50 protein-coding genes, 1 tRNA gene and 1 pseudogene are annotated in these 56889 nt (G+C 65.4%); 12 read left to right on the top strand and 40 right to left on the bottom strand.

Features of this window, described 5'->3' with window-relative positions; all coding sequences use genetic code 11:
- Nucleotides 1-165 precede the first annotated feature (165 nt).
- The 5 genes from AB7849_RS17295 to AB7849_RS17275 all read right to left on the bottom strand — a co-directional run bounded on the left by AB7849_RS17295 (nucleotide 166) and on the right by AB7849_RS17275 (nucleotide 7218).
- On the bottom strand, nucleotides 166-990 hold the full coding sequence (locus AB7849_RS17295; RefSeq protein WP_157618137.1) for a hypothetical protein: 825 nt from the start codon (nucleotides 988-990) through the stop codon (nucleotides 166-168).
- Nucleotide 991: 1 nt separating this feature from the next.
- Nucleotides 992-2413, bottom strand: a complete 1422-nt coding sequence (locus AB7849_RS17290; protein ID WP_369501443.1) for an HlyD family type I secretion periplasmic adaptor subunit — start codon at nucleotides 2411-2413, stop codon at nucleotides 992-994.
- A gap of 15 nt (nucleotides 2414-2428) precedes the next feature.
- Nucleotides 2429-4612: a type I secretion system permease/ATPase gene (locus AB7849_RS17285; protein ID WP_369501442.1), complete on the bottom strand. Its 2184-nt coding sequence runs from the start codon at nucleotides 4610-4612 to the stop codon at nucleotides 2429-2431.
- 216 nt (nucleotides 4613-4828) lie between these two features.
- The gene (locus AB7849_RS17280) at nucleotides 4829-5554 is read right to left on the bottom strand and encodes a YggS family pyridoxal phosphate-dependent enzyme (RefSeq protein WP_008213219.1); all 726 of its coding nucleotides are present in this window, start codon (nucleotides 5552-5554) and stop codon (nucleotides 4829-4831) included.
- Nucleotides 5555-5793: 239 nt separating this feature from the next.
- Nucleotides 5794-7218, bottom strand: a complete 1425-nt coding sequence (locus AB7849_RS17275) for a M20 family metallopeptidase (protein WP_008213220.1) — start codon at nucleotides 7216-7218, stop codon at nucleotides 5794-5796.
- Between the two features lie 347 nt (nucleotides 7219-7565).
- On the opposite strand from AB7849_RS17275, the gene AB7849_RS17270 reads away from it, so the two are divergent.
- Nucleotides 7566-8045, top strand: a complete 480-nt coding sequence (locus AB7849_RS17270; protein WP_008213221.1) for an SET domain-containing protein-lysine N-methyltransferase — start codon at nucleotides 7566-7568, stop codon at nucleotides 8043-8045.
- Between the two features lie 6 nt (nucleotides 8046-8051).
- Nucleotides 8052-8591, top strand: coding sequence for a GNAT family N-acetyltransferase (locus tag AB7849_RS17265; protein WP_092704491.1), 540 nt, complete (start codon nucleotides 8052-8054; stop codon nucleotides 8589-8591).
- Nucleotides 8592-8856: 265 nt separating this feature from the next.
- Here the strand turns inward: AB7849_RS17265 and AB7849_RS17260 are convergent.
- From AB7849_RS17260 to AB7849_RS17205, 12 genes and pseudogenes are all read right to left on the bottom strand, one after another.
- Nucleotides 8857-10028, bottom strand: a pseudogene (locus AB7849_RS17260) (IS4 family transposase).
- A gap of 943 nt (nucleotides 10029-10971) precedes the next feature.
- Nucleotides 10972-11889 (bottom strand): hypothetical protein, encoded by a 918-nt coding sequence (locus AB7849_RS17255; RefSeq protein WP_008208716.1) that lies wholly within the window; start codon nucleotides 11887-11889, stop codon nucleotides 10972-10974.
- A complete protein-coding gene (locus AB7849_RS17250) occupies nucleotides 11889-14117 on the bottom strand; it encodes a M1 family metallopeptidase (RefSeq protein ID WP_237711759.1) in 2229 nt (742 codons plus the stop codon). Before AB7849_RS17250 ends, AB7849_RS17255 begins: the two co-directional genes overlap by 1 nt.
- A gap of 88 nt (nucleotides 14118-14205) precedes the next feature.
- On the bottom strand, nucleotides 14206-14535 hold the full coding sequence (locus AB7849_RS17245) for a non-heme iron oxygenase ferredoxin subunit (RefSeq protein WP_008208720.1): 330 nt from the start codon (nucleotides 14533-14535) through the stop codon (nucleotides 14206-14208).
- A complete protein-coding gene (locus AB7849_RS17240; RefSeq protein WP_092704484.1) occupies nucleotides 14532-15074 on the bottom strand; it encodes a GNAT family N-acetyltransferase in 543 nt (180 codons plus the stop codon). Before AB7849_RS17240 ends, AB7849_RS17245 begins: the two co-directional genes overlap by 4 nt.
- Before the next feature lie 19 nt (nucleotides 15075-15093).
- Nucleotides 15094-16029 carry a 2-dehydropantoate 2-reductase gene (panE, locus tag AB7849_RS17235; protein ID WP_369501441.1) on the bottom strand — a complete coding sequence of 312 codons (936 nt, stop codon included), beginning with the start codon at nucleotides 16027-16029 and terminating at the stop codon, nucleotides 15094-15096.
- A 3-nt stretch (nucleotides 16030-16032) separates the two neighbouring features.
- The gene (locus AB7849_RS17230; protein ID WP_008207817.1) at nucleotides 16033-16947 is read right to left on the bottom strand and encodes an acyltransferase; all 915 of its coding nucleotides are present in this window, start codon (nucleotides 16945-16947) and stop codon (nucleotides 16033-16035) included.
- A 118-nt stretch (nucleotides 16948-17065) separates the two neighbouring features.
- Complete coding sequence (locus tag AB7849_RS17225) at nucleotides 17066-18301, bottom strand: cysteine desulfurase (protein ID WP_369501440.1); 1236 nt, start codon at nucleotides 18299-18301, stop codon at nucleotides 17066-17068.
- A 147-nt stretch (nucleotides 18302-18448) separates the two neighbouring features.
- On the bottom strand, nucleotides 18449-19750 hold the full coding sequence (gene sufD, locus AB7849_RS17220) for a Fe-S cluster assembly protein SufD (protein WP_369501439.1): 1302 nt from the start codon (nucleotides 19748-19750) through the stop codon (nucleotides 18449-18451).
- Nucleotides 19747-20514: a Fe-S cluster assembly ATPase SufC gene (gene sufC / locus AB7849_RS17215; protein WP_008209379.1), complete on the bottom strand. Its 768-nt coding sequence runs from the start codon at nucleotides 20512-20514 to the stop codon at nucleotides 19747-19749. The genes sufD and sufC overlap by 4 nt, the downstream gene beginning before the upstream one ends.
- Before the next feature lie 138 nt (nucleotides 20515-20652).
- Complete coding sequence (gene sufB / locus AB7849_RS17210) at nucleotides 20653-22116, bottom strand: Fe-S cluster assembly protein SufB (RefSeq protein ID WP_037098854.1); 1464 nt, start codon at nucleotides 22114-22116, stop codon at nucleotides 20653-20655.
- Nucleotides 22117-22136: 20 nt separating this feature from the next.
- Nucleotides 22137-22598 (bottom strand): SUF system Fe-S cluster assembly regulator, encoded by a 462-nt coding sequence (locus tag AB7849_RS17205; RefSeq protein ID WP_008209382.1) that lies wholly within the window; start codon nucleotides 22596-22598, stop codon nucleotides 22137-22139.
- A gap of 237 nt (nucleotides 22599-22835) precedes the next feature.
- Here AB7849_RS17205 and AB7849_RS17200 point away from each other — a divergent pair, with 237 nt between their 5' ends.
- Nucleotides 22836-23174: a P-II family nitrogen regulator gene (locus tag AB7849_RS17200; RefSeq protein WP_008209384.1), complete on the top strand. Its 339-nt coding sequence runs from the start codon at nucleotides 22836-22838 to the stop codon at nucleotides 23172-23174.
- Nucleotides 23164-24531, top strand: coding sequence for an ammonium transporter (locus tag AB7849_RS17195; RefSeq protein WP_008209386.1), 1368 nt, complete (start codon nucleotides 23164-23166; stop codon nucleotides 24529-24531). The genes AB7849_RS17200 and AB7849_RS17195 overlap by 11 nt, the downstream gene beginning before the upstream one ends.
- A gap of 100 nt (nucleotides 24532-24631) precedes the next feature.
- On the opposite strand, the gene AB7849_RS17190 is transcribed toward AB7849_RS17195, so the two are convergent.
- Nucleotides 24632-25618: an AraC family transcriptional regulator gene (locus tag AB7849_RS17190; protein WP_202799625.1), complete on the bottom strand. Its 987-nt coding sequence runs from the start codon at nucleotides 25616-25618 to the stop codon at nucleotides 24632-24634.
- A gap of 84 nt (nucleotides 25619-25702) precedes the next feature.
- On the opposite strand from AB7849_RS17190, the gene AB7849_RS17185 reads away from it, so the two are divergent.
- From AB7849_RS17185 to murU, 3 genes are all read left to right on the top strand, one after another.
- Entirely contained in the window at nucleotides 25703-26482 is a 780-nt protein-coding gene (locus AB7849_RS17185) for an SDR family NAD(P)-dependent oxidoreductase (protein WP_008209390.1), read from the top strand.
- Between the two features lie 96 nt (nucleotides 26483-26578).
- Nucleotides 26579-27592, top strand: coding sequence for an aminoglycoside phosphotransferase family protein (locus tag AB7849_RS17180; protein ID WP_008209393.1), 1014 nt, complete (start codon nucleotides 26579-26581; stop codon nucleotides 27590-27592).
- The gene (murU, locus tag AB7849_RS17175; RefSeq protein WP_008209398.1) at nucleotides 27589-28296 is read left to right on the top strand and encodes an N-acetylmuramate alpha-1-phosphate uridylyltransferase MurU; all 708 of its coding nucleotides are present in this window, start codon (nucleotides 27589-27591) and stop codon (nucleotides 28294-28296) included. Before AB7849_RS17180 ends, murU begins: the two co-directional genes overlap by 4 nt.
- 191 nt (nucleotides 28297-28487) lie before the next feature.
- Here the strand turns inward: murU and secF are convergent, their stop codons facing one another.
- The 5 genes from secF to queA all read right to left on the bottom strand — a co-directional run bounded on the left by secF (nucleotide 28488) and on the right by queA (nucleotide 34483).
- Nucleotides 28488-29450 (bottom strand): protein translocase subunit SecF, encoded by a 963-nt coding sequence (gene secF / locus AB7849_RS17170; RefSeq protein WP_008209400.1) that lies wholly within the window; start codon nucleotides 29448-29450, stop codon nucleotides 28488-28490.
- A gap of 16 nt (nucleotides 29451-29466) precedes the next feature.
- Nucleotides 29467-31362, bottom strand: coding sequence for a protein translocase subunit SecD (gene secD / locus AB7849_RS17165; RefSeq protein WP_008209402.1), 1896 nt, complete (start codon nucleotides 31360-31362; stop codon nucleotides 29467-29469).
- Nucleotides 31363-31465: 103 nt separating this feature from the next.
- Nucleotides 31466-31798 carry a preprotein translocase subunit YajC gene (yajC, locus tag AB7849_RS17160; RefSeq protein WP_008209404.1) on the bottom strand — a complete coding sequence of 111 codons (333 nt, stop codon included), beginning with the start codon at nucleotides 31796-31798 and terminating at the stop codon, nucleotides 31466-31468.
- A 357-nt stretch (nucleotides 31799-32155) separates the two neighbouring features.
- Nucleotides 32156-33295, bottom strand: a complete 1140-nt coding sequence (tgt, locus tag AB7849_RS17155) for a tRNA guanosine(34) transglycosylase Tgt (RefSeq protein ID WP_008209406.1) — start codon at nucleotides 33293-33295, stop codon at nucleotides 32156-32158.
- Between the two features lie 156 nt (nucleotides 33296-33451).
- Nucleotides 33452-34483, bottom strand: coding sequence for a tRNA preQ1(34) S-adenosylmethionine ribosyltransferase-isomerase QueA (gene queA, locus AB7849_RS17150; RefSeq protein ID WP_147626686.1), 1032 nt, complete (start codon nucleotides 34481-34483; stop codon nucleotides 33452-33454).
- 146 nt (nucleotides 34484-34629) lie between these two features.
- Here queA and AB7849_RS17145 point away from each other — a divergent pair, with 146 nt between their 5' ends.
- The gene (locus AB7849_RS17145) at nucleotides 34630-36000 is read left to right on the top strand and encodes an MATE family efflux transporter (protein ID WP_037098862.1); all 1371 of its coding nucleotides are present in this window, start codon (nucleotides 34630-34632) and stop codon (nucleotides 35998-36000) included.
- Between the two features lie 51 nt (nucleotides 36001-36051).
- Here the strand turns inward: AB7849_RS17145 and AB7849_RS17140 are convergent, their stop codons facing one another.
- The 5 genes from AB7849_RS17140 to AB7849_RS17120 are packed head-to-tail and all read right to left on the bottom strand — an operon-like array spanning nucleotide 36052 to nucleotide 40820.
- Complete coding sequence (locus tag AB7849_RS17140) at nucleotides 36052-36657, bottom strand: response regulator transcription factor (protein ID WP_008209409.1); 606 nt, start codon at nucleotides 36655-36657, stop codon at nucleotides 36052-36054.
- Nucleotides 36654-37868, bottom strand: coding sequence for a sensor histidine kinase (locus AB7849_RS17135; protein ID WP_369501437.1), 1215 nt, complete (start codon nucleotides 37866-37868; stop codon nucleotides 36654-36656). Before AB7849_RS17135 ends, AB7849_RS17140 begins: the two co-directional genes overlap by 4 nt.
- Nucleotides 37865-39073 (bottom strand): sensor histidine kinase, encoded by a 1209-nt coding sequence (locus tag AB7849_RS17130; protein WP_037102001.1) that lies wholly within the window; start codon nucleotides 39071-39073, stop codon nucleotides 37865-37867. Before AB7849_RS17130 ends, AB7849_RS17135 begins: the two co-directional genes overlap by 4 nt.
- A 41-nt stretch (nucleotides 39074-39114) precedes the next feature.
- A complete protein-coding gene (locus tag AB7849_RS17125) occupies nucleotides 39115-39909 on the bottom strand; it encodes an ABC transporter permease (protein WP_008215574.1) in 795 nt (264 codons plus the stop codon).
- Nucleotides 39909-40820 (bottom strand): ABC transporter ATP-binding protein, encoded by a 912-nt coding sequence (locus AB7849_RS17120; RefSeq protein ID WP_369501436.1) that lies wholly within the window; start codon nucleotides 40818-40820, stop codon nucleotides 39909-39911. Before AB7849_RS17120 ends, AB7849_RS17125 begins: the two co-directional genes overlap by 1 nt.
- A 237-nt stretch (nucleotides 40821-41057) precedes the next feature.
- On the opposite strand from AB7849_RS17120, the gene AB7849_RS17115 reads away from it, so the two are divergent.
- The 3 genes from AB7849_RS17115 to upp all read left to right on the top strand — a co-directional run bounded on the left by AB7849_RS17115 (nucleotide 41058) and on the right by upp (nucleotide 43822).
- The gene (locus tag AB7849_RS17115; RefSeq protein ID WP_369501435.1) at nucleotides 41058-42554 is read left to right on the top strand and encodes an aminotransferase class III-fold pyridoxal phosphate-dependent enzyme; all 1497 of its coding nucleotides are present in this window, start codon (nucleotides 41058-41060) and stop codon (nucleotides 42552-42554) included.
- Nucleotides 42555-42724: 170 nt separating this feature from the next.
- On the top strand, nucleotides 42725-43084 hold the full coding sequence (locus tag AB7849_RS17110) for a PsiF family protein (protein ID WP_008211815.1): 360 nt from the start codon (nucleotides 42725-42727) through the stop codon (nucleotides 43082-43084).
- A 93-nt stretch (nucleotides 43085-43177) separates the two neighbouring features.
- Nucleotides 43178-43822 (top strand): uracil phosphoribosyltransferase, encoded by a 645-nt coding sequence (gene upp, locus AB7849_RS17105; protein ID WP_008211817.1) that lies wholly within the window; start codon nucleotides 43178-43180, stop codon nucleotides 43820-43822.
- A gap of 5 nt (nucleotides 43823-43827) precedes the next feature.
- On the opposite strand, the gene pip is transcribed toward upp, so the two are convergent.
- Entirely contained in the window at nucleotides 43828-44784 is a 957-nt protein-coding gene (gene pip / locus AB7849_RS17100; RefSeq protein WP_092704452.1) for a prolyl aminopeptidase, read from the bottom strand.
- Between the two features lie 256 nt (nucleotides 44785-45040).
- Entirely contained in the window at nucleotides 45041-46429 is a 1389-nt protein-coding gene (locus AB7849_RS17095; protein ID WP_369501434.1) for an FAD-binding oxidoreductase, read from the bottom strand.
- Between the two features lie 109 nt (nucleotides 46430-46538).
- On the opposite strand from AB7849_RS17095, the gene serA reads away from it, so the two are divergent.
- Nucleotides 46539-47771 carry a phosphoglycerate dehydrogenase gene (gene serA / locus AB7849_RS17090; RefSeq protein ID WP_008211823.1) on the top strand — a complete coding sequence of 411 codons (1233 nt, stop codon included), beginning with the start codon at nucleotides 46539-46541 and terminating at the stop codon, nucleotides 47769-47771.
- A 90-nt stretch (nucleotides 47772-47861) separates the two neighbouring features.
- On the opposite strand, the gene AB7849_RS19550 is transcribed toward serA, so the two are convergent.
- From AB7849_RS19550 to thrS, 10 genes are all read right to left on the bottom strand, one after another.
- On the bottom strand, nucleotides 47862-48056 hold the full coding sequence (locus AB7849_RS19550; RefSeq protein WP_425438667.1) for an AtuA-related protein: 195 nt from the start codon (nucleotides 48054-48056) through the stop codon (nucleotides 47862-47864).
- Between the two features lie 351 nt (nucleotides 48057-48407).
- Nucleotides 48408-48484: transfer RNA gene (locus AB7849_RS17085), tRNA-Pro, on the bottom strand.
- 73 nt (nucleotides 48485-48557) lie between these two features.
- Nucleotides 48558-48914, bottom strand: a complete 357-nt coding sequence (locus tag AB7849_RS17080) for a MerR family transcriptional regulator (protein ID WP_008211824.1) — start codon at nucleotides 48912-48914, stop codon at nucleotides 48558-48560.
- A complete protein-coding gene (ihfA, locus tag AB7849_RS17075; RefSeq protein ID WP_008211825.1) occupies nucleotides 48895-49194 on the bottom strand; it encodes an integration host factor subunit alpha in 300 nt (99 codons plus the stop codon). The genes AB7849_RS17080 and ihfA overlap by 20 nt, the downstream gene beginning before the upstream one ends.
- Nucleotide 49195: 1 nt before the next feature.
- Complete coding sequence (gene pheT, locus AB7849_RS17070) at nucleotides 49196-51574, bottom strand: phenylalanine--tRNA ligase subunit beta (protein ID WP_369501433.1); 2379 nt, start codon at nucleotides 51572-51574, stop codon at nucleotides 49196-49198.
- A gap of 19 nt (nucleotides 51575-51593) precedes the next feature.
- Entirely contained in the window at nucleotides 51594-52589 is a 996-nt protein-coding gene (gene pheS, locus AB7849_RS17065; protein ID WP_008213501.1) for a phenylalanine--tRNA ligase subunit alpha, read from the bottom strand.
- Between the two features lie 282 nt (nucleotides 52590-52871).
- Nucleotides 52872-53231 (bottom strand): 50S ribosomal protein L20, encoded by a 360-nt coding sequence (gene rplT, locus AB7849_RS17060; RefSeq protein ID WP_008213502.1) that lies wholly within the window; start codon nucleotides 53229-53231, stop codon nucleotides 52872-52874.
- An 11-nt stretch (nucleotides 53232-53242) separates the two neighbouring features.
- Nucleotides 53243-53440 carry a 50S ribosomal protein L35 gene (gene rpmI, locus AB7849_RS17055; RefSeq protein ID WP_008213504.1) on the bottom strand — a complete coding sequence of 66 codons (198 nt, stop codon included), beginning with the start codon at nucleotides 53438-53440 and terminating at the stop codon, nucleotides 53243-53245.
- Nucleotides 53441-53754: 314 nt separating this feature from the next.
- Entirely contained in the window at nucleotides 53755-54282 is a 528-nt protein-coding gene (gene infC, locus AB7849_RS17050) for a translation initiation factor IF-3 (RefSeq protein ID WP_425438668.1), read from the bottom strand.
- A gap of 164 nt (nucleotides 54283-54446) precedes the next feature.
- The gene (gene thrS / locus AB7849_RS17045) at nucleotides 54447-56348 is read right to left on the bottom strand and encodes a threonine--tRNA ligase (protein ID WP_369501431.1); all 1902 of its coding nucleotides are present in this window, start codon (nucleotides 56346-56348) and stop codon (nucleotides 54447-54449) included.
- Between the last annotated feature and the right edge of the window lie 541 nt (nucleotides 56349-56889).

Raw genomic sequence — 56889 nt, 5'->3', positions numbered from 1 at the left:
TGCCGAAAAACCCGTGGACGCATGCGGCTCAACAGGTGGTCGGGTAAAGGTCAACCACACGAATCGAGAGAGAGCCCCCTTGTCTCCATAACCAACCTTGATTGTCATGCAGTTTCTTCCTTGGATATGGACAGGAGATATCAATGGGCTCCAGCAAAACGCGCTTCAACGGTGCGAATTCACGAGAAGCCGCTGGACACCGGCACGAATGGCCCGGTCGACCTCGATCATGCGTGCGGCAGGAATACGGCGCCTGTCGAGCTGATATCCAAGCACCAGACGTTCGGACAACTGGTAATGCACTTGGCAGTCGCTTGCCCAGATGCCGGGTCCGAAGCCGCAAGTGACGATGAAGGGATGCCCAAGCGGGGTGCCGTACACGGATGCCTGTGCGGAAAGGGTGGATGTATCCCTTTCCTGATCCGGCTGCTTGCGGCATTCCACCAAGCCGCCGCCCGCATCGCGGCATGGCTCGTCTTTCACCATCATAGCCAGCGTATTCATGGCGAAGAGTTCGCCATACGGGCGGTAGCCGACCTGGGAAACGGTTATGGCTCGCAAGGCATCCGGTGGCAGGTCTTGCAGATTGCCGAGCAACGATGACTGGTGCAAAGTCAGGTGCAGACTGAAAGCCTTGGCTGGATGGTCGGGACAACCAGGCGGTGTCTCACTAGGCATTGCCGACGATGCTTCTCCCGGCTTCGGATAGGGAATGGGATAGATGCCCACACGATTGGGCGTACCGGGGATGCGGAACACGTCCTCGCCCAAGGCCACGTAAATGGCGTCGTTGGGCTTCCCGTGGCACTCGGAAGGCATGACGACCACCTCGGGGCTCGCCCGCACGGCGGTGTCGCTGGTGCCGTCCTTTGCGCAGGCCGCGAAGGACAGCACCCATGCAAGACTAGCGACAAATGTACAGGACACTTTCATTTTATTGCCCACTTCCCAGATAGACCTTGCGCGATGTGCTGCCCATATGGTTTCCACATCACCGCTCCCGCATGGACTCATCCACCCCCTGCCGCAGCGGATCAAGGATGTACTCGATCACCCGCCGTTTCCCCGTCCTGATTTCCGCCGTCAATGCCATGCCCGAAGTCAGGCGAACCTTGACGCCGTCGACCAGCAGCTCCGTCTTCCCCATCTTCACCCGGGCCTGGTAGATCAAGCCGAGCTTCTCGTCCTGGATCGCATCGTGCGAAACACTCTCCACGACGCCTTCGATATAGCCGTAGCGCGTATACGGAAAGCTCTCGACCTTGATCGTGGCGCGCTGCCCGGGACGCACGAAGCCGATGTTCTGGTTGAGTACGGTGGCTTCTACTTCCAGCGGCTCGTTGTCGGGAACCACGGAGAGCAGGGGCTGGGCCGGTGTGACGACGCCGCCGACGGTGTGCACGGCCAGTTGCTGCACGCTGCCGGCCACCGGGGCGCGCAATTGCATCAGGGTGTTGCGGCGGGTGGTGCGGGCCACTTCGGGCTCGTACTGGCGGATTTGCTCCTGCGCCTGGCGCAGCTCGTCCTGCCATTGGCGGCGAGTGTCGGTGACGGTGGCGGCCAGCTCCTCGCGGGCGGCGGCGATGGCCGAGCGCAGCTCGGTGCGGCGGCTGCGTTGGGCGGTGAGGTCGCGCTCCATGCCCAGGCGCTCCTGTTCGCGTTGCAGGTAATCCTGCTTGGAGGCGTAGCCCTTGGCGAGCAGTTTCTCGTAGTCGGCGACGCGGGTGCGGGCAATGGCGAGGCTGGCTTCCAGCGTGGGAATGGCGGCATCCACCGTGGCGAGCTCGGCCTGTTTCTGCGCCACCAGCGCCTCCAGCCCCTGCCTTTTGGCGGCATAGGCGGCGTAGGCGCTTTGCGCCAGGCGCGCCGTGGCCTCGAAGCGCCCGGCGGGCAGGCCGGTTTCGTTGGCGAGCACAGGGGCATGGCCCACGCCGGCGGCGGCCACCAGCGCGGCGGCGCGGGCGGCGGCGAGGCGGGCGTCCAGCAGGGCGGCTTCGGCCTTGTGCTGGTCGGCGCCGGTGGCGGTGGCGTCCAGCTCGATCAGCAGCTCGCCCTGGCTCACGTGCTGGCCGTCGCGCACCAGGATGCGGCGAACCACCGCCGTCTCGGCGCTCTGCACGATGCGGGTGCGACCGCCGGTGACGGTCCGGCCCGGCGCCACGGCCACCATGTCGAGCTGGCCGATGCAGGCCCACAGCAGGGCGACGGCGAACAGGGCCATGATGAGGCGCGCGGCCAGGCGCGGCACGGGCGATGGCGGGGTTTCGATGAGTTCCAGTTGCGCCGGCAGGAAGGCCAGTTCGCCGCGGGTGCGCGGCATCGGTTCCAGGGCGCGCCGCCCGGCCCAGGCGGCGCGCCAGACCTCGGCATGGCGGCGGCAGATGTCACCCAGGGCTTGCAGTCGCAGGTTCATGTCAGCCCTTCCATGTCAGCCCTGCTGCAGGCGATAGAGTTGGCTGAAATGCCCGTCGGGGCGCTGCAGCAAGACATCCGGCGCGCCGGACTCCACGATGCGGCCCTTGTCCATCACCACGATGCGGTCGGCGTGGCGCACGGTGGAGAGGCGGTGGGCGATGATCAGCACGGTGCGGCCGCGGCAGATGGCGCGCATGTTGGCCATCACGGCGCGCTCGGACTCGTAGTCGAGCGCGCTGGTGGCCTCGTCCAGGATCAGGATGCGCGGGTCGGCGACCAGCGCGCGGGCGATGGCGATGCGCTGGCGCTGGCCGCCGGAGAGGTTGGCGCCGTGCTCGCCGACCTCGGTGTCGTAGCCTTCGGGCAGCTCGGTGATGAAGTCGTGCGCGCCGGCCAGCTTGGCCGCCGCGATCACCCGCTCCAGCGGCATGCCGGGATCGGTCAGGGCGATGTTCTGGCGCACGCTGCGGTTGAACAGGAAGTTTTCCTGCAGCACCACGCCGAGCTGGCGGCGCAGCCAGGCAGGGTCGGCCAGGGCGAGATCGGTGCCATCGATCAGCACGCGCCCGCGTTCGGGCACGTAGAGGCGCTGCACCAGCTTGGTCAGCGTGCTCTTGCCCGAGCCGGAGCGCCCCACGATGCCCACCACCTCGCCGGGGCGGATGTCCAGCTCGATGCCGGCCAGCACCTCGGCGGTGTCGGGGCGATAGCGGAAGCCCAGGTGCTCGAAGGTGACGCGCCCCTCGATCGCCGGCAGCTGCATGCGGCTGCCGCCGGCCTCGGTGCGGGTGTTGAGCACGTCGCCCATGCGCTCCATCGAGATGCCCACCTGCTGGAAGTCCTGCCACAGCTGGGCCAGCCGCACGATGGGCGCCGAGACCTGACCCGAGAGCATGGTGAAGGCGATCAGCTGGCCCACGGACAGCGTGCCCTCGATCACCTGTTTCGCGCCCCAGTAGATCACCGCCACGGCCACCAGCTTCTGCAGCAGTTGGATGCCCTGCTGGCCGATGTTGGCGAGGTGGGCGACGCGAAAACCCGCGCCCACGTAGCCGGCCAACTGCTTGTCCCAGATGCGCACCATGCGCGGGTCCACCGCCGTGGCCTTGATGGTGCTGATGCCGGCGATGGCTTCCACCAGGAAGGCCTGGTTGTCGGCGCCGCGCTCGAATTTCTCGTTGAGCCGCTTGCGCAGCACCGGCGTGATTGCCGCCGACCAGATCGCGTACAGCGGCAGCGAGATCAGCACGATCAGGGTCAGCCAGCCGCTGTAGAGAAACATCACCGCGAGGAACACGAAGGTGAACAGCAGATCCAGCACCGAGGTGAGCGTCTGCCCGGTGAGGAAGCTGCGGATGTTCTCCAGCTCGCGCACGCGGGCAATGGTGTCGCCCACCCGGCGCGCCTCGAAGTAGGCCAGCGGCAGCGCGAGGATGTGACGGAACAGCCGCGCGCCCAGCTCCACGTCGATGCGGCTGGTGGTGTGCGCGAAGAGGTAGGTGCGCAGGCCCGCCAGCATCACGTTGAACGCCGTGATGACGACCAGGCCGATGGTGATGACGCTCAGCGTGGTCAGCGCGTGGTGCACCAGCACCTTGTCCATCACCACCTGGAAGAACAGCGGCGTGACCAGCGCGAACAGCTGCAGAAAAAACGATACCAGCAGCACTTCCAGCAGCAGCCGGCGGTACTTCACCACCGCCGGAATGAACCAACTGAAGTCGAACTTCGCCAGCTCGGCCACCATCGAGGCGCGCGAGGCGACGACCAGCAGGCGACCATCGTAATGAGCGGCGAATTCATCGCGTGACAGAATGCGCACGCACCGCAACCCGAGGTCGTGGATCAGCACCTTGCCGTCGCCGACCCGGGCCACCACGAAGGCGGTGCCATCGTCATGCAGTGCCAGGGCCGGCAGCGCCACGCGATCCAGACGATCCACCGGTTGCCGGATTACCCTCGCCTTGAGACCCAGCTTTCTGGCCGCCAGCAGCAGGGACGGTTCATCGAATGCCTGCGCCCCTCGACCAGCCTCGTGACGTAGCTGGTCGGCATCGGCGGCGATGCCATGGAACTGGGCCAGCATCACCAGGCCGTGCAGCGGCTGGTCAAAGCCCGTCGTGCCTGAAGCGAAAGCGCCGCGCTCCCCGGGCGAACTTCCATCCGGAAGCTCGCTTGCCACTGCCTCTGCGTCCATGTGCCCCTGAACCCTTCCCGTGCTCAGTGCCGCCGCTTCGTTGTCCGTGCCGCCTGAAGCCGGTGACACCCTCCCCTTGCGCACCAGGCCATTGCGTGGCGCGCTCCTTGGCCCATGATAGGAGGCAAACGCAAATAATTACGTGATGCGACTCGCAACCGCAATAACTTGCGGGTGTGGTGGTGCACGGGTCCGCAGGAACCCTCCCGACTCGATTCAGGCCGGCTTTTCCGGCCAGTAATACGAATCCGGATACGGCCGGCGACCGAAGATGGCGGTGCCGATGCGTACTTCGGTCGAACCTTCGGCGATGGCCAGCGGGAAATCGCCGCTCATGCCCATCGACAGGCGCGGAATGTCGTGGCCGCGGGCCGTTTCGGCATCACGCAGCTCGCGCAACTGGCGGAAGCAGGCGCGTATCTCGGCCGGATCGTCGGTGTGGATGGCCAGGGTCATCAGGCCGCGCACGCGCAAGGTGTCGTACTGGCGCAGGCTGTCCAGGAAGGCCGGCAGCTGGTCGGGCGGCAGGCCGTACTTGCTGTCCTCGCGCGAGGTCTTCACCTGCACGAGTACGTCGATGCTGCGGCCTTCCAGGGTCAGGCGGCGGTGCAAGGCCTCGGCCAGTTCCGGGCGGTCCAGCGACTGCACCTCGCTGGCCAGTCGTGCCACGTCCTTGGCCTTGTTGGTCTGCAGGTGGCCGATCATCACCCAGTCGATGCCGCAGTCGGCCAGCGGACCGGACTTGTCGCGGATCTCCTGCACCTTGTTCTCGCCGAAGCGATGCAGCCCCAGCGCCACCGCCTCGCGCACCACGTCAGCGCCGAAGGTCTTGCTGACCGGCAGGATGCTGACCTCGGACGGATCGCGCCCGGCGGCGCGGCAGGCTTCCGCCACGCGATGGCGGATATCGGCCCAGTTGTGGGCGAGATGGGAGTGATCCATGAGTACGGCTCTTTGCGTTCGCCTCCTCGCCCCTGTGAGGGAGAGGATTGAGGTGAAGGGCGGGTGCTCGCGAATGCGTCTGTCGCCCTGCGCCTTCTCCCCTCCGGGGAGAAGGTTGGGATGAGGGGCGGGTGCTCGCGAAAACATTCAAGCGAGCGCTCTTCGCTTCTTTCAAGCGCCCGGCGAGGTTGGCCCCTCACCCCGCCCCTCTCCCCGCAGGGGAGAGGGAGAAAGACGGGTCAGCCCTTGGCGCCCTGCGCGTAATGCCTGGCCACCACTTCGGCCACCACCATGCTCACCTTCTTGCCGGTGGGGATGTGCAGGAACTCGTTGGGGCCGTGCGCGTTGGAGTGCGGGCCCAGCACGCCGGTGATCAGGAATTGCGCCTGCGGAAACTTCTCGCCCAGCATGCCCATGAACGGAATGCTGCCACCTTCGCCCATGTAGGCCGCCGGTGCGCCGAAGTAATGCTCGGAAGCCTCGGACACGGTCTGCGACAGCCACGGCGACAGCGCCGGCGCATTCCAGCCGCTGCCGTCCTTTTCCAGCTTGAAGTTCACCTTGGCGCCGTACGGCGGATCCTTTTCCAGCAACTCCTTGACGAACTGACCGGCCTTGGCACCGCTGAGGGTCGGCGGCACGCGCAAGCTCAGCTTCACCGCCGTCTTGGGACGCAGCACATTGCCGGCGCTTTCCAGTGGCGGCATGCCGTCCACGCCGGTCACGGCCAGCTGCGGGCGCCAGGTGCGGTTGAGCACCAGCTCGCCCAAGTCCTCGGTCACCGGCTGCATGCCTTCAACGAACGGGAATTTGTCGTAGATGTCCGCCCCCAGCACCTCGGCCGACTTGCGCGCCTGCTCCACGCGCTCGGCCGGAACCTCCACATACAGCTCCTGCGGCTTGATACGCCCGGTGTTGGCGTCTTCCAGCCGCTCCAGCAATTGGCGCAGGATGCGGAAGCTGGACGGCACCACGCCGGAGGCGTCGCCCGAATGCACGCCCTCGGTCAGCACTTCGACGCTCAGCTCGCCGCCGGTCATGCCGCGCAGGCTGGTGGTCAGCCAGAGTTGATCGTAGTTGCCGCAGCCCGAATCCAGGCACACCACCAGCGACGGGCTGCCGATGCGTTCGGCCAGGTGATCGACGTAGAACGGCAGGTCGTAGCTGCCCGATTCCTCGCAGGCCTCGATCATCACCACGCAGCGCGCATGCGGAATACCCTGCTCATGCAGCGACAGCAACGCAGCCAGCGAGCCGAAAATGGCATAGCCGTCGTCGGCGCCACCGCGGCCGTAAAGCTTGTCGCCCTTGAGCACCGGCGTCCACGGACCCAGGCCTTCGGACCAACCCGTCATTTCCGGCTGCTTGTCGAGATGGCCGTAGAGCACCACAGTGTCGTCGCCCTGGCCCGGCACTTCGATGTAGATCAGCGGCGTACGCCCTTCCAATCGCACCACTTCAAGCGTGGCGCCCGGCAAGCTGGACAGCTTGCTGTTCGCCCAGTCACTCATCAGCTTCACCGCCGCATCCATGTGGCCATGCGCCACCCAATCCTTGTCGAACATCGGCGACTTGTTGGGAATACGGATGTAATCGGTCAGCTTCGGCACGATCTCGGCGTCCCACAGATCGCTGACGAAACGGGAAAGGCGGGCGGTATCCATCACGTGGGCTCCAATACAGGCAGGCGAAAACACACATTGTACCAGCGCCCCGTGACGACCCTGTCCCACCGGACTGCCGCCTGTGGGGATTCCCTGACAAATCATGGCGCCAAAAGCGCACGCGCACCGCACGCAAGCGCTGGCGGCGAACCATCACGCCTTGCGGCAAAGTATCGGTCAGGCCAACACGGAATGTTGCCTCAGGGGTGTCAGTGCAACGGATTGTCGAATGCGGGGGGATGCTGCATTCATACAGGGACGATTTCCAGGATGGAGCAGCCGGTGCAGCAAGGAATGCCGCGCCGGCTGCGCTACACTGCGCGGCATTCCCGCCGCCGCCACGCCCCATGATTCTTCCGCGCTATCGCATTGCCGTCTCCACCATCCGTGGCGCTGGCAAAGGCCTGTTCCTGGACGAAAATGTGGCCGCCGGGCGCATCCTCACCGCCCCCGATGCCATCGACCGCACCTGGCGATTGGCCGAGATCGTCGCCGATCCGGCCCTTTCCGCGCAGATGCACGCCGCCGCCCGCTGGTTCGAGGACCGCTACACGCTGTCGCCAGACTGGCCGGACGAGTGCTATATCAACCACAGCTTCCAGCCGGTCGGCCTGTGGCACCTGGGCTTCGTGTTCGCCTTGCGCGACCTGCCCGCAGGCACCGAGATCACCGTGGACTACCGCCACCTGCTGCCACCCGGCCAGGCCGAGGATTTTGCGGATGCGGCTTCCGGTGAGACAATCGTGGGTCTGCCCTGGGCTGAAAGCCTGGCAACCACTACGCGCGCGCTGGCCAGTCTGCTTGATGGCACGGTGCCTGCTTGCTGATTTGACATGATTGATATCCCCGTAATCGAAACCGCGCGCCTGCGCCTCACCGCCCTCACCGAACGCCACTTCGACGACTACGCCGCGATGCTGGGTGATCCGGAGAGCACGCGCTGGGTCGGCGACGGCCAGCCGCTGGACCGCACGAATGCCTGGCGCTCGCTGGCCATGCTGATCGGCCACTGGCAACTGCGCGGTTACGGCATGTGGGCGCTGGAGTTGAAGGAAAGCGGCGAATTCATCGGTCGCGCCGGTCTGTTCCACCCCGAAGGCTGGCCGGACGTGGAGCTGGGCTGGATGCTCAAGCCGGAGCACCGCCACCACGGCTACGCCACCGAAGCGGGCAACGCCGTGCTCGATTTCGCCTGGAGCCGCCTGCACGTGCCCCGCGTGATCAGCCTGGTGCGCATCGGCAACGATGCTTCCGATCGCGTGGCCGAACGGCTGGGCGGCGAGCACATCGAGGACATGGATTTCTACGGTAGCGACACCCACGTGTTCGCCTACTATCCGCCTCGGGCTGAGGCGCGTCGCGCCTTCGCGTAGGCGGGGCTGCGGCCCGTTCCGGGTGGGCTGCAGACGTTATCGTGAAATTGGCCGTCTGCGGCGGGCTTTCGCTTGCATTAGCGTGGTCGCCAGATTGCTCGCCTGCGGCGGGCTTTTGCTCGTTCTGACGTGGTCGCTAGATTGCTCGCCTGCGGCGGGCTTTCGCTTTCTCTGACGTGGTCGGTGGGTGGCTCGCCTGCGGCGGGCTTTCGAGCGCCTGCCGGCGCCCGAGTTACCTCTCTTTGCTGGCCCCAGTACTGTCCGGTTAATCAGGGAATAGAATCAAATGGTTAGCGTCGTCGTGGGCAAAAAGCTGTAGCTCCTGGCGCCGCAAGGCGCAGTCCAATGGGGTTTGCTCGAATAGTGTCACGCTCAGGATCTGCAGAATTTCGTAGAGGGAAGTGGTCAATTGGAGACGTTTGCGCACGATCGCGATCAGTACGTAAACAGCGACAGCGATCCAGACCTGCGTTTTCACCGCGTTGGGTGAAGTGCCAAAGAACGCCTTGATACGCAGGTGTTGCTTGATCCACTTGAAGAAGATTTCGATCTGCCAACGGTGACGATACAAGGCGCTGACCGTGGCAGCAGGAAGCGCAAAGTGGTTGGTCAACAAGACAATGGACTCACCACTCTCCGGGTCGCGCACGCGCACACGGCGTAGTGGGACGGGGTATTTCTTGCGCACGACGTCCCGCGTCAGCATGACGGTTTGATCGCAACCGATGAGCGTGCGATCAGGCACCGGGTGGGAATAGCGTCGTCGCACTCGGAGGTTCTTCTTGGTGCGCATCAGGAAGAGAGAACCTTCGCAGTGAAATCGGTAGAGACGTTCGAAATCGAGATAGGCGCGGTCCATCAGATAGATCGCCCCTGGCTCGGGCACGAGTTCGTCGAGCATGTGGACGTCGTGCTGGCGCGACTCGGAAAAGCTGATGACAGTAGGGATTGCGCCGCGAATGTCGAGCAGCGTATGCACCTTCAAGCCGCCTCGGCCGGGATGCATCGCTCGCGCCCACGGGAAGACCGACAAGCACAGCTCGATGGTGGTGGAGTCGAGTGCATACGCGGTATGTGCCAACTCGATATCGAGCGGCTCGTTGATGTACAGACGACGCGCGGTGGCGATCAGGCTTTGCGCAAACTCGGCATAGATGCGCCAGTCACGTTGCTCGTTCGCATCGGCCAAGGTGCTGCGTGCGATATGTCCACGATACCCAGGTGATAGAGCTTGGCCTGATGCGCGCGCAAACAGATCTCGATATCGCGCAAGCTTTCACGTCCCGTGAGTTGAGCGAACGCCATGCAGAGAAACTGGTCGAGACAGGCAAATCGTTTCACATAACGATTGCCATCGAACTTCGCAACGAGCCGACGAAACGTGTGCATCGGCAGGTGTTGCATGAGCTGCGTGAACACAAAGCGGCCTTCGTGCATGACGACGTCCTCTGAGGTGACGTCGTCGAGCTTGAGGCAACCCGGGTTGAAATCGCTAACACTCAAAAAGTGTCAATTATCGTCATTTTATCAATCACTTAGTGTGGTTGATGCGCAGGTTTACCGGACAGTACTGGCTGGCCCAAAGAGACGTAACCCAGAGAAATGGCCTATGGGACCCGCCGACCCTACAAGCCTTGGCGGTCGAGGGGTTTGGAACCTGCGTGACACTTCCTGTTACACCAGCGGCCACACCGCGCCGTCACCGTCAACTGAGGGGTAGGAAGAGCGGACGCGTGTGGTCGAGCTTGGCGCTGCGGTGTGCGGCTTTTTCATCCCCTTCGAGAAGCGGCGCACGGCGGAGGATCAAGCCCGCAGGGTGACCGGCATGGATGCCGGTCAGTTCGACGTCAGGGCAGGCGACGGCATGGATGCCGGAGTTGAGGCAACGCAGGACGCAGTTGCCCGATGTGCTGTCGGCGAACCCCCGTAGCCGGGCGCGGACCCGCCGGCTCGCAGAGCCGGTGGGCGCGAACGCAGGGTGCCCCTCTCTTGGGTTACTTTCTCTCGGGCAAGCGAGAGAAAGTGACTCGGCCACCGGCAGGTGGGCGAAACCCCGTCACCCTAGGAGCGTGGGCGGTAGAAACTTTCGAGGCGAAAAAGTGGCTGCGTGAGGACAGATTTTCGACGATTCGCCGGCCCATAGTGGTTCTATGGGCCAAGAAGCGACGAAGCGCTTCATAACAGCGAAGCTGGTCAAATATGGACCACGCAGACACTTTTGCAGCCCGGAAGATTTCTGCCGCCCACGCTCCTAGGTGGCGGCACGTTACCCAGGCATTTGAGTCAGGGCGGAACGCCCCAAAGCATTCCGGGCAGCAAGCGCTCACAACGTGACCAGAAGAGGAGCATGCTCCCTCCCGGCCATATGCAACGCCTCCGATCAGCGTGCCGATGCAAATCCCGACGAGCGCCGCCCCGCTCGCCATGCCCGCGACACCGCGGCCAACGCAAACAGGCGCGCCAAGCGCATCCAGCCCACCACCAGCACCATCAGCTGACCCAGCAACAACGCCAGCAGGAAGCCGCCATCCACTGCCGTGGAGTGGATGCGTGCCAGGCCGAGTGCGCCGAAGATCAGCAGGCCGATCACGCTCACCACCAGATAGAACAGCAAGGTGCCCAGCGGTCGGCGCAACAGTTGCAGGAAGCCGCGGCCGAACGCGCGGGTGGCCGAACGCAGTTCGGGGTCGGCGATGAACGCGGCGCGCATCGACTCCACGATCGCCTGCGCCAGCACGAACACCACCAGCAATACCCACTTCGCACCATGCGCCCAGGCATCCGCCTGCGATTGCAGCACGGCTTCCGCGGCATGCTTGTCGGCCAGGTGCGAACCCGCCCCAGCGACCACCAGCACCACCGCGTAAGGCACCAGCGCCCACAGCATCACGCGGAACATCCGCCCGTATTCGATCCAGCCGTTCTGCAGCAACGCGCCGAAGCCCAGGGTGCGCCCGGCACGGCCGCTGCCGACCATCATGCCGTCGAGGAACGGCGACAGCAGCAGGGTCAGCACCACTCCGAGCAGGGCCGTGGCGCCAAACCACGCGGCGTGTCCGCTCAAGGCCATCATCGTGTCGCCGAACATCGATGCATTGAAGTGCTGCGCCCATTGGGCCGAGTGCACGGAGTGATCGAGCAGCCCGGCCAGCGTGCGCCACAACGGCAACGCCACCACTGCCACCGGCAGCAGCAGGAACAGCAGCCACAACAGCAGCAGGCGCCACTGGATGGCCGCCAGCATGGCGGAGAACAGGGCCCCGGGACCCACGCGACGGGAAGTGTTGTAGGCCATCATCACAAGGTCACCAGCATCGAGTAGAAAGCCTGCAGCACGGCAGCCACGTCGGCGCTCCAGCGACGCGACGCGGCGCTGTTCGGCTTGGTTGCGTAACTGTCGTTGAGCTTGTTCGCATCGAGGTAGACCTGCTGCTGCGGATCGAGCTCGGCCGACACCACCTTGCCCGGCTTGACGAAGTCGAAGCGCGCCCAGCGGCGATCATCGTTCCAATGCACGTCTTCGTGGCTGCCGTCGGCAAAGGTCACGCGCAGCAATTCGGGCACCTGGGCACCGTCGCGCAGCACCGTCACCGTGCTGTGCCAGGGATAGGCCCCGCCGCTGCCCGGCTTCGCCTTGGGGTGCGCCTTCTTCCAGTCCGACTCCTGCTTGGCGATCTGCTTGTCCAGCGCGGTGCCGTCGGCTTCCACTGGCTTGCCGTCCTTCCACGTCACGCCAGCCTGCGGCAGCACCTGGCGGGTATCGATGGAGGCCACGCGATCGTCGATGTGTTTGGTGCCGTAGACGAACTGGTCGAAGATTTCGTTGACGTCCTTGGCGTCGCCCGAGCCGTCGATCATCGCCTGGCGGAAATCGGCCACCGAAGGATGGCGGAAACGCCAGCGCTGGTAGTACAGGCGCATGGCCTTTGCCATGGTTGCCTTGCCCATGCGCAGCTCCAGGTCGTGCATGGCCGTGGTGGTGCGCGTGTAGACCGTGCCGTAACTGGTGCTGGACAGGCGATCCCAGCTGTTCTGCGCCAGCGGATCGGCCGGCTGCCTCAAGGTGGCGCCCAGACGTTCCATCTGGAAGGCGGTGAGTGTCGGTGTGATGCCCAGCCATTTCATCAGCGGCGAGGCAGCGGTGATGTCCTCATGCGTGTCGCGCAGCATGCGGTCATCCCAGTACTCGTTGAGGCCTTCGTCGAGCATCGGCTCCTCGAATTCGTCCGAAGCGATGATGCCGTAGAAGTAGCCGTGACCGAACTCATGGATGTTGACGAAATCGCTCTCGTACTGGCTCAGCGTGCCCGGCTCCACCTTCTTGTAGCCCTCCGAGGTGAAGAAGGTGGGGTATTCCATGCCACCGGCTTCCTGCGCGTTGTACGGCGGGATCACCGCGGTCACCGTGTGATACGGGTACGGCCCCAGCGTCTTCGAGAAGTAACCCAGCGCGGCGATGGTGGACTTCAGCGTCGGCGCAGCGCTGCCCACGTATTCGGGCGGATAGATCACCCGCACGTCCACCTTGGGGCTGCCCGGGCCGGTCCAACTGCCGTCCAGCGTCTTGTAGCCCTTGGCGGCTACCCAGGCGAAGTCGTGCACGTCGCCCTGCACGAAGTGGTAGGTGGTCTGGCCATCCTTCGATACCGGCGCGCCCTGCTCCTGCCCCACCGCACCCACGGTGTAATCGCTGGGTACGGTCAGGTGTACGTCGTACAGGCCGAAATCGGCGTAGAACTCGCTGTTGAAGTGGAACTCGTGCACGTTCCAGCGCACTTGCGTGGCGCCGCGTTCGCCCGGCAATTCCAGCACGCCGATCTTCGGAAACCACTGTCCGACCAGGTTGAAATCGCCCCACCAACCAGTGCGCTCGACCACGCGTGGCAACTGGCTGAGGAAGTTGATGTCCAGCGCGAGCGTGCCGCCGGCGGGCACGGGTTGGGCGAGGTCGAAGCGCACCACCGTCTCGTCGGTGGCGGGGCCACCATCGGGGTGCACGAAGCTCCATTTCAGCGCCGTGCCGTCCTGTTCGACCTGTTGCAGGTGGACCCAGCCCCACTGGTCCTTCTTCAGCCGGGCGTTGCCGCGCGAACGGCCATGCGCGGTAAGCACCCTGCGCTCGGTGAACCAGGTGCTGCCGTCATTGGCGAAGGCGTTGAGATACAGGTGGAAGTAGACGTGGCTGACCGGGCGATCGCTGCGGTTGCGCCAGGTCATGTGTTCCTTGCCGGTCACCTGGTGCTTCGCTGCATCCAGGCTGGCATCGATGGTGTAGCTGACCACCCGGTCGGACAGCGTCGGCTCGCTGCCAGTGCGTTGGCCCCCCCAGGCATTCGGCGCGCTGGGCGTGGTGATGATGGTCTGGTGTGCCGGTGCGAACGGAATCGGTGCGCTGCTTGCCACCGCCGGTGCCGCCGTACTGGCTGCCGGCACCGGCGCCGACTGGGCCCAGCCCAGCACCGGCCAGCCCAGGCCACACACCAGGGCCGCGAGCCACAGCCCGCGACTGCCCGTCATTCCTGCCATCGCACGTCTCCCCCACGAGTGATTCCTCCAGCGTGCGCCGCATGCGGCGTTTCGTCATAGGCCAGAGGTCATGGAGGGGCGGATAAAGTCAGTCGCGATCGTCCCGGGTAAAGATCGCGCCATCCTCCTCGCGCACCGGGAAGCTGGCCACCGGTTCGTAGGCCGGCGGTGCAGTGACGGCACCGGTGCGCACGTCGAAGCGGGCGCCGTGGCGGGGGCATTCCACCTCGAACCCGTGCACCTCTCCGCCGGCGAGATCGCCGCCGTCGTGCGTACAGACATCCTCGATCGCGTAGAGGTCGCCGTCGATGTTGTACACCGCGATCGGCGTATCGCCGTCGTACACGGTGCGGAACTCGCCCGGCAGCATTTCACTACGCGTGCCTACGCGCACCCAACCTTCGGATTCCAGGCTCATGCGGGAAACTCCTTGATCAACACCTCGAAACGCAGATCGTCGCGCAGCGGGATGCCGAAGCGCTCGTCGCCGTACGGAAACGGCTTGTACTGGCCGGTGCGACGGTAGCCGCGACGTTCGTACCAGGCGATCAATTCCGCACGCTGCTCGATCACGGTCATGTGCATGGCGCGGCATTGCCAGCGTTCGCGCGCCATGCGCTCGGCCTCGGCCAGCACCGCCTTGCCCACGCCACCACCCTGCTGCAGCGGATCGACCGCGAACATGCCGAAGTAGCCGCCGTCCGCCTGCCGCTCGACATGGCAGCTGGCAAGCAGTCGGCCATCGCGTTCAGTCATCACGATCAGGCTGTCGGGACGCGCCATCACCTCGGCGATGTCGGCGGCGTCCGTGCGCTGGCCATCGAGCAGATCCGATTCGGTGGTCCAGCCGCGCCGGCCGGAATCGCCGCGATAGGCCGACTGGACCAGCGCCAGCAACGCGGGGATATCCGCGGCAGTAGCGATGCGGAAAGCAAAGGGAAGCGGCTGTGTCGACATGCGGCAAATTCCGGAAAGGTCAGTTGGTCTGGCGACGGGCGCGGCCCGCCTCGTAAGCCTTGAGATGGGCATAGGCCACGGCCAGCATCGAACCATCGCCAGGCGCGTGCCCCGAGCGTGCCAGCATGTCGCCGATCACGTGGTCGGCCTCGATCGGATGACCCTGCTGCAAGTCGCGCAGCATCGAGGCAGTCAGCGAGGACTGGGCATCGGTAAGCAGGCCACGGGCGTGTCCGAGCGCGGCGTCGCTGGGCGCATGACCGGCGCGCTCGGCGGTGGCGCGGCAGTCCTCCAGCAAGGCCAGCGTGGCCTCGGCGCCGCCGGGTGCGGCCATGATGTCGGCTACCGAGGCGCGCATCAGGCAGGTGATGCCGGCCAGCGAGGCCAGGAACACCCACTTGTTCCACATAGCCTGCAATGCATCGTCGCTGGCATGCGCGTCGAAGCCGGCATCGAGCATGACCTTGGTGATCGCCTGCATGCGTTCCGATTTGCGCCCGTCGCGCTCGCCGAAAACCAGGTTCTGCATGGTGTTGAGATGACGGATCGCGCCTTCGTCATCCAGCGTGGCGGCAATCGAGCATTGGCCGGCCAGCACCTTGTCCGCGCCGAAGCGCGCATCGAGCCGATCCATGTGGCGCATGCCGTTGAGCAACGGCAGGATCGTGGTATGCGGACCGACCGCGGGAGCAAAGTCCTCCATCGCCTGCTCCAGCCCGTAGGCCTTGCAGCTCAGCACGATCAGATCGAACGGTTCGTGCAGCTCGCGCGCCAATACGGTGGGTGGCGCCGGCAATGTCACGTCACCCGTGCGGCTGTGGATCACCAGGCCATGACGCGCCAATTGTTCCGCGCGACGCTCGCGCACCAGAAACGTGACATCGCGTCCATGCTGCAGCAGACGGCCGCCAAAATAACCGCCGGTGGCGCCCGCACCTACAAACAGGATTCGCATTGCTCAGTCTCCTCTTGCCGTCTCGTTGGCCGGCCCGGACATGCGTTCGATGCACGCATCCTTGGCCCGCCACAGTTCATTGACCCATGTCTGGAAATGCTCACGGAAAACCGGGTCCGCTTCGTAATCACCGCGCAGCGATGCCTCGATCGGCCGCTCGCTCACATGGACGCGGACTTCGTGCACCCGGCCGGCGACCAGGTCCTTCATGCTGCAGGGGCCTTCCGGGTAGACGATGCTGACGTCGAGAATCGCGTGCAATGCATCGCCCATCGCATCGAGCACGAACGCCAGTCCACCGGCCTTCGGCCGCAGCAGGTGGCGGTACGGCGAAGCTTGCGCATCGTGCTTGGCCGGGGTGAAGCGCGTGCCCTCGGCGAAGTTCATCACCGACACCTGCATGCGGCGGAATTTTTCGCAGGCGCGGCGAGTGGCTTCCATGTCCTTGCCGCGCAGCTCCGGATGCCGCTCCAGCGTCTCCCGCGAATAGCGCTTCATGAAGGGAAAATCCAGCGCCCACCAGGCCGGTCCGAGCAACGGCACCCAGATCAACTGCTGCTTGAGGAAGAAGCGCAAGAACGGAATGCGTCGGTTGAACACCTTCTGCAGCACCGGGATGTCCACCCAGCTCTGGTGGTTGCACAGCACCAGGTAATTGCCGTCCGGACGCAATCCGTCCAGGCCTTCCACCTGCCAGCGGATGCGGGTGAACAGGTCGAACAGGAGATTGTTGAAGCCGATCCAGCTTTCCGCGATGGCCACCAGCCCCTGCGAGCATGCGCTGCGAGCGGCGCGCCATGGCAACACCAGCTTCACCAGGGTCAGCGCGAACAGCAGCAACACATGCACCACGACGTTGACCGTCAGCAACAGCACGACCAGCGGAACGCGAATCAGGCGGGGCAACGAGGCGAACATCGAAGACCTTGGGGCGAGCGGGAAATCAAAGGGTAACCGGTCGCCCGCGTGGCAGCACGCATCGCGACCATCGTCCAATACCGGAGCCGCTGTCGGCGCACAGGCGCCGGCCCGGCATTCACATCAGCAGCTTGCGTACCTTCAGCAAGGCCGCCACGAAGGCATCCACTTCCTCGTGCGTGTTGTAGAACGCCAGCGAGGCACGCAGCGTGGCCGGCACGCCGTAGAACTGCATCAGCGGATGTGCGCAATGATGGCCGGAACGCACCGCCACGCCTTCCAGGTCCAGCAGCGTGGCCAGGTCGGTCGCCTGGGCGCCATCGAGCAGGAACGAGATGACCGGTTCCTTGTCCACGGCTTCGCCGAAGATGCGCAGGCCGGGGATCTCGCGCAGGCGCGCGCTGGCGTAGTCGAGCAGTTCGCGCTCGTGTGCGCGGATCGCGTCGAAGCCGATCGACTGGTAGTAGTCGATCGCCGCCGCCATGCCGGCGAAACCGGCTATGTTCGGCGTACCGGCCTCGAACTTGTGCGGCGCCTCGGCAAACGTGGTGCCGGAGAACTTCACTTCGCGGATCATCTCGCCACCGCCGAAGAATGGCGGCATCGCATCCAGGTGTTCCTTTTTCGCCCACAGCAAGCCCGTGCCGGTGGGCGCCAGCATCTTGTGGCCGGTGACCGCATAGAAGTCGCAGCCCAACGCCTGCACGTCCACCGGACGATGCGGCACGGCCTGCGAGCCGTCCACCAGCAGCGGAATCCCGCGCTTACGGCATTCCTTCGCGATCTCGCGCACCGGATTCACCGTACCCAGCACGTTGGAGACGTGGGCCATGCAGGCCAGCTTCACTTCGGGCGTGAGCAGCTCGATGAATTTCTCGACGATCAGCTCGCCGCGCTCGTTGATCGGCGCCGCCTTCACCGTGGCGCCGCTGCGTGCAGCCACCAGCTGCCACGGCACGATGTTGGCGTGATGTTCCATCACCGTGGTGAGGATCGCGTCGCCGGGCTTCAGCCGCGGCAAGGCATAGCTGTAGGCCACCAGGTTGATCGACTGCGTGGTGCCCGAGGTCAGCACCACTTCGTTGCGCGACGGCGCATTGATGAAACGCGCCAAGGCATCGCGCGCGCCTTCGTAGGCGCTGGTGGCTTCCTCGCCAAGTTGATGCACCGCACGTGCCACGTTGGCGTTGTGCTCGCGGTAATGACGGTCCACCGCTTCGATCACCTGGTGCGGCTTCTGGCTGGTATTGGCGTTGTCGAAATACACCAGCGGCTTGCCGTGCACGCTGCGCGCAAGCAGCGGGAAGTCCGCGCGGATGCGAGCGAGGTCGAAGGCTGGCGCGCTGGCTTGCATGTTCGTCTCCAATGTTCCGTGATTACTCTTTACCGCAGTACGCCGCGTGCAGGAGTGCGGCCGGTGCGCGATGGCTCTGGCGTTGCTGGAAGCCGAGAGCATTCGCGCACAGGGTGCGCTCCTACCGCATCTTCAAACTCTGTGTCGTCAAACTGGCAGCCTGATCGCCAACAACGAAGCAAGATGCTCGCGCAACGTCGCGTTTGGCAGGTCATCGAGCACGGCACGGCAGAACGCCGCGGTCAGCAGGGTGCGCGCCTCGGCCAACGGAATGCCACGCGAGCGCAGGTAGAACAGTGCGCGTTCGTCGAGCTGGCCAACCGTGGCGCCATGCGCGGCCTGCACTTCATCCGCATAGATTTCCAGTTCCGGCTTGGTGTCGATCTCGGCGCTGCCCGACAGCAGCAGGTTCTTGTTGTTGAGCCGGGCGTCGCTGCCATCGGCACCGGGCGCCACCAGGATCGCGCCGCGGAACACGCCGCGCGCGCGGCCATCCGCCACGCCGCGCCAGGTCGAGTCGGACGTGGTGTTCAATGCCTGGTGGCGAATCGCCAGTTGCGTGTCGATGTGCTGACGCCCGCGCGGCACGAACACGCCGCGCGTATCCAGCCGCGCGCCGTTGCCGACCAGATCGGCCTGCAAATCGTGACGCACCAGTGCACCGCCCAGTTCCAGCACGTGCAGCAAGGCCTGCGCCTGCGCGCCCAGTTGCAACGCATGGCGATGCACCAGCGTGGCGTCCGCCGATGCATCCTGCGCCACGGTGTGCTGCAGGCGCGCGCCGTCGCGCAGTACCACGTCGGCCACCAGCGTGCCCAATTGGCGTGCGGTGCCGCTGCCCACGTGCTGCTCGACCAGGGTGAGTTCGGCGCCCTCGCCCAGCTCGATCACATTGCGCAGATGCCATGCCAGCTCGGCATCCGCCGCCACACCAACGAAGACCAGTCGTACCGGCACATCGATCTTCGCGCCGGCCGCCACCCGCAGCACCACACCATCGATGGCCTGCGCCGCATTGAGTTGCGCGAAGGCGTCACCGCGTTCCTTGTAGCGACGCGCCAGCGCAAAACGCAGCGGCTCGGGGTCTTGTGCCAGAGCCTGCGACAGCGGCCTCAGCGCGAGCCCGGCGGGCAGAGCAGAAAGATCGGAAAGGTCGCCGCGGAACACGCCATTGACGAAAACCAGCCGCGGTCCGTCCAGCCCCGGCAACGCAAACGCTTCAGGATCGATGTCGCGCGTGGCAGCCTGCGCGTCACCATGGATGAAGCTGCGCTGCGACAGCGCACGTAGCGCGGTGTATTTCCACGCTTCCACGCGCGTGTCGGGCAACCCGGCTTCACCGAAGGCGGCCAGGTTCTCGTGTCGAGCTTCGTCCAGCCAGCCGATGCCGCTGCTCGGCGGCGGCACCGCCAGCGTGGAGGCCACAAAGGGAACGGCCGACTCGCTCATGCCTGCGCACCGGCCGGCTCGCCGTGCTGGGCAAGCCACGCATAACCGTGTTCTTCCAGCTTGTGCGCCAGCGTCTTGTCGCCGCTCTCGACGATGCGTCCGTCCGCCAGCACATGCACGAAGTCGGGCACGATGTAGTCGAGCAGGCGCTGGTAATGCGTGACCACCAGGAAGCTGCGCTCCGGCGAACGCAGCGCGTTGACGCCCTCGGACACCTGCTTCAACGCATCGATGTCCAGGCCCGAATCGGTCTCGTCCAGGATCGCCAGCTTCGGTTCCAGCACCGCCATCTGGAAGATTTCGTTGCGCTTCTTCTCGCCGCCGCTGAAACCTTCGTTCACCGCGCGATGCATCAACTCGTCGGAGATCTGCATCACCTTGAGCTTCTCACGCACCAGCTTGAGGAACTGCATGGAATCCAGCTCCGTTTCGCCGCGCGCCTTGCGCTGCGCATTGAACGCGGTGCGCAGGAAATAGGTGTTGTTCACGCCGGGGATTTCCACCGGATACTGGAACGCCAGGAACACGCCGGCCGCGGCGCGCGCCTCCGGCTCCAGCGCCAGCAGGTCGACGCCGTTGTAGGTGACGCTGCCGGCGGTCACTTCGTAGCCGTCTCGGCCGGACAACACGTTGCCCAGCGTGGACTTGCCGGCGCCGTTCGGCCCCATGATGGCGTGCACCTCGCCCGGGTTCACCGTCAGCGAGAGGCCCTTGAGGATTTCCTTGCCCTCGACGCGGGCGTGCAGGTTTTCGATTTTCAGCATGGTTGTTCCTGATCTTGAGCCCCTCTCCCATCGGGAGAGGGGTTGGGGTGAGGGTTCGGCTGGAACAGGATGCCCCGCTCCGCCCGTACCCTCATCCGCCCTTCGGGCACCTTCTCCCGGAGGGAGAAGGGAAAAGCATCAACCGACAGCACCTTCCAGCGACACTTCCAGCAGCTTCTTCGCTTCCACCGCGAACTCCATCGGCAGCTCGCGAAACACCTGCTTGCAGAAGCCGTCGACGATCATCGACACCGCGTCTTCCTCGCCGATGCCGCGGCTGCGGCAATAGAACAGCTGGTCGTCGGAGATCTTCGAGGTAGTGGCCTCGTGCTCGACGATCGCGCTGGGGTTCTTCACCTCCATGTAGGGGAAGGTGTGCGCGCCACAGCGCTTGCCGATCAGCAGGCTGTCGCACTGGGTGTAATTGCGCGCGCCTTCGGCGCCCTTCTCCACCTTCACCAGGCCGCGATAGCTGTTGTTGCTGCGCCCGGCGCTGATGCCCTTGGAAACGATCTTCGACTTGGTGTCGCGACCGATGTGGATCATCTTGGTGCCGGTATCGGCCTGCTGAAAATGATGGGTCAGCGCCACCGAGTGGAATTCGCCGACCGAGCGGTCGCCGCGCAGGATCACGGAAGGATATTTCCAGGTGATCGCCGAGCCGGTTTCCACCTGGGTCCAGCTGATCTTGCTGTCCGCGCCACGGCAGTCGCCGCGCTTGGTCACCAGGTTGTAGACGCCGCCCACGCCGTTCTCGTCGCCGGGGTACCAGTTCTGCACGGTGGAATACTTGATCTGCGCCTTTTCCAGCGCGACCAGCTCGACCACCGCGGCATGCAACTGGTTCTCGTCGCGGCGCGGCGCGGTACAGCCTTCCAGGTACGAGACGTGCGCACCTTCCTCGGCCACGATCAGGGTGCGCTCGAACTGGCCGGTGTTCTGCGCGTTGATGCGGAAGTAGGTGGACAGCTCCATCGGGCAGCGCACGCCCTTGGGGATGAACACGAAGCTGCCGTCGGAGAACACCGCCGAGTTCAGCGCGGCGAAGAAGTTGTCACCCGGCGGCACCACGCTGCCCAGGTATTTCTGCACCAGCTCGGGATATTCGCGGATCGCCTCGCTCATCGAGCAGAACAGCACCCCTGCGTCGGCGAGCTGCTTGCGGAAAGTGGTGCCCACCGACACCGAGTCGAACACCGCATCCACCGCCACGCCGGCCAGCGCCGCGCGCTCGTGCAGCGGCACGCCCAGCTTCTCGTAGGTTTCCAGCAGCGCCGGATCCACTTCGTCCAGCGACTTCGGCGCCACCTTGGGTGCGGAGTAGTAGCTGATCGCCTGGTAGTCCTGCGGCGCCATCTTCAGCTTGGCCCAGTCCGGCTGCGGCATGGTCAGCCAGTGGCGGAACGCCTTGAGGCGCCACTCGGTCATCCACTCCGGCTCGCGCTTGATCGCGGAGATCTGGCGCACGGTTTCCTCGTTCAGGCCAGGCGGCAGGCCGGTGCTTTCGATTTCGGTGACGAAGCCGGCGCTGTAGCTGCGCCCCAATGCCTCGGCAACCTCGGCGTTGTCGCGAAGCACGGTGGCCCCGGTGTCACCGAGCATGTGGTCGCTGCGTTCGCTGGTCATGCGATGGTTCTGCCTTTCAATGTGCTGATGTCCACGGTCACTTCCTTGCACGGGGTGGCCGGCCGCAGGATGTCGGCCAGGCTTACCGCGCGCAGCGCGCCGTCGAGCAGGCTGTTGATGCGTTGCCAGCTGCCGCGCACGCCGCACTGCGCCTCGCGATCACACTGGCCCTGGGTGATGCCGCATTCGGTCATGCCGATCGGGCCTTCCAGCGCCTCCACGATCTCGGCCAGGTTGATCTCGCCGGCCGGGCGCGACAGCCGGTAGCCGCCATTGACGCCACGGAACGAGTCCACCAGCCCGGCGTGACCCAGCGACTTCAGCAACTTGCTGACGGTGGGCAATTCCAGGTGCGTCTCGTCGGCAATCTGCGCGGTGCTGAGCACGTCGCCGGGGTGGGCGGCGATGCAGGTCATCACCACCGTGGCGTAATCCGTGAGTCGGCTGACACGAAGCATGGGGGTACGGGGACTCGGCCTCTTAATCCAGACCAAAATGGTACTGATTCGGCTCGGCGCGGTCAAATGGACGTCCATCGGGTTTGCACCACATCGGCGCAATGCATGCACTCGAATCGGCAGCACGGCCGCCAAACGCCACCCTGCAAAGCCCGCCAGGCGTTGCCCCGCAACGCATTCCCCTCGATGGCACGCAACCTGCTGTGCTGCAACAGGGTAGCCAGCGAGGGGCAGGACATGAAGTGGATCATTGCAGTCATCAAGCCGTTCACCCTGGACGACGTGCGCGAGGCTTTGGCCGAAGCCGGCGTGCAGGGCATGACGGTCACGGAGGTCAAGGGCTTCGGGCGCCAGCACGGGCATACCGAGCTGTACCGCGGGGCCGAATACGTGGTGGATTTCCTGCCCAAGCTGAAGATCGAGGTCGCCGTGGCCGACGAGCAGGCTGAGCAGGTGATCGAGGCGATCACCGCGGCCGCGCGCACCGGCAAGGTGGGCGACGGCAAGATCTTCGTCAGTGAGCTGGAACAGGTGATCCGCATCCGCACGCAGGAGGTCGACGCTGATGCGCTTTGATACGAAAACGCCACGATGCGCCGGCGGCCATGGCCGCCGGATCGCCGGATTCGCCACGCTGATCGCCGCCGGCATGCTGGCGGCCACGCCGGTTTTTGCGCAATCCACCGCCCCTGCCATCAACAGCGGCGATACCGCCTGGATGCTGGTCGCCAGCATGCTGGTGCTGATGATGACGATCCCCGGCGCGGCGCTGTTTTACGGCGGCATGGTGCGCACCAAGAACCTGCTCTCGGTGATGATGCAGTGCTTCGCGATCACCGCGCTGGTGACCGTGTTGTGGATGCTGTACGGCTATTCGCTGGCCTTCAGTACCGAGGGCATGCACGCCGGCGTATTCAACCTGCACTCGATCGTGGGTGGACTCGATCGCGCGCTGCTGGCCGGGCTGACCCCGGCATCGCGCTACCAGACGGTACCGGAAAGCGTGTTCGTGATGTTCCAGCTGACCTTCGCGATCATCACGCCGGTGCTGATCATCGGCGCCTTCGCCGAGCGCATGAAATTCAGCGCCATGCTGTGGTTCAGCGCGCTGTGGTTCACCATCGTCTACCTGCCGGTGGCGCACATGGTGTGGGGCGGCCCCGGCTCGTTGCTCGGTGACCTGGGTGTGATCGATTTCGCCGGCGGCACCGTGGTGCACATCAATGCCGGCATCGCCGGGCTGGTCGCCTGCATCGTGATCGGCAAGCGTCGCGGCTGGCCGCACACGCCGATGCCGCCACACAACCTGGGTTACACCGTGATCGGCGCCAGCCTGCTGTGGCTGGGCTGGTTCGGCTTCAACGCCGGCTCGGCGGTGGCGGCCAACGGCAGTGCGGGCATGGCGATGCTGGTGACGCAGATCGCCACCGCCGCCGCCGCGATCGGCTGGACTGCGGCCGAATGGATCGCGCATCGTCGCGCCAGCGTGCTGGGCATCGTCTCCGGCGCGGTGGCGGGGCTGGTCGCGGTCACCCCCGCTGCTGGCACCTGCGGACCGGGCGGCGCACTGGTGCTGGGCCTGATCGCCGGCGTGGTGTGCTTCTTCACTGCCACCAAGCTCAAGTACCGCCTGGGCTATGACGATGCACTGGACGTGTTCGGCGTGCATGCCATCGCCGGCATCGTCGGCGCCCTGCTCACCGGCCTGCTGGCCTCATCGAAGCTGGGCGGTTTCGGCACGGTCACGTCGCTGGGCGGGCAGTTGTGGACTCAGACCAAGGGCGTGGCATTCACCATCGTCTGGAGCGCCGTGCTGAGCTGGGTGTTGCTGAAACTGATCGATCGCACCCTGGGCCTGCGCGTGAGCACCGAACAGGAACAGATGGGCCTGGACCTGGCCGAGCACGAGGAGCGCGCGTACAACCTGAGTTGAGAACTCCGGCCAGCATCAAGGCAGGACGGAAGCGGATGGAGGAGCCCGCCAGCGGGCTCCTCCATCCGCATGTTCGTTACCGAAGCGTTCGAGCAGATCCTCAGATCGCGGGCGACAGCCGCGCCACGGCCACGTCGCGCTTCGGCGGCGTGCCGAACATGCGTGCGTACTCGCGACTGAACTGTGAGGCGCTTTCGTAACCGACCTGGTAAGCCGCGCCTGACGCGTTGGCCTCGCCCGCCAACATCAACCGCCGCGCTTCGAGCAGGCGCAATTGCTTCTGGTATTGCAGCGGCGTCATCGACGTCAGCGTCTTGAAGTGCTGATGGAACGTGGAGGGGCTCATGTTCGCGGCGGCCGCCAGCGCGTCGATGCGCACCGCCCGCGTGATGTCTTCGCGCAGCTGATGGATCGCCCCGGCGATGCGTTCGGTCGGCCCATTGGGCAGCGCGATCTTGCAGACCTCGCCCGCGTTGGGCCCGGTCAGCAGCCAGTAGCAGATCTCGCGCATGATGCCCGGCTGGATCACCGGGATGGCCTCGGGTGTATCCAGCAGGCGCAACAAGCGCAGCACGCAGTCGCTCAACGCTTCGCCAAGATGACCGACGAATACGCCGGACGCGTCCGGGCCCGGGCGCGGTGGCGGATCGAGCTGGGCCAGCACATCGCGCATGACCTGCACGTCCAGATCCAGGTTGAGGCCAAGGAAAGGCTGTTCGGCGCTGGCCTGGACCACCCGCCCCAGCACCGGCAGCTCCAGGCCAATCACCAGCGCCTGCCCTTCGCGGTAGTTAAACGTCGACTCGCCCAGCATCACCTGCTTGGCGCCCTGAGCCACGATGCACAGCGCCGGGCGATAGATTCGCGGTGCCGGCAAGGTCGCGTCGGTGGCACGCATCAAATACAGGCCATCAACGGCGGTGGCGAAGGGACCATCGCCGCCGCCCAGTCGATTCATCTGGCGATTCAAGGCAAGTTTCAGGGCCGAGGACATCGCTGGAACACTCCGCTTGCCGGCCACACCGGCCGAGAACGCATTGTGCAACGGATACCAGGCGCCATCCGCCGCTCCCGCAGGATCAGGCAAGAAACTCGTCAGTTCCGGCATTCAGTCCGCGCCACCCCGAGCCTAGAGTGACTCCCTTCCCGCACCCCACTCCCGGAGACACCCATGACAACGGAAAGCGCAAACAACGCGTCGAAGATCGCCCTGATCACCGGCGCCAGTCGCGGCCTTGGCCGCAACGCCGCCATCGCGCTGGCCCGGCGTGGCGTGGACGTGATCCTCACCTATCATTCCAACCGCAGCGAAGCCGACGCCGCCGTGGCGGAAATCCAGGCGCTCGGCCGCAAGGCCGTTGCCTTGCAACTGGACGCCGGCAACGTGGCCAGCTTCGGCGGCTTCGCCGATGAAATCCGCCGCGTGCTGCACGCGCAGTGGAACCGCGAGCGCTTCGACCATCTCGTCAACAACGCCGGCAGCGGTTACCACGCCAGCTTTGAGGAAACCACCGAAGCCGGCTTCGACGACATGTGCAACGTGCACTTCAAGGGTGTGTACTTCCTCACCCAGACCCTGCTGCCGCTGATCCGCGACGGCGGCCGCATCGTGAACATCTCCAGCGGCCTGGCGCGTTTCTCGTTGCCCGGCTATGCGGCCTATGCGGCGATGAAGGGCGCCATCGAAGTGCTTACGCGTTACCTGGCGAAGGAACTCGGGCCGCGCGGCATCGCCGTCAACGCCGTGGCCTCCGGTGCCATCGAAACCGATTTCGGCGACGGCGCGGTGCGCGACAACCCCGAGCTCAACCGCTTCATCGCTTCGATGACGGCCATGGGCCGTGCCGGCGTTCCGGACGACATCGGTCCGATGATCGCCAGCCTGCTCGACGACGCGAATCGCTGGGTCACCGGCCAGCGCATCGAAGCCTCCGGCGGCACGCTCCTGTAACTGCGCCCGGCGCCACCCGGATCACCGCCGGGTGGCTGCTCGCCAGACCAGCAACGTGCGGCTAAGCTGGCAAAGCCGTTCGATGCCAGCTTAGCCATGCCCCCATTGCCCGATCGCACCACCGCCCGCCTCGCCTGGACCCGCGCCACCCTTGGCGACGATTCGCTCGTGCTGGAGCCCGCCTCGGCCGACGCCAGTTTCCGCAGCTACTGGCGTACCCGGCACGACGGCAAAAGCTGGATCGTGATGGATTCGCCGCCGGCGCAGGAAGATCCACGCCCGTGGCTGGCCATCGGCGAGCGACTCGCCGCCGCCGGCCTGCACGTGCCGGCGGTGCAAGCCACCGATCTCGTGCAGGGCTTCCTGCTGATCGAGGATCTCGGTTCGCGGCTGTACCTTCCCGCATTGAACGACGCCAGCGCGGACCGGCTTTACGACGACGCGATGGACGCGCTGTTGCGCATGCAGACGCAGGTGTCCTGCGACGAGCTGCCACCCTTCGATCACGCCATGCTGGTGCGCGGGCTGGAGACGATGCCGGAATGGTTCCTGCAACGGCATCTGGGCCACACGCCCGATTGCGCCGAATGGGACGTGCTGGAGGCGGCCTTCGACGTGATCATCCGCAACGTGCTGGAACAGCCACGCGTGTTCGTGCACCGCGATTTCCACAGCCGCAACCTGCTGATCGTCGAACACAACACGCCCGGCATCGTGGATTTCCAGGGTGCGCTGGCCGGCCCCGTCACCTACGACCTCGCCTCGCTGTTGCGCGATGCCTACATCGTCTGGCCGCGTGAACGCGTGGAAGGCTGGGTCGAAACCTATCGGCAGCGACTGCTGGACGCCGGCGTGATCGGCACCGCTGTCGACCCGAAACGTTTCCTGCGCTGGTTCGACCTCACCGGCTTGCATCGCCACGTGCGCGTGCTGGGGCAGTTCTATCGGCTGTGGTATCGCGACGGCAAACCCGGTTATCTCGCCGATGTGCCCACGGTCTACCACTACGTGGTGTCGGTGGCGCGCAGCTATCCGGAACTGGCCGACTTCGTCGCGTTGCTCGAACGCCACGCCAAAGGCCGCGACCTGACCCAGGCCGCCGGCGCATGAGGCACGCGCTGATCTTCGCCGCCGGCCTTGGCGAGCGCATGCGCCCGCTCACTGAACGCACGCCCAAACCGCTGCTGTCGGCAGGTGGCAAACCGCTGATCGAGTGGCATCTGGAACGACTCGCCGCGGCAGGCCTGAACTACGTGGTGATCAACACCTCGCACCTGGCCGAACAGTTTCCCGAAGCGCTGGGTGACGGCTCGCGCTGGGGCCTGCGCATCCGCTATGCCTACGAAGGTCCGGTTCCACTGGAAACCGGTGGTGGCATGTTGAACGCGCTGCCGTTGCTGGGGCACGAACCGTTCCTGGCCATCAATGGCGATATCTGGTGCGACCTGGACCTGACCACCCTGCCCGCCGAGCCGACGGGACGGGCGCACCTGGTCATGGTCGACAACCCGGCCCATCATCCGAACGGTGATTTCCGGCTGGATGAGCAGGGTCAATTGCACGATGACGGCGCCCCCCGACTGACCTACAGCGGCATCGGCGTATTTCGCCGCGAGCTGCTGGACGGCTGGCTTGAAACCGTGGGCCATGCCGCAGGTGCGGATGCGAAACCGCCACGCTTCAAACTGCGACCGTTGCTGGAAGCGGCGATGGCGGTGAACGCACTCGGCGGCAGCCACTATCGCGGCGACTGGACCGATGTAGGCACGCCGCAGCGACTGGCCGAGCTGGAAGCCGACTTGTCCCACGCGTAGGAGCCCGCACGCGGGCGATGCTCTTCGGCATGCTGCAAAAACATCTCCCGCCGGCGGGCTCCACACATGCGCATCGCGTCGCGGACGTGCAAAAGAAAACGGCCCGGTGTGAGACCGGGCCGTTTTTCGTTTAGGAGGGCTGCCTCACCCACCCATCGGGCATCATCGCCCGCTTTGCGGGCGATGCTGGCTCAAGGCCTTCTTGCAAGCTCCGGGTTTTCCTTGGTCACCGGCATCAGGTCTTTCTTCGACACGCCCAGCCACAACAGGATCGGGCTGGCCACGAAGATCGACGACAGCGTACCCACCACGATGCCGATCAACATGGTCACCGCGAAGACGTGCACGCTCGGACCGCCGAAGAAGAACAGCGCGCCCATCGCGATACCGGTGAACAACGAGGTGATGATGGTTCGCGACAGCGTGCTGTTGATCGAGCGATTGAGGATTTCCTCCGGCTCGGCCTTGCGCGCCAGCCGGAACAGCTCGCGGATACGGTCGAACACCACCACCTTGTCGTTGATCGAGTAACCGATCACCGCCAGCACCGCAGCCAACGCAGTCATGTCGAACTCACGCTGGAACAGCGCGAGCACGCCCAGCGTCACCAGCACGTCGTGCACTTCGGTCACCAGTGCGGCGACCGCGAAGCGGCGTTCGAATCGGATCCACAGGTACAGGCCAATGCCGACGATCACGAAGATTGCCGCCACGATGCCGCTGCTGCGCAACTCGGCACCCACCTGCGGGCTGGCGTAACTGCGGCTGACCACCTTGGCGTCCGGCCGTACCGCCTGCAAGGCCTTGCTGACATCGGCAGCGACCAGGTCGAGATTGACCTTGCCGTCTTTCGGCGGGTTGTGCGTGTCGTCCTTGGGCTGGAAGCGGATCAGCACCTGCCGGGTGCCGCCCAGGCTTTGCACTACCGGGTCCTCGATACCGCCCTTGATCAACGTGTCGCGCACGCCATTGGTATCGACCGCCTGCGTGTAATGCGCCTCGATCGATACGCCGCCGGTGAAGTCCAGGCCGTAGTTGAGGCCCTTGGTGGCGAGCAATGCGATCGATGCGACGACCAGCAACACAGCCAGTCCGACGCTGAACTTGCGCAGGCCGAGGAAGTGGATATTGCTGTTGTGATTGAAAATTTCCATAGCGTCCGCTTCCCCGTTACACCGAAAGTGTCTTGAGCTTCTTGCGACCGCCATGCAGCAGCGCGGTGATCGCATGCGTCATCGTCACCGAGGTGAACAGCGAGGTAAGAATACCGATCAGCAAGGTCACGCCGAAGCCGCGGATCGCGCCCGAGCCCATCGTGGTCAGTGCCAGCGCGGCGATCAGGTGGGTGACGTTGGCGTCGAGAATGGTCGACCACGCCTTCTCGTAGCCGGCGCGGATCGAGGCCAGCGGCGTGGAGCCGTTGCGCAATTCCTCTCGCACGCGTTCGCAGATCAGCACGTTCGCGTCGATCGCCATGCCCAGCGTCAGCACGATACCGGCAATGCCCGGCATGGTCAGGGTCACGCCGATCATCGACATCACCGCGATCAGGATCACCAGGTTGAAGAACAGCGCGATATCGGCCACCACGCCGAACAGCTTGTAGTAGATCGCCGCACTGATCAGCACCAGCGCCAGGCCCAGCAGCACCGCGTCCAGACCCTTGCTGATGTTCTGCTTGCCCATGCTGGGACCGATCACGCTCTGCCCCACGATGTCCATCGGCGCGGCAAGCGAGCCGCCCTTCAGCAGCAGCGCCAGCTCGGAAGCTTCCTTCGGACTGGACAGGCCGTTGGTCTGGAACTTGCTGCCGAACACGCCCTGGATGGTGGCGTAGTTGATCACCTTGTAGGTGATCTTCGGCGTGATGACTTCCTTGCCGTCGACCATCTTGGTGTTGGTGACGCGCTCCACGTAAACCACCGCCATCGGCTTGCCGACGTTGTCGCGGGTGAAGTCGAGCATCTTCTTGGCGCCCACCGAGTTCAACGACACGTTGACGCTGGGCGAGCCATTGTCCGGGTCGCTGCCTGACGAGGCATCCACCAGTTCATCGCCGCTGACGATGATGCGCTTGCTGACCAGGTACGGCTCGCCATGGCTGCCGTAGTACAGGTGCGCGTTCGGCGGGATGTTGCCGGTACGCACGGCATCCTGGGTGGCCGGGTCGCCGGGGCCACCGAGGCCGGCGACGTATTCCAGCGTGGCCACGGCACCGATCACGCGCTTGGCTTCGGTCGGATCCTGCACACCGGCCAGCTCGACCACGATCTGGTTGTCGCCCTGCGCCTGGATCAGCGGTTCGGACACGCCCAGCTGATTGATGCGGTTGCGCAACGTGCCAAGGTTTTCCTTGATGGTGTTCTGCGCCAGCTCGCGCAGCTTGTCGGGTTTCACCACCGCGTTGAGCACATAGCGGTCGCCCGTATTGGGGCCATTGGTGACATCGAGGTCGGGGAAGCTGGTGGCGATCTCGTCGGAAGCGGCCTTGCGGTCGGCCTCCGTGGGCAGCACCACGACCACACCCTTGCCATGCACGCTGTTGCGCGTAACCGAGGTGTAGTGGATCTTCTTTTCCCGCAGCAGCGCGGTGATGTCCTCGGTGTAGCGCACCTCCTGCTTGTCGACCACGTCGCTCTGATCGACCCGCATCAGGAAGTGCACACCGCCCTGCAGGTCCAGGCCCAGCGGCATCGAACGCGCGCCAATCGCCTGCAGCCAGTGCGGCACGGTGGATTCGAGGTTGAACGCCGCGGTGTAGTCATCACCCAGCACCGGCTTCAACGCATCGGCCGCGCTCTTCTGCAGGTCGCCGTTGGCAAAGCCGATCAGGATGTTGTCGCCCTTGGCCTTGTCGTGCCGAAGGGTGATGTTCTGGTAGGCGATCTTGTCTTTCTGCAACTCGGCGACAATCTTCTGCTCCAGCGCCGCGTCGACCGGGGCGTTGTGCGTGGCAGCGACCTGCACGGCCGACAACGGCACAAATGCATTGGGCAGCGCGTAAAGAATGCCGAGCACCATCGCAATGGCGACCAGCGCGTACTTCCAGCGTGGAAAATCACTCATGTCTGGGAAATCCCTGGGCAACCGTCCGTGGCCGCTAAAGTCAGGAGGCGGCCGTCCTGGCCGCGTTTCACAATGAAAGCCCGATCCGTGGGCAACCTTTGTCTCAGGCCGACTTCAGCGTGCCCTTGGGGAGCACCTGTGACACCGCCCCCTTCTGCACCTTGATCTTCACGTTCGCCGCGATCTCGACGGTGATGAACGATTCGCCCACCTCGTCCACGCGACCGGCGATACCGCCGTTGGTCACCACCTCGTCGCCCTTGGCCAGGGCTGCGACCATCGCGCGATGCTCCTTCTGCCGCTTGGTTTGCGGGCGGATCATCATGAAATACATGGCGCCGAAGATCACCACCATGAAGATGATCATGGACACACCACCGCCAGCGGCACCGGCAGGTGCGGCCTGGGCGATCACGAAGGGCAACGAAAGACTCATCAGCTTGTCTCGCAAGTTATGGAGCCGGCAGGATTTTCTGCCGGGCACCCGGTAAAAGACCGTGGATTATGCCACGCCCCCCCAAGCCATGCACTGCGCCAATGGGCATGCACGGTCACGTCCGTCCGGTATCGGGGCGGGCAAGCCACGATACAAGTGGGAACCCTGGCAGCCCCTGCGGGTTCCCCGATGCAGCGACCAGAGGGGTGGCCTGATGTTGTTCGTCACCCCCGATTTTGCTCGTCATCCCAGCGAAAGCTGGGATCCAGTGACTTTTGCGTTCAACGGATTGGAGGCGCTGGATTCCAGCTTTCGCTGGAATGACGGGCAAAAAACACGTTGTTCGTCGTGCTCTCCCTAAACGACAGCCCCCGCTCGCCGCGCATGAAACGCGGCCACGAAGTCGTCCAGCTTGCCCGCGGCAATCGCCTCGCGCAAGCCGGCCATCAACCGCTGGTAATGCCGCAGGTTGTGCATGGTGGCCAACTGGCTGGCCAGGATCTCGTTGCAGCGGTCCAGATGGCGCAGATAGGCACGGCTGAAGCCGTTGGCGCAGGCGTAGCAGTCGCAACCCTCTTCGATTACCCGCGTATCGTCGGCGAATTTCGCGTTACGTATGCGTAACGTGCCTTCCGGCACGAACAGGAAGCCATTCCGCGCGTTGCGGGTAGGCATCACGCAATCGAACATGTCGACGCCACGGCGCACCGCCTCGACGATGTCCTCGGGCCGGCCCACGCCCATCAGGTAGCGCGGCTTGTCCGCCGGCAGCATCGGCAGGGTGAAATCCAGCGTGCGATTGCGCTCTTCCTCCGGCTCGCCCACGGCCAGGCCGCCCACCGCATAACCGTCGAAGCCGATGTCGACCAGCCCCTCGGCCGAGCGCCGCCGCAGCGGCTCGTAGACACCGCCCTGCACGATGCCGAACAGGTTGTTGGGATTGCCCAGTTCATTGAAAGCCTGGCGCGAACGCGCGGCCCAGCGCAGGCTGAGCTCCATCGAATCCGCGGCCAGCTTCTGCGTCGCCGGCGCGCCATCGACCAGGTACGGCGTGCACTCGTCGAAGATCATCGCGATGTCCGAGTCCAGTACGGTCTGGATCTTCATCGACACTTCGGGCGACAGGAACACCTTCGAACCGTCCACCGGCGAGGCGAAGGTCACGCCTTCCTCGGTCAGCTTGCGCTTGTGCGCCAGCGAGAACACCTGGAAACCGCCCGAATCGGTGAGGATGGGCTTGTCCCAGCCGATAAAGCGATGCAGCCCGCCGAACTTGCCGATGATGTCCAGCCCGGGGCGCAGGAACAGGTGGAAGGTGTTGCCGAGGATGATCTCGGCGCCGATATCGGTGATGTCGCGCGGCGTCATCGCCTTCACCGAGCCATAGGTGCCCACCGGCATGAACGCCGGCGTCTCCACCGTGCCGCGGGGAAAATTCAGGCGGCCACGGCGCGCCGCGCCGTCAGTGGCGAGAAGGTCGAATTTGAGGGAAGTCATTCCCCCATTATCGCAGGTCGCACGACTGTCTCCCTCTCCCCTCCGGGGAGAGGGTTGGGGTGAGGGGCCAATCTTGCGCCGACGCTCTCCTTTGGAGCGCTTCCGCGAGCACCCGCCCCTCACCCTGCCCTCTCCCCGCAGGAGAGAGGGAAAGTTTCAGGCGCCTTGGGGCAAAATCAGCATCGCATCGCCATACGAGAAGAAGCGATAGCGCTGCTCCACCGCGTGACGGTACGCATCCAGCATGTAATCGCGACCGGCCAGCGCCGAGACCAGCATCAGCAGGGTCGATTGGGGCAGGTGGAAATTGGTGATCAGGCCGTCGATGCTGGTGATCTTGTAACCCGGGAAGATGAAGATCCGCGTTTCGCCGGCAAACGGGCGCAGTTGCCCTTCGGCAGTGGCACTTTCCAGCGCGCGCACCACCGTGGTGCCCACCGCGATCACCCGGCCACCCGCGGCGCGGGTGCGGTGGATCTGCTCGATCAGGCCCGCCCCCACGTTCAGCCATTCGCTGTGCATGTGGTGGTCGCTGATGTCGTCCGCCCGCACCGGCTGGAAGGTGCCGGCGCCCACATGCAACGTCACATAGCCGAAATCCACGCCGCGTTCATGTAGTTTGGCCAGCAGGGCTTCGTCGAAATGCAGCCCCGCCGTGGGCGCGGCCACCGCGCCGGGCTCACGCGCGTAGACGGTCTGGTAGCGCTCCATGTCGCTGGCATCGGCGGCCCGCTCGATATACGGCGGCAGCGGCATCTCGCCGAGCTTCAGCAGCAGCCGTTCCAGCGACTCCGGCGATTCGAAGCGCAGCCGGAAGAAGCCCTCGTCGCGCCCCAGCACGGTGGCGTGGCTGCCGTCGGCCAGCTCGATCCGGCCGCCCTCCTTCGGCTTCTTGCTGACGCCCAATTGCACTACCGCCTCGTGGGCGCCGGTAACCCGCTCGATCAGGATTTCCACCGCGCCGCCGGTGTCCTTGCGGCCGTACAGGCGCGCCGGCAATACCCGCGTGTCGTTGAACACCAGCAGATCGCCCGGATTCAGGAACTCCGGCAGCTCGCGGAACATGCGATCTTGCCGCTTCGCCGCGGCGGCATCCAGCAGCAGCAGGCGGCTGGCCGAGCGTTCCGGCAACGGTGCCTGGGCGATCAGCTCGGGCGGTAAATCAAAATTGAAATCGGACTTCTTCAAGATCGGCTCAAGGGGCGCCCGCGACCTACGGGCAGGCGCGCATTATCCCGCAGCCACCGACCGCTGGCACCCTCCGCGCACTCGCCCGCATGGGCAGCGATGCACGGCGGATGGGAGAATGCCGCGACCCGGGCAACGGTTTTTCCATGCAATCACTGCAGCGCGACTGGCTTCACCGGCCCACGCACCGTCAGGTATGGCGGCTGGCCGGCCCGATGATCGCCTCCAACCTGACGGTACCGCTGGTGTCGCTGGTCGACAGCATCGTGGCCGGCCATCTGCCGCACGCCGAGCAGCTTGGCGCCGTGGCCGTCGGCAGTGCGGTGTACAGCTTGCCGGTATTGATTTGCGGGTTCCTGCGCATGGGCACGATCGGCTTCGCCGCGCAGGCCGCAGGTCGCACCGACGGCGACACGCTGCGTCGCGTGCTGTTGCAGGCGCTGCTGCTTGCGGGCGCCTTGGCCAGCGTCATCCTGCTGCTGGCACTGCCACTGCTGCCCAGTGTGCTGGAGCTGATGAAACCTTCGGCCGGACTGGATGGTTTCACCGTCACTTATCTGCACGTTCGCCTGGCCGGCCTGCCGGCGGCGCTGCTCGGTTATGCACTCGTCGGCTGGTACCTGGGCATGCAGAACGCTGGTATGGCGCTGCGCGTCACGGTGATCACCAACGCGGTCAATATCGCCTTCAACCTGATCCTGGTGCTGGGCCTGCACCGCGGGGTTGGCGGTATTGCCCTGGCCTCGGTCATCGGCGAATGGACCGGCGCGCTGGTCGGCCTGCTTGGTGTATCAGGGCAACTGCGTCGTTATCCGGGCCGGCTGCATGCCTCCGTCATGGGTCGGTGGAAAAGCTGGCAGCCGTTGCTGGCAGTCAACCGCGACATCCTGATCCGCAGCCTGGTGCTGCAGGGCGTGTTCTTTGCGGTGACCGTGCTGGGCGCGCGTCTGGGCGACGGCATGGTTGCCGCCAATGCGCTGCTGCTCAACGGCTTGCTGGTGGCTTCGTTTGCGCTGGATGGCCTGGCCAACGCCATCGAGGCACTGACCGGCCACGCGCTGGGGCGTGGCGACCCGGTGGCACTGCGCCGAGCGCTGGTGGTCGCGGGTGGCTGGTCGCTGCTTGGCGGCGTGCTGTTCGCAATGTTCTTCGCGCTGTTCGGAAAGGTTTTCATCGACCTGCAAACCGACATCGCCAAGGTGCGCAGCCTCGCCTACCCATACCTGCCTTATCTTGCCGCATTGCCGCTGGTGGCCGTAGGCAGTTATCTGCTCGACGGCCTGTTCGTCGGCGCCAGTCGCGCGCGTGAAATGCGCGACAGCATGCTGATCGCCGGCATCGCCTTCGCGCTGCTGGCAGCCGGCCTTCGCCCATGGGGCAACCACGGCCTGTGGCTGGCTTTCCTCGGTTTCATGCTGGTGCGTGCCGCGGCGATGGGGTGGACCGCCAAGCGAATCGCCCGACGTGGCGAATGGGTGACGGCAGCGGATCACCAGGCCGGCGAACCGGCTTCGTGAAAACACGGCTGCCGCCGGCACTCGCACATGTTGCGCGAACCAGGACAGCGCCTATAGCCAGCCTTTCTGCCTTGCCAATCGATACGCCTCGATGCGGTTGGCTGCCCCGAGTTTGCCAATCGCCTCGGACAGGTAATTGCGCACGGTGCCGTGGGATAGGCTGAGCTGCGTGGCGATATCGTTGGCCGACTGCCCTTCGCCGGCCAGACGCAGTACCTGGCGTTCACGATCGTTCAACGGATCGGCTTCCGACCAGGCTTCCAGCGCCAGCTGCGGATCGATCGCGCGGCCGCCGCGGTGCACGGTACGCAAGGCCTCAGCCAGGTTCTCCGCCGGCGCGTCCTTGAGCAGGTAACCGGATACACCCGCGTCCAGCGCGCGACGCAGGAAGCCGGGGCGTGCGAAGGTGGTGACGATGATGACCTTCACCGGCAACTCGTCGTGGCGCTGGATGCGCTGCGCCAGCTCCAGCCCGGTCAGGCCGGGCATCTCGATGTCGGTGACCAGCACGTCGGGCTTCAGCCTTTGCAGTTCGCGCCAGGCTTCCTCGCCGTCCGCGGCGGAGCCGAGCACCTCGATGTCGGATTCCAGGTTGAGCAGCGCGGACAGCGCACCGCGCACCATCGCCTGGTCCTCCGCCAGCAATACGCGGATCATGCGACGCCCCCCGGACCCGACAGCGCCATCGATGCGACCGGCGCATCGCGCTCGACGGACTTCGGCGAACGCTGCAGCGGTATGGCCACGTCGAGTGCAGTGCCGCGCCGCGCGGGCGAATCGATGGCGAGCGTGCCGCCCAGCGCGCGCACGCGCTCGCGCATGCCGCTGATGCCGTTGCCGTGGGCGGCGAGACCGCCGCGTCCGTTGTCGCTGATGCGCATGTGGAAGCCTTCCGGGCTGCTGGAGAAATCCACCCGCGCCGCCGTGGCGCGCGCGTGGCGATGGATGTTGGTGACGGCCTCGCGCAGCACCAGCGCCAGCGAGGCCTCGGCGTCCGGCGGCAGCTCGCACGTCGCCGGCGCGTCGGTACCGAACGCGATGTTCGAGGCTTCCAGCATCAGCCGTGCGGAGACCAGTTCGGCAGCGAGATCGCTGCGGCGCATGCCGGTGACCGCCGCGCGCACCTCGGTCAGTGCGTGGCGCGAGACGCGCTCGACTTCTTCCATCTCGCGCTGCGCGCGCGGCGGGTCGACCAGCGCCAGCTTGCGCGCCAGCTCGGATTTCAACGTGACCAGCGATAGCGTGTGGCCGAGCAGGTCGTGCAGGTCACGGCCGATGCGCTCGCGCTCGGCCAACACCGCCAGCCGGCGGATCTCGTCCTGCGACAGGCGCAACGCCGCGTCCTTTTCCTTGTAGACGCTCTCGACCATGACGATGGCGCTGACACCCATCGCCGAGGCGGGGATCACCACCAGCAGGGCCACCGGATAACCGACCCGCCATGCCAGCACCGCGAACATCGCGTTGAGCGTCAGCAACTGAGCCAGCCGGACGCGCAGAGGCATCCGGCAATGGCTCAACATCACGCAGGCATAGACGAAATAGCTGAGGCTGCTCGGGTACCAGCGCAACAACGCGAAGCACAGTGCCGCCATGGCCCAGGCGTAGAAATGCGTCGTACGCCGCGACGCCAGCTGGATTCTGGCGAACAACAGCAGGAACACCGGGTAGCTGGACAGTGTGAGCAGCCACCAGGTCCGCGTGTAGCCGCCGTCCGTGCCCTGGTCGAACAACGGCGTGACGAAGATCCACACCGACCACAGCAAGTGCACGCTGTCGGCCCACGGCGACTTGCCGCAGCGAAGGTCGTCGGCCACGCCGGAATCCGGCGCCGGGGTGAACCAGCGGGCGAGGAAGGCGGGCATCATGTGGCGTGCCGCACCCGTGCGGATGCCAGCGTACCGGCGCGCGGCATGTCGACGTCCCGCACGATGGCGGGCGCCGCCAGCGGCACGTCGATCTCCAGCCGCGTACCACCGCCCGGCGGCGAATCCAGTTCCAGGCGGCCGCCCAGCGCCTGCACGCGCTCGCGCATCCCGCTCAGGCCGTTGCCGGCGGCGCGGATGCCGCCGTGGCCGTTGTCCTCGATGCACAACCGCACGCTGTCGCCGGTGCGGGTGAGCGACACCCGCGCCAGCGTCGCACGCGCATGCCGCGCGATGTTCGTGGACGCCTCGCGCAACACCAGCGCCAAGGTGCATTCGATCGATTCGGGAAGGTTCGCGACCTGCAGGTGCTGGTCGAGCTGTACGCCGGAGGTCTGCAGCAACAGCGCGGCCGAAGCCAGCTCGGCGGCGATGCCCGCGGCACGGATGCCGGTGACCGCCGCGCGCACTTCCGCCAACGCATGGCGCGCCACCTCCTCGGCTTCGGCCAGTTCGCGCCGCGCCGCCGCCTGGTCGCGATCAAGCAGTCGGCGCGACAGCTCCAGCTTCATCGTGATCAGCGACAACGTGTGGCCGAGCAGGTCGTGCAGGTCGCGGCCGATGCGCTCGCGCTCGGCGGTGGCGGCCAACTGGCGGATCTGCTCGTGCGACAGGCGCAGCCGGGTGTTCTTGTCCCAGTTGATGCGCCCCGCCAGCGCGCCAGCGCCGGTACTGGTGCATACGCCGACCAGGATCAGGAAGGCGTACCACGGCCAGTGCAGGAAGATGCCCTCCAGTACCAGCAAGCCCTGGATGACCGCCATCTTCGTCGCGCTGGCCAGCCACGAACCCTGGTACGGCACCATCGCGCAGGCGAACACCGCGTACGTCCACCCGGCGGGATTCCACGGCATCGACAGCGCGGTCAGGACCACCAGCGCGCCGACGTAGCCGCCCACCTCGGCGACCGGCCGCACCCAAGAAAGCAGGAAGATCAGCAGGAACAGCGGATAGCCCAGCGCCAGCGACCACCAGAAGCCCGCTTCCACGGGCTGGAAAAAGGGGCCGAGGAACACCCAGAACGACCACAGCAGGTTCCATGCGTAGGACCACGGCGAATGGCCCGCGGCGCGCATCGCCGCCGCCGAAGAACCCGGCGCCGGGCGCAGCCAGGCGGGCCATCGCGTGTTGCCGGAACGGTGATCCATGTTGCTCATGTCCGCATGCTACCGCCAGTCAAGGCAACACTTCAGCCGTGCCGGCGCAGCCGCCGCGCCGCCAGCTGCAGGAACACCGCGGCGAATCCGACCAGCACCAGCACGTGCGGCCACGCCGCATCCTGGCCCATGCCCACCGCGGCCAACGCCAGGCGGTCCAGGTGGTAGCTCGGCCACACCGGCGCGATCTGCTGCAGCACCCGGGGCATCATCGACAGCGGGAACCACAGGCCGGACAGGAACGACATCGGCAGGTAGATCAGTTGCAGCATGGCCGGCGCGGCCTGGCCCTTGAACAGCGTGCCCACGAACATGCCCAGCGCGCAGAACGGCAGCACGCCGAGCACGCCGGTGAGCAGCAGCAATGCGACCTGCCGCGGGGCCAGCGCCACGTGCGCCAGCCCCGCCGCCATCGCCAGCAGCAACAGCACCACCACCGCGGCGGCGGCCATCGCCATCAGCATCTTGCCCAGCAGGTAGGCGCCCGGCGGCATCGGCAGGGCGCGCTTGAGGGTGAGCAGGCCGCCTTCGCGCTCGATCGCCAGCGACACGCCGAAGCCGAACAGGCCCGGGCTCATCACCCCGAACACACCATAGCTGGCGAGCAGGTAGCGCGCCGCGTCGGCGCCCTCGGACTTGCCCATGACCACGCCGAACAGCAGGTAGAACATGCCCGGGAACAGCAGGATCGGCAGCATGAAGCCGGGCGCGCGCATGTAGCGCAGGCATTCGCTGCGCGCCTCGGCGAGATAGGCGCCGAGCACGCGGTGCGGCGGCATGCCGGCGGTCACGGACGGCGCGGCAACGGGAACGGTCACGGCATTCATCAGGCAGCCTCCGGCAGGTCGGTGTCACGGGTGAGTTCGGTGAACGCCTCGGCCAGGCCGGCGCGCTGCACTTCCAGTTCGCGCAGGGCCGGGTCGGCGTCGAGCAGGCGGCGCACCACCGCCACCGCGTCGGCGGTGGCGACCTGCAGCCGGCCGTCAGCGCAGGACACCGAGGCCACCTGCGGCCAGCGCGCCACGGCGGCGGCATCGAGATCGCTAACGCAACGGATGCGCGACAGCGCCACCTTCGCGCGCAGCTCGTCCACGCTGCCCTCGCTGAGCACGCGGCCCTTGTCCAGCACCACCACGCGCTGCGCCAGCGCCTCGGCCTCCTCCAGGTAGTGCGTGGTGAGCACCACCGAGCAGCCGTCGGCGACCAGCCGGCGCATCGCCGCCCACAGCTTCTGGCGCGCGTCGATGTCCATGCCCACGGTGGGTTCGTCGAGGAACAGCAGCTCGGGCCGGCCGCACAGCGCCAGCGCGAATTGCACGCGCCGCTGCTGGCCGCCGGAGAGCTTGCCGTAGGGCCGCTTCAGCAGGTCGGCGATGCCGGCCAGCGCGGCGCTTTCGGCCAGCGGGCGCGGCGCGGGGTAATAGCTGGCGGTGAGGCGCAGCAACTCGCCCACGCGCAGGGTCGGCGGCAGGTTCGACGACTGCAGCATCACGCCGATGCGCCGGCGCGCGTCGATCCGCTGCGGGTCGACGCCGAACAACTCAACGTGGCCGGCGTCGGGCCGGATCAGCCCTAGCAACAGGCCGATGCTGGTGCTTTTCCCGGCCCCGTTGGGGCCCAGCAACGCCAGCAGTTCGCCGCGGCGCAACACGAGGTCGACGCCATCCAGCGCGAGGTGTTTGTCATAGCGTTTCACGGCGCCGGCGAGGCGAGCGACGGCTGTGGGCGATTCGGTCATGGGGCCTTCCTCCTTGCATTGCAGCGTAGGCGGATCAAGGGCTTGGCCGCAGTCACCGGCGTCAGTCATCGCGCATGACAGCCGTCATGCCGGGGGTACCGGCCACCCCGGCCGGCGCGTTATGCTCGGCGTTCATGAGCGCGCAGTCCCCACGACAACGCCCGCTCACGCACAGATACACATCGGCCTGCTTCGCGCTGGGTGCGAGAGGCGCCGATGGATTTCGAGGAGGAAACCATGGGTTTGATCGAACAGTTGCGCGAGCTGCGCGAATTCGGCGGCAAGCCGCGTACCACCGGCCTGGACGACGCCACCATCGAGCGGATGGCTGCCGTCGATCCCATGCTGGGCGAAGCCGTGAGTGCCGCCGTGGCGCATCATCGTGAATTGCGCAGCGAGCTGGCCGACTTCCTGAAGCTGGATGAAGCCGAGCAGTTGACGCAGGCGCAGACCGGTTTCGTCAATTTCTATCCGGACGATGCGATCAACCCGTACCTGCCGGCGGCCGCGCGCGGCCCGTGGATCGTCACCCTGAAGGGCGCGGTGCTGCACGACAACGGCGGCTACGGCATGCTCGGCTTCGGCCACAACAACCCGGCCATCGACGCCGCGCTGGCGCGTCCGCAGGTGATGGCCAACGTGATGACACCGAGCGTGGCGCAGCTGCGCTTCACCAAGGCGCTGAACCGCGAACTGGGCCGCACCCGCGGCGGCAACCCGTACGCGCGCCAGTTGTGCCTGAACTCCGGCTCCGAATCGGTGACGCTGGCCTGCCGCATCGCCGACGTCAATGCCAAGGCGATGACCGACGCCGGTGGCCGCTATGCCGGCCGCACGATCAAGCGCGTGGCGGTGAAGGGCGCCTTCCACGGTCGCACCGACCGTCCGGCGCTGTACTCCGATTCCTCGCGCAAGGCCTATCAGCAGTACCTGGCCAGCTACCGCCACGAAGACAGCGTGCTGACCGTCGAGCCCTACAACGTGGCCCAGCTCGAAGCCGTGTTCGCCGATGCCGACAAGCACGGCTGGTTCATCGAGGCGATGTTCCTGGAGCCGGTGATGGGCGAAGGCGACCCGGGTCGCGCGGTGACGCCGGCGTTCTACGAAGCGGCGCGCAGGCTCACCGAGGCACACGGCTCGCTGCTGCTGGTGGATTCGATCCAGGCCGGCCTGCGCGCGCACGGCGTGCTGTCGATCACCGACTACCCCGGCTTCGAGAAGCTGCCCGCGCCGGACATGGAAACCTTCTCCAAGGCGCTCAACGCCGGCCAGTATCCGCTGTCGGTGCTGGCCGTGAGCGAACGCACCGCCGCGCTGTACCGCAAGGGCATCTACGGCAACACGATGACCGCCAACCCGCGCGCGCTGGACGTGGCGCTGGCCACGCTCGACCAGCTTTCCGATGAAGTGCGCGCCAACATCCGTGCCCGTGGCAAGGAGTTCGTCGACAAGCTCAACACGCTGAAGGACGAACTGGGCGGCCTGATCACCAAGGTGCAGGGCACCGGCCTGCTGTTCTCGTGCGAGCTGGCCCCGCAGTTCAAGTGCTACGGCGCCGGCTCCACCGAGGAGTACCTGCGCGAGCACGGCGTGGGCGTGATCCACGGCGGCGCCAATTCGCTGCGTTTCACCCCGCACTTCAACGTCACCAGTGCCGAGGTCGACCTGATCGTCGCCCACGTGCGCCACGCCCTGCTGGAAGGTCCGCGCAAGGCCGAAAGCAAGGCTGCCTGACACCCTCGGGCAAACCACCGGCGGCCCGGAGCCCATGCTCCGGGCCGTCGACGTTTCCGCTTCCTGAACATGGGTCGCAGATCCCGTACAAGACCGCTTCCGCTGGCCCATCGCACAGGCATAAACTGCGACGGCCGGCACCCGCCGGTCCATCTTCAGGAGGAAGCACCATGACCATGCGACTCAGCCTGTTTGCCGCCAGTGCCGTGCTGGCACTCGCCACTGTTACCGCCTACGCCGCTCCGGCCACCAAGACACTCACCCCGCAGCAGCAACGCATGGCCGATTGCAGCCACCAGTCCAAGGGCAAGAAGGGGGCCGAGCACAAGGCGTTCATGAGTGCCTGCCTGAAGGGCAAGAGCACGGCCTCGACCAGCGCGGCGGCCGCACCCGCCGCCAAGCCGGCCGCGTCCAGCGCCAAGATGGCCCAGCGCGAAAAGATGAAGACCTGTAACGCCGAAGCCAAGACCAAGGCGCTCAAGGGTGCCGATCGCAAGACCTTCATGAGCAGCTGCCTCAAGGGCCACTGAGCCCGCCTGTCATGAGCACCAGGGCGTCGCCAGCTTGGCGGCGCCCTTTTCTTTGCGGCTATGCTTTGGGGCAGCCACGCATGCGAGCCGCCCATGAAAATCGTCGAAGTCCGCCACCCACTGATCCGCCACAAGCTCGGCCTGATGCGCCGCGCCGGCATCAGCACCAAGGAATTCCGCGAGCTGGCTTCGGAAGTGGCCTCGCTGCTGACCTACGAAGCCACCCAGGATCTTGAGCTGGTCGAGCAGACCATCGAAGGCTGGGCCGGCCCGGTGGACGTGCAGCGCATCAAGGGCAAGAAGATCACCATCGTGCCGATCCTGCGCGCCGGCATCGGCATGCTGCCCGGCGTGCTGGAGTTGATCCCGTCGGCCAAGGTCGGCGTGGTCGGACTGCAGCGCGACGAACACACGCTGCAACCCGTCGCCTACTACGAAAAACTCACCGGCCGCATGGACGAACGCATCGCGCTGATCGTCGATCCGATGCTGGCCACCGCCGGCACCCTGATCGCCACCGTCGACATGCTCAAGGCCGCCGGCTGCACACGCATCAAGGGCCTGTTCCTGGTCGCCGCACCGGAAGGCCTCAAACGCATCGAAGCGGCGCACCCGGATATCGAGATCTACACCGCCTCGATCGACGAACGGCTCAACGAGCAGGGCTACATTCTGCCCGGCCTTGGCGATGCCGGTGACAAGATCTTCGGCACCAAGCAACTATCCGCGACTGATTGAACCCATCACCGCCCGAAGCGATCCGTCGCCTCGATCAATTCATGCAGGTTGCCCGGCTCGAACGCCGAATGGCCGGCGTCCTGCACGATGCGCAGGTCTGCTTCCGGCCACGCGCGATGCAGGTCCCACGCGCTGCGCAGCGGACACACCACGTCGTAACGGCCCTGCACGATCACCGCGGGAATCTTGCGGATGCGATCCACGTTGCGCAGCAACTGGTCGGCCTGCTCGAAGAAACCGCCGTTGACGAAGTAATGGCATTCGATACGGGCAAAGGCCAGCGCGAACGCGTCCTCGTCATGCGAGCCGATGCTGGCCGGATCCTGGTACAGGTAGCTGGTCGAGCCTTCCCACACCGACCAGGCCCGCGCCGCAGCGACGCGCACCGCCGGATCGTCGCTGGTCAGGCGGCGATGGTAGGCACTCATCAGGTCGCCGCGCTCCACTTCCGGAATCGCGTTCAGGAAGGTTTCCCACGCATCCGGATACAACGCATCGGCGCCCTTCTGGTAGAACCATTCCAGTTCCCAGCGACGCAGCATGAAGATGCCGCGCAACACCAGCTCGGTGACCTTGTCCGGATGGCTCTGCGCATAAGCAAGCGCCAGGGTGGAGCCCCATGAACCGCCGAACACCTGCCAGCGATCGATGCCCAGGTGCTCGCGCACGCGCTCGATGTCGGCCACCAGATCCCAGGTGGTGTTCTCGCGAAGCTCCGCATGGGGCGTGGACTGGCCGCAGCCGCGCTGGTCGAACAGCACGATGCGATAGACCTTCGGGTCGAAGAAACGCCGGCACTTCGGGTTGGTGCCGCCGCCTGGGCCACCGTGCAGGAACACCACCGGCTTGCCGTCCGGATTGCCGCTCTGCTCGTAGTACAGCGTGTGCAGTTCCGAGACCTTGAGCATGCCGCGGTCATACGGCTCGATCTCGGGGTAAAACGAACGGCGGTCCTGCGACATGGCGCAACCTCTGCGGCGATGACTGTGGCCGCAAAGATTATCACGCCCGTTCCCGCCTCCCGGCTTGGCGCGTGACAGGCACAATCTGCGGGCGAGTCGCACGATTTTCCTGCTCGTCATTCCAGCGAAAGCTGGAATCCAGTGCCTTGCACCACGGAGTCAGAGCCCCCGGTTCCAGCTTGCGCTGGAATGGCAATGCTCGACCTCGAAGCATCGAGTCGCACCGTGGTGGCAACGCAGACGGCTACGCAGGCGGCTACGCGTCGACGAACACCTTGCCCGGATTGAGGATGCCGTTAGGATCGAACACCTTGCGCACGCCGCGCATCAGCGCGATTTCCGCCACGCTGCGGGTGCTTTCCAGGTACGGCCGCTTGACCAGGCCGATGCCGTGCTCGGCCGAGATGCTGCCGCCATGCTCCTTCAGCGTGGCCGCCAGCAGCTTGGTCGCCCGCTCGCACTGTGCGATGAAATCCGCGTCAGCCATGTCGGCAGGCTTCAGCACGTTGATGTGCAGGTTGCCGTCGCCGATATGGCCGTACCACACCACTTCGAGCTGCGGGTACTCCTGCGCCAATCGTGCCGGCATCACGCGCAGGAACGCCGGCACCTCGCCGATGCGCAGCGACACATCGTTCTTGTAGGGTTTGTACGGCACCAGGCTCTCGGTGATGCCTTCGCGCAGGCGCCACAACGCGGCGGCCTGCGCCTCGCTCTGCGCGACCACGCCATCACTGACCCAGCCCTTTTCCACGCAATGGCCGAAGACTTCCAGCGCACGTTCCTGCGACGCCTCGTCGACGGCATCGAACTCGGTGACCACGTAATACGGATGCTCGCCATCGATGGCGCGCTGTGCACCGTTCGCCAGCACATGCTTCAACGCCACATCGGTGAAGAACTCGAAGGCCTGCAACGAAAGCTTCGCGCGGAATGCCGCAAATACCTGCGTCAGCGCATCCAGGTCCAGCAACGCCAACAGCATCACCTGCGACGACGGCGGCGGATTGGTGAGCTTCAGCGTCGCCTCCACCACGATGCCCAGCGTACCTTCCGAGCCGATCAGGAGGTGGCGGAAGTCGTAGCCGCTGGAGTTCTTGACCAGGCCACGGTTGAGTTCCAGCAGCTCGCCATTGCCGGCCACCACCTTGAGCCCGGCGATCCACTCGCGCGTATTGCCGTAGCGGATCACCCGGATGCCGCCGGCATTGGTGGCAATGTTGCCGCCGATCGAGCAGGAGCCGCGCGAGGCAAAATCCACCGGGTAAATCAGCCCGTGCTCGCGGGCGGCGGTGTGCACGGCTTCCAGCGCAATGCCCGGTTGCACCGTGAGGGTCCGGTCCACGGCATCGAAACCCAGCACGCGGTTCATCCGCGCCAGGCTCAACACCAGCTCGCCATTCGCCGCCACCGCACCACCGGAAAGCCCGGTACGGCCGCCCGAAGGCACGACTGCCACGTGGTGCTCGTTGGCCCAGCGCATGATGCCCTGCACCTCCTCGATGGTCGCCGGCAAGGCGATCGCCAGCGGCGCGGGCGTCCAGCGGCGAGTCCAGTCGCGGCCGTAGTGCTCCAGGTCGCCGGCATCGGTGAGCAGGCGCAATCCGGGCAGGCGGCGGGCAAGGTCGGTCAAGGGGGTGGTCATGGCTACTCCATCGTCGTTATGACCAGACTGCCATTTGGATGTCCAAACGTCCAGTGTTGCAGCGCCACATTTCTGGCATAGTGTAGGTCTCGTTCGCCAAGGAACCGCCATGAAGACCTCGTTTCCCAAGCAAGACATCCGGGTATTGCTGCTGGAAGGCGTAAGCCAGACCGCAGTGGATGTCTTCCAGCGTGCCGGCTACAGCCAGATCGAGTACCACAAGAAATCGCTGCCGGAAAACGAGCTGAAGGAGCGCATCGCCGAGGCGCATATTGTCGGGCTCCGCTCACGCACCCAGTTGACCGCCGAAGTGCTGGAACATGCGCGCCGGCTGATTGCGGTGGGCTGCTTCTGCATCGGCACCAACCAGGTCGACCTGGGCACGGCCGAGCGGCTTGGTGTTCCGGTATTCAATGCGCCCTACTCCAACACCCGCAGCGTGGCCGAACTGGTGATCGCCGAAGCCATCATGCTGCTGCGCGGCATTCCGCAGAAGAGCATGCAATGCCATCGCGGTGGCTGGGCCAAGTCGGCCAACGGCAGCTACGAGGCGCGCGACAAGGTGCTGGGCATCATCGGTTACGGCCATATCGGCACCCAGGTCGGCGTGCTGGCCGAAAGCATGGGCATGCACGTGATCTTCCATGACGTGGAAACCAAGCTGTCGATGGGCAACGCCCGCGCCGCCGCCAGCCTGCAGGACCTGCTGCAGCGTTCCGACGTGGTGACCTTGCACGTCCCCGAAACGCCGTCCACCAAGATGATGTTCGGCGCACGGGAAATCGCCGCCATGCGCAAGGGCGCAGTGCTGATCAACGCCTCTCGCGGCAGCGTGGTCGACATCGAGGCACTCGCCGAAGCGCTGCGTTCCGAGCACCTGGCCGGCGCCGCGGTGGATGTGTTCCCGACCGAACCCAAAAGCAACGACGACCCGTTCGTGTCGCCACTGGTTGGCCTGGACAACGCGATCCTCACCCCGCACATCGGCGGCAGCACGCTGGAGGCGCAGGACAACATCGGCATCGAAGTGGCCAGCAAGCTGGTGCGTTACAGCGACAACGGCTCCACCTTGTCGGCGGTGAATTTCCCCGAGGTATCGCTGCCCGAACACCCGAAGAGCCGCCGCCTGCTGCACATCCACAAGAACGTGCCGGGCGTGTTGTCGCGCATCAACGAACTGTTCTCCGCCGGCAACATCAACATCGATGCGCAGTTCCTGCAGACGGACGCGGAAGTGGGCTACGTGGTGATCGACGTCAGTGCCGGCGAGGATCAGGCCGACGAGCTCAAGGCAAAGCTCGCCACCATCCCGGGCACGCTGCGCAGCCGCGTACTGTACTGATCATCGAGAGTGACCAGCCGCAGCGCGCTGAAACGCGCGCTGCGGCAGCATGGGCACCCAAGCGCTCTCGCGCCTTCCTTTCCGGGCGTCCTAAAGCTCGGCTGCGATCGACTGCGGCACCTTGATCGTCAAGTCGAGCAGCATCTGTGCCATGCCCTTGCCCAGCGGATCCATGCGCGGCGATGCCGGACCACCGCCGGCCAGCGCGTCATGCAGAACCAGGTTCAGCGCTGCAATACCCGGCAGGTAATGGCGTTCGACGGGGCCACTGCACGCCGGCCCAATTCAACGCGCTGGTCGACGCCCTGACATTGATGACCTGGAATTCGCTGTACACGCCAAGCCAGGCGTGACCGAGCACGCCCTCCGCAAATACACGAGTGTTTCAGGTACTCGGCCCGGCCGCGACAAGGGCGCCAATGCCGGGCTTACGACAACGCGGCAGCCGTTGGGATGGCAGGTCACGCGTTCGCGACTTTCCCGTCATGACGAACGACGGAAGTCCCGCCCGGCATGTCAGCCGAACGATCCGGCTCGATCCAGGGGATAGCCATAAAGTGCCTGACAGACCCATGACAAAAAACCGCGCCAAGGCGCGGTTCGTGTGACATTCCAGGTTGTCTGACAACACCGAATTGGTCGGGGCGGCCGGATTCGAACCGACGACCCTCTGCCCCCCAGGCAGATGCGCTACCAGGCTGCGCTACGCCCCGACGAAACACGGCGAGCTGGCGAGTTTAGCAGCTCGCGAAACACTTGCGGAAGACTCCGCGTCGATCGCGTCGCTCAGCGACGCAGCAGGCCCAGCACTTCTTCCAGTTCCATGCGCACCTGGCGCACGATCTGGTGCGACATGCTCGCTTCCACGCGCGCCTGCGGGCCTTCCAGCCGGGCGCGGGCGCCGGTGATGGTGAAACCCTCGTCGTACAGCAGCGAACGGATCTGGCGGATCATCAGCACGTCGTGGCGCTGGTAGTAGCGGCGATTGCCGCGGCGCTTGACGGGATTCAGCGCCGGGAATTCCTGTTCCCAGTAGCGCAGCACGTGCGGCTTCACGCCGCACAATTCGCTGACTTCGCCGATGGTGAAGTAGCGTTTTGCCGGGATGGCAGGCAGCTCGGTGTTATTCCCTTGGTCCAGCATAGCTTTCGACTCTCACCTTGAGTTTCTGCCCGGGTCGGAACGTTACCACGCGACGGGCGGAGATGGGGATCTCCTCGCCAGTCTTGGGGTTGCGCCCCGGACGCTGGTTCTTCTGACGCAGGTCGAAGTTGCCGAAACCGGACAGCTTCACCTGCTCGCCGTGCTCAAGAGCCTCGCGCACCACCTCGAAATAGGCGTCCACGAATTCCTTGGCTTCCCGCTTGTTCAGGCCCACCTCGAGAAACAGGCGCTCGGCCATCTCCGCCTTGGTCAGCGCCATCTTATCCTCGCAACCGTGCCATGCATGTTTTCTCCAGCGCCGCGACTGCATCGCGCACGCAACGATCTGCATCGTCGTCGGTAAGGGTGCGTGAAGCGTCCTGTAAAATCAAGCCCATAGCGACACTCTTGCGCCCGTTTTCGACGCCCTTGCCGCTGTAACGGTCGAACAGGCGCACTTCCTTGAGCAGCTCGCCCAGCGTGCCCCGAACGGTCTGCTCGATCCGTGACCAGCTCACCTGTTCAGGCAGCTCCACGGCAATGTCGCGACGCACCGACGGGTGCCTCGGCACCGCCCTTGCCTGCGGCATGCGACGGGCCAGCAATGGCTCCAGGGCCACCTCCAGCACATGCACGTCCGGCCCCAGGTCCAGCGCCTTGGCCAGTTGTGGATGCAGCGCACCGAGATGACCCACCGTCACGCCGTCGCGCAACACGCGTGCACTGCGACCAGGATGCAGCCAGCCCGGCAACTCGTCGGTCTGCAGGCTCCAGCGCCGTGGCTCGCCGCCCCACGCGATCATGGCATCCAGATCACCCTTGAGGTCGTAGAAGTCGAGCGCGCGCGACGGCTCGCCCCACTGCTCGGCGCGCGCGGTGCCGCTGGCGACGATGGCCAGGCTCGGCGTCTCGAGGGGCGGATCGCCCGCCGCGAACACCCGCGCAACTTCGAACAGACGCACGCGCTCCTGCTGCCGCGCACGATTGTGCCGCAGCGACTCGACCAGGCCCGGCAGCAAGGCGGGACGCATCACTGCCAGGTCCGCCGACAACGGATTGGCCAACGCCACCAGTCCGTCGTCGAAACCCCAACGCGCCAGCAGCTCGGCCGGCACGAAGGACAGGTTCACGGCCTCGTAATAGCCGCGCGCCGCCAGTTGCTCGCGCAGAGCCAGTTCGCCAATGCGTGCCTCGGGCTCGACTGCCAGGGTCAGCGCGCCGGCCGGCGTGGCCGTGGGGATATTGTCGTAGCCGAAGATCCGCGCCACTTCCTCGATCAGGTCTTCCTCGCGCACGATGTCGAAACGGCTGCTCGGCGCCACGACCTGCCAGCCCTCGGCCGTCGTCGTGACCTGCATGCCCAGCGCGGTGAAGATGCGCGCCACCTCGGCATCGGGCACGGCCACGCCCAATACGCGGGCCAGCCGCGCGCTGCGCAGCGCGACCGGCGCGGGTGGCGGCAAGTCGGCCAGGTTCTCGGCCATCGATATCGGCCCGGCGTTGCCACCGGCGATGGACAGCAACAGCTCGCTGGCCCGCTCCAGCGCGCGACGCGGCAGTCCGGGATCGACGCCGCGCTCGAAGCGATGCGACGCATCCGTATGCAGCCCGAGCTTGCGCGCACGGCCCATGATCGCGGCTGGCGCGAAATGCGCGGCTTCCAGGAAGATGTTGCGGGTGGCGTCGGTCACCCGCGAATCGTATCCGCCCATCACGCCAGCCACGGCCAGCGCCGTCTTCTGGTCGGCGATCAGCACGAAACCCGGGTCGAGCTTCGCTACACTGCCGTCGAGGATCTTCAGCGTCTCGCCCGCACGCGCATGACGCACCACGATGTCGCCATCGAGCTTGTCGTTGTCGAAGGCGTGCAGCGGCTGACCCAGCTCCAGCATCACGTAATTGGTGACGTCGACTACGGCACTGATCGGACGCAGGCCGGCACGGCGCAGGCGCTCGGCCAGCCACAACGGCGTGCGCGCGGCGGGGTCGATACCTTCGATGATGCGCCCCAGGTAACGCGGCGCATCCTTGCCGGCTTCCAGGCGAATGCCGCGCTGCGCGTGGCCGGTCACCGCGACGGCAGGCTGCTCGCCCACCTTCACATGGCTGTCGAACAGCGCGGCAACGTCGTGGGCCAGACCCAGCATGCCCAGGCAATCCGGGCGGTTGGGCGTGAGATTCAGCTCGATACTGGCGTCGGGCAGCCCCAGGTAAGCGGCCAACGACTGGCCGACCGGCGCATCCGCCGGCAATTCGAGCAGGCCGGAAGCATCGTTGTCGATGCCCAGCTCTTTCGCCGAACACAGCATGCCGAACGATTCCACGCCGCGCAGCTTTGCAGCCTTGATCGCAATCCCGCCCGGCAAGCTGGCGCCCACCGTGGCCAGCGGCACCTTGATGCCCACGCGTGCGTTCGGCGCGCCGCAGACGATCTGCAACGGCTCGCCCTGCCCCGCATCGATCTTGCACACCTGCAGACGATCGGCCTGCGGATGCTTTTCAGCGGCCACGATCTCGGCCACCACCACGCCGTCCAGGCTCTCGCCCAGCGGCGTGAGTTCTTCCACTTCCAGCCCGGCCATGGTCAGCGCATAGGCCAGTTGGGCACGATCGGCCTTGATCTCGACCAGTTCGCGCAGCCAGTTTTCGGAGAATTTCATCGAGGTTTTCCTTGCCGGCTTATGCGAACTGCTTGAGGAAGCGCAGGTCGTTCTCGAAGAACGCGCGCAGGTCGGAAACGCCATAGCGGAGCATGGCAAAGCGCTCCACCCCCAAGCCGAAAGCGAAGCCGGTATAGCGCTCGGGATCGATGCCGCAATTCTTCAGCACGTTCGGATGCACCATGCCGCAGCCCAGCACCTCGAGCCAGCGCGAGCTGCCGTCCTCGGCCTCCCAACGGATGTCCACTTCGGCCGACGGCTCGGTAAACGGGAAATGGCTGGGGCGCAGCCGCATCTCGAAATCGCGCTCGAAAAACGCGCGCACGAACTCGGCCAGCGTGCCCTTGAGGTCGGCGAAGCTCGAGGTCTCGTCGACCAGCAGGCCCTCGATCTGGTGGAACATCGGCGAGTGGGTCTGGTCCGAGTCGCTGCGGTAGACCTTGCCCGGCGCGATGATGCGGATCGGCGGCTGGCGTCCCTTCATCGAACGGATCTGCACCGGCGAGGTATGCGTGCGCAGCAGGCGCCCGTCACCGAAATAGAAGGTGTCGTGCATGGCGCGCGCCGGATGGTGCGGCGGGAAGTTCAGCGCCTCGAAGTTGTGCCAGTCGTCCTCGATTTCCGGGCCGTCGACACGCTGGTAGCCGAGCCGCGCGAAGATCGATGCGATGCGCTCCAGCGCGCGGGTGATCGGATGGATGCCGCCGCGCTCGCCATCGCGACCAGGCAGCGAGACATCAATCGTTTCGGAAGCCAACCGGCGGTCCAGCTCGGCTTGCTCCAGCGTTGCCTTGCGCGTGGCGAGGGCCTCGGCAAGACGATCCTTGACCCGGTTTACTTCGGCACCGCGCGCCTTGCGTTCATCCGGCGCCAACGCACCGAGCGCTTTCAGAGCGGCGGTGACGATACCGCTCTTGCCCAGCAGGCCCACGCGCAGGGCGTCGAGCGCATCGAGTGAGGCTGCGTTCTCTATGTCAGCCAAGGCTTGGCTGATGTGGCTATCCAGATCGTCCATCGGTGCGAGTTCCGCTTTGGCTGTCAGCTCCCTCTCCCCTCCGGGGAGAGGGTTGGGGTGAGGGGCGCTCTTGCGTTGGCGTCGGGAGTGAAGCGTGCTTTCGGTGCAGGTTGTCGCGAGCACCCACCCCTCACCTCAATCCTCTCCCCCGGATTCAACAAGAGACGGGGAAGAGGAGGCCAACGCGAAAAGCGACGTTATCAAATAAAAACGGGGAGAAGGCGTTGGCCTTCTCCCCGCTTGCTTTACATCATATCGTGCTGGCGCCGTAGCGCCCGACGATCAAGCGGCCAGACTGGCCTTCGCTTTCTCGGCGATGGCGCCAAACGCCTTGATGTCGTTCACGGCGATATCAGCGAGAACCTTGCGGTCGACGGTGATACCGGCCTTGCTCAGGCCATTGATCAGGCGGCTGTACGACAGACCGAACTGACGGGCGGCAGCGTTGATACGCACGATCCACAGCGCGCGGAACTGACGCTTCTTCTGCTTGCGACCGATATAGGCGTACTGACCGGCCTTGATGACGGCCTGGTTGGCGACGCGGAAGACCTTGCGACGGGCGTTGTAGTAGCCCTTCGCGCGGCCGATGATCTTCTTGTGACGACGACGGGCGGTGACGCCACGCTTTACACGAGCCATGGTCTATCTCCTTACAAGTACGGCAGCATGCGAGCCACACCCGGGGCGTCACACGCCTTGAGGTGGTTCGGGGCACGAAGACCACGCTTCAGCTTGGTCGACTTCTTGGTAAGGATGTGCGACTTGAACGCGTGTCCGCACTTGATCTTGCCGGAAGCGGTCTTGCGAAAACGCTTCGCCGCCGCCCGGTTGGTCTTGATCTTGGGCATGGTGATGCTCCATGAGTGGGGATGAACCCCGGTTTCTGACGGATTCGGCGGTGACCCGGGAGCCACGCTTTCCTTCCTGCCGACATCGGTGCACGACCCATCCTGGCGGGTCGAACGGGTGATTATACGGAAGAAACCAGCCTCACGCCAGCCCGCGCGCCCTACTCCCTCCCACCATGGGGGAGAGAGCTGAGGTGAGGAGCGGGTGTTCGCGAAAGCACAGCCCAAGGCAGGCCCTGCAGCCCGCCCGCCTCAGCCTTCGAGCAGGCACTGCCGGCCATACGAAACGGCGGCCCTGAAGGCCGCCGTTTGCGTCACTGTTTCTTCTTGGGGCCGATCATCATGACCATCTGCCGGCCTTCCAGCCGGGGCCACGACTCGACCTGGCCGTTATCGCCCACGTCTTCCTGGATCTTCTTGGCCAGGTTCTGGCCCAGATCCTGGTGCGACATCTCGCGACCGCGGAAACGGATGGTGACCTTGACCTTGTCGCCCTCTTCCAGGAATCGCAGCATGTTGCGGAGCTTGATCTGGTAGTCGCCCACGTCCGTGACCGGACGGAACTTCACTTCCTTGATCTCGACCTGCTTCTGCTTCTTCTTGGCGGCCTGCGCCTTCTTCTGGGCTTCGAACTTGAACTTGCCGTAATCCATGATGCGGCAGACCGGCGGGTCGCCATTGGGCTGGATCTCGACCAGATCCATGCCGGCTTCCTGTGCCAGTGCCAGCGCCTCGTCACGGGTGAGAATGCCCAACTGTTCCGAGTCTGCGCCAATCACACGTACACGCGGCACGCGGATATCTTGGTTACGACGATTGCCCTTGTTGTCGGTGGTAGCGATACCACGATCCTCCAGAAGTGTTGACAGAATGCCGAGAAAACGCGTTCCTGCGCCCTTTCGGCTAGCCGATTCCGGCATATGCCCGGAATCGGCTCCGACGGATCGGGCAAGCCCGATCCGCGTGCGGCGCATCCTGCACCGCTTGAATCATGACCGCTGCGGCATCAACGCCGCGTGTCGGTTTCCAGTCGCTCGATGAAGCTGGCCAGCGGCATGCTGCCCAGATCCTCGCCTGAACGGGTACGTACGGAAATCGCGCCATTCTCCTTCTCGCGGTCACCGACCACGAGCAGATAAGGCACTTTCTGCATCGTATGTTCGCGGATTTTATAGCCGACTTTCTCGTTGCGCAAATCCGATTGTACCCGGAAACCTTTGTCGACAAGGGCTTGCGTCACCTGCCTGACGTAATCGGCCTGCGCATCGGTGATATTGAGGACCACCGCCTGCACCGGGGCCAGCCAGGTCGGCAGCAGGCCGGCGTGATGCTCGATCAGGATGCCGATGAAGCGCTCCATCGAGCCCACGATGGCCCGATGCAGCATCACCGGATGCTTTTTCTGCGAATGTTCGTCGACGTATTCGGCGCCCAGGCGCTCGGGCATCATGAAATCGACCTGCATGGTGCCGACCTGCCAGTCGCGGCCGATGGAGTCATGCATGTGGTACTCGATCTTGGGACCGTAGAACGCGCCCTCGCCCGGCAGCTCGGTCCATTTCACGCCGGCCGCCGACAACGCGCCGCGCAACGCGGCTTCGGCGCGATCCCACACGCCATCGTCACCGATGCGCTTTTCCGGACGCAGCGCCAGCGCCACGTCGATGTTCTCGAAGCCGAAATCGGCATAGACCTGCATCGCCTGCGCGTGGAACGCCGTCACTTCCGACTGGATCTGCTCGGGGGTGCAAAAGATGTGGCCGTCGTCCTGGGTGAACGCACGCACGCGCATGATGCCGTGCAGCGCGCCGGATGGCTCGTTGCGATGGCAGCCACCGAATTCACCGTAGCGGATCGGCAGCTCGCGGTAGCTGTGCAGGCCGGTGTTGAACACCTGCACGTGGCCCGGGCAATTCATCGGCTTCAACGCGAACGTGTGCTTCTCCGACTCGGTGAAGAACATGTTCTCCTGGTAGTTGTCCCAATGACCGGACTTCTTCCACAGCGACACGTCCAGCACCTGCGGGCAACGGACTTCCTGGTAGCCACTCTTGCGATACACGCCGCGCATGTACTGCTCGACCTGCTGCCAAATCGCCCAGCCGTTCGGGTGCCAGAACACCATGCCTGGGCTTTCTTCCTGCTGATGGAACAGGTCAAGCTGCTTGCCGATCTTGCGATGGTCGCGCTTCTCAGCCTCCTCCAACTGGAACAGGTAGGCCTTCAGGTCCTTGTCGTTGAGCCATGCCGTGCCGTAGATGCGGGTCAGCATCGCGTTGTTCGAATCGCCGCGCCAATAGGCGCCGGCCACCTTCATCAGCTTGAACGAATGCAGCTTGCCGGTGTTCGGCACGTGCGGGCCACGGCACAGATCGGTGAACTCGCCCTGCGTATACAGCGACAGATCCTGGTCGGCCGGAATGCCTTCGATGATCTCGGCCTTGTAGGTCTCGCCCAGGCCACGAAAGAACGCCACCGCCTCGTCGCGCGACTTCACGCTGCGCGTCAGCGGCAGCTTCTCCTCGACGATCTTGTGCATCTCCGCCTCGATCTTCGGCAGATCATCGGGCGTGAACGGGCGCTCGTAAGCGAAGTCGTAGTAGAAGCCGTTGTCGATCACCGGGCCGATGGTGACCTGTGCGCCCGGGAACAGCCGCTGTACGGCCTGCCCCATCAGGTGCGCGGTGGAATGGCGCAGGATCTCCAGCGCCTCGGGGCTCTTCTCGGTGATGATCTGCAGGCTGGCGTCGTGCTCGATCGGGAAACTGGCGTCCACCAGCTTGCCGTCGACCTTGCCGGCCAGGGTGGCCTTGGCCAGGCCGGCGCCGATGGAAGCGGCCACGTCCTGCACGGAAACGGGGTGATCAAACGGCCTCTTGCTGCCGTCGGGTAGCGTAATCTGGATCATGTCGGTCTGGTCTGCTGCATCGCCCTGCACGGGCGGACGAACGGGGAAAAGGCGGCCGAAGCCGGCCAACAAAAAAGGGCGCACAGCGCCCTTCGACAAGCTCAGGCCTGGCACCGGAATCAGCTGGGGAATCGGCTAGTGTCCATGTCGCACGCTCGACCGGCAGATGGCTGCGGGTCACCTTTTCGCTGGTGTCGGAGAGAAGCAGAAAGCTAGCCCGGCCGAGGCGGGCTGTCAACGGAGGAGGTGATCCGAGGCCAGGCCTTCCGCTCGCCATTCCTTTCGCACGGGACTCGAACTTCGGCGCCATCGGCCCATCGATTGCCGTCATCCCAGCGAAAGCTCACTGCTGTCCGGAATAACCCGGGCATGGCTCCGAGGAACGAAGGCGTGGCGATGTTTGCCCGGAATGCGGCAAGGAGGTGACTCCACATCGGCAGGCGATAACCTATCGTGCTCGTCAGCCCGGCGAAGGCCGGGATCCAGTGACGACCACGCTTGCTCAAGCCACACAGTCACTGGATTCCGGCCTTCGCCGGAA

The sequence above is a fragment of the Rhodanobacter sp. FW021-MT20 genome (assembly GCF_041107475.1).
Lineage (GTDB): Bacteria > Pseudomonadota > Gammaproteobacteria > Xanthomonadales > Rhodanobacteraceae > Rhodanobacter_A > Rhodanobacter_A glycinis.
This window is presented reverse-complemented; position numbering and strand designations above follow the sequence as displayed.

Coding starts and splice junctions, on each gene's coding strand:
- AB7849_RS17195 (WP_008209386.1), top strand. CDS start 23,164: ATGCGCTTTGATACGAAAACGCCACGATGCGCCGGCGGCCATGGCCGC.
- sufB (WP_037098854.1), bottom strand. CDS start 22,116: ATGCTCGGTGACACCGGGGCCACCGTGCTTCGCGACAACGCCGAGGTT.
- AB7849_RS17080 (WP_008211824.1), bottom strand. CDS start 48,914: ATGCTGGACCAAGGGAATAACACCGAGCTGCCTGCCATCCCGGCAAAA.
- AB7849_RS17275 (WP_008213220.1), bottom strand. CDS start 7,218: ATGGATACCGCCCGCCTTTCCCGTTTCGTCAGCGATCTGTGGGACGCC.
- panE (WP_369501441.1), bottom strand. CDS start 16,029: ATGCGAATCCTGTTTGTAGGTGCGGGCGCCACCGGCGGTTATTTTGGC.
- sufC (WP_008209379.1), bottom strand. CDS start 20,514: ATGCTGAAAATCGAAAACCTGCACGCCCGCGTCGAGGGCAAGGAAATC.
- AB7849_RS17285 (WP_369501442.1), bottom strand. CDS start 4,612: ATGGACGCAGAGGCAGTGGCAAGCGAGCTTCCGGATGGAAGTTCGCCC.
- AB7849_RS17180 (WP_008209393.1), top strand. CDS start 26,579: ATGCCCCCATTGCCCGATCGCACCACCGCCCGCCTCGCCTGGACCCGC.
- AB7849_RS17280 (WP_008213219.1), bottom strand. CDS start 5,554: ATGGATCACTCCCATCTCGCCCACAACTGGGCCGATATCCGCCATCGC.
- pheT (WP_369501433.1), bottom strand. CDS start 51,574: ATGAAATTCTCCGAAAACTGGCTGCGCGAACTGGTCGAGATCAAGGCC.
- AB7849_RS17205 (WP_008209382.1), bottom strand. CDS start 22,598: ATGCTTCGTGTCAGCCGACTCACGGATTACGCCACGGTGGTGATGACC.
- rplT (WP_008213502.1), bottom strand. CDS start 53,231: ATGGCTCGTGTAAAGCGTGGCGTCACCGCCCGTCGTCGTCACAAGAAG.
- AB7849_RS17145 (WP_037098862.1), top strand. CDS start 34,630: ATGCAATCACTGCAGCGCGACTGGCTTCACCGGCCCACGCACCGTCAG.
- serA (WP_008211823.1), top strand. CDS start 46,539: ATGAAGACCTCGTTTCCCAAGCAAGACATCCGGGTATTGCTGCTGGAA.
- pip (WP_092704452.1), bottom strand. CDS start 44,784: ATGTCGCAGGACCGCCGTTCGTTTTACCCCGAGATCGAGCCGTATGAC.
- murU (WP_008209398.1), top strand. CDS start 27,589: ATGAGGCACGCGCTGATCTTCGCCGCCGGCCTTGGCGAGCGCATGCGC.
- AB7849_RS17200 (WP_008209384.1), top strand. CDS start 22,836: ATGAAGTGGATCATTGCAGTCATCAAGCCGTTCACCCTGGACGACGTG.
- upp (WP_008211817.1), top strand. CDS start 43,178: ATGAAAATCGTCGAAGTCCGCCACCCACTGATCCGCCACAAGCTCGGC.
- AB7849_RS17250 (WP_237711759.1), bottom strand. CDS start 14,117: ATGGCAGGAATGACGGGCAGTCGCGGGCTGTGGCTCGCGGCCCTGGTG.
- AB7849_RS17185 (WP_008209390.1), top strand. CDS start 25,703: ATGACAACGGAAAGCGCAAACAACGCGTCGAAGATCGCCCTGATCACC.
- secF (WP_008209400.1), bottom strand. CDS start 29,450: ATGGAAATTTTCAATCACAACAGCAATATCCACTTCCTCGGCCTGCGC.
- AB7849_RS17130 (WP_037102001.1), bottom strand. CDS start 39,073: ATGGATCACCGTTCCGGCAACACGCGATGGCCCGCCTGGCTGCGCCCG.
- ihfA (WP_008211825.1), bottom strand. CDS start 49,194: ATGGCGCTGACCAAGGCGGAGATGGCCGAGCGCCTGTTTCTCGAGGTG.
- yajC (WP_008209404.1), bottom strand. CDS start 31,798: ATGAGTCTTTCGTTGCCCTTCGTGATCGCCCAGGCCGCACCTGCCGGT.
- sufD (WP_369501439.1), bottom strand. CDS start 19,750: ATGAGCGAGTCGGCCGTTCCCTTTGTGGCCTCCACGCTGGCGGTGCCG.
- AB7849_RS17115 (WP_369501435.1), top strand. CDS start 41,058: ATGGGTTTGATCGAACAGTTGCGCGAGCTGCGCGAATTCGGCGGCAAG.
- AB7849_RS17270 (WP_008213221.1), top strand. CDS start 7,566: ATGATTCTTCCGCGCTATCGCATTGCCGTCTCCACCATCCGTGGCGCT.
- AB7849_RS17255 (WP_008208716.1), bottom strand. CDS start 11,889: ATGATGGCCTACAACACTTCCCGTCGCGTGGGTCCCGGGGCCCTGTTC.
- AB7849_RS17265 (WP_092704491.1), top strand. CDS start 8,052: ATGATTGATATCCCCGTAATCGAAACCGCGCGCCTGCGCCTCACCGCC.
- AB7849_RS17140 (WP_008209409.1), bottom strand. CDS start 36,657: ATGATCCGCGTATTGCTGGCGGAGGACCAGGCGATGGTGCGCGGTGCG.
- AB7849_RS17245 (WP_008208720.1), bottom strand. CDS start 14,535: ATGAGCCTGGAATCCGAAGGTTGGGTGCGCGTAGGCACGCGTAGTGAA.
- AB7849_RS17230 (WP_008207817.1), bottom strand. CDS start 16,947: ATGTTCGCCTCGTTGCCCCGCCTGATTCGCGTTCCGCTGGTCGTGCTG.
- AB7849_RS17240 (WP_092704484.1), bottom strand. CDS start 15,074: ATGTCGACACAGCCGCTTCCCTTTGCTTTCCGCATCGCTACTGCCGCG.
- AB7849_RS17225 (WP_369501440.1), bottom strand. CDS start 18,301: ATGCAAGCCAGCGCGCCAGCCTTCGACCTCGCTCGCATCCGCGCGGAC.
- rpmI (WP_008213504.1), bottom strand. CDS start 53,440: ATGCCCAAGATCAAGACCAACCGGGCGGCGGCGAAGCGTTTTCGCAAG.
- AB7849_RS17120 (WP_369501436.1), bottom strand. CDS start 40,820: ATGACCGAATCGCCCACAGCCGTCGCTCGCCTCGCCGGCGCCGTGAAA.
- pheS (WP_008213501.1), bottom strand. CDS start 52,589: ATGGACGATCTGGATAGCCACATCAGCCAAGCCTTGGCTGACATAGAG.
- AB7849_RS17110 (WP_008211815.1), top strand. CDS start 42,725: ATGACCATGCGACTCAGCCTGTTTGCCGCCAGTGCCGTGCTGGCACTC.
- AB7849_RS17290 (WP_369501443.1), bottom strand. CDS start 2,413: ATGAACCTGCGACTGCAAGCCCTGGGTGACATCTGCCGCCGCCATGCC.
- AB7849_RS17095 (WP_369501434.1), bottom strand. CDS start 46,429: ATGACCACCCCCTTGACCGACCTTGCCCGCCGCCTGCCCGGATTGCGC.
- secD (WP_008209402.1), bottom strand. CDS start 31,362: ATGAGTGATTTTCCACGCTGGAAGTACGCGCTGGTCGCCATTGCGATG.
- thrS (WP_369501431.1), bottom strand. CDS start 56,348: ATGATCCAGATTACGCTACCCGACGGCAGCAAGAGGCCGTTTGATCAC.
- AB7849_RS17125 (WP_008215574.1), bottom strand. CDS start 39,909: ATGAATGCCGTGACCGTTCCCGTTGCCGCGCCGTCCGTGACCGCCGGC.
- AB7849_RS17135 (WP_369501437.1), bottom strand. CDS start 37,868: ATGATGCCCGCCTTCCTCGCCCGCTGGTTCACCCCGGCGCCGGATTCC.
- tgt (WP_008209406.1), bottom strand. CDS start 33,295: ATGACTTCCCTCAAATTCGACCTTCTCGCCACTGACGGCGCGGCGCGC.